The 48,556-nt window shown below is 45.4% G+C and carries 37 protein-coding genes and 2 tRNA genes; 21 read left to right on the top strand and 18 right to left on the bottom strand.

The features are described from left to right. Window positions 1-122: 122 nt before the first annotated feature. Genes PHQ97_11435 through PHQ97_11425 form a run of 3 tightly spaced genes read right to left on the bottom strand, consistent with a single transcriptional unit; the run spans window position 123 to window position 3,449 of the window. Complete coding sequence (locus tag PHQ97_11435; protein ID MDD4393344.1) at window positions 123-1,358, bottom strand: ABC transporter permease; 1,236 nt, start codon at window positions 1,356-1,358, stop codon at window positions 123-125. Between the two features lie 59 nt (window positions 1,359-1,417). After that, entirely contained in the window at window positions 1,418-2,674 is a 1,257-nt protein-coding gene (locus PHQ97_11430; protein MDD4393343.1) for an ABC transporter permease, read from the bottom strand. A 4-nt stretch (window positions 2,675-2,678) separates the two neighbouring features. Beyond that, window positions 2,679-3,449 carry an outer membrane lipoprotein-sorting protein gene (locus tag PHQ97_11425; GenBank protein MDD4393342.1) on the bottom strand — a complete coding sequence of 257 codons (771 nt, stop codon included), beginning with the start codon at window positions 3,447-3,449 and terminating at the stop codon, window positions 2,679-2,681. A 251-nt stretch (window positions 3,450-3,700) separates the two neighbouring features. Here PHQ97_11425 and PHQ97_11420 point away from each other — a divergent pair, with 251 nt between their 5' ends. The 4 genes from PHQ97_11420 to tsaA all read left to right on the top strand — a co-directional run bounded on the left by PHQ97_11420 (window position 3,701) and on the right by tsaA (window position 8,029). Continuing rightward, window positions 3,701-3,988, top strand: a complete 288-nt coding sequence (locus tag PHQ97_11420) for a hypothetical protein (GenBank protein ID MDD4393341.1) — start codon at window positions 3,701-3,703, stop codon at window positions 3,986-3,988. A 2-nt stretch (window positions 3,989-3,990) separates the two neighbouring features. Further along, the gene (locus PHQ97_11415) at window positions 3,991-6,129 is read left to right on the top strand and encodes an ATP-binding protein (GenBank protein MDD4393340.1); all 2,139 of its coding nucleotides are present in this window, start codon (window positions 3,991-3,993) and stop codon (window positions 6,127-6,129) included. A 48-nt stretch (window positions 6,130-6,177) separates the two neighbouring features. Then, window positions 6,178-7,578: a 23S rRNA (uracil(1939)-C(5))-methyltransferase RlmD gene (gene rlmD / locus PHQ97_11410; GenBank protein MDD4393339.1), complete on the top strand. Its 1,401-nt coding sequence runs from the start codon at window positions 6,178-6,180 to the stop codon at window positions 7,576-7,578. Window positions 7,579-7,648: 70 nt separating this feature from the next. After that, window positions 7,649-8,029, top strand: coding sequence for a tRNA (N6-threonylcarbamoyladenosine(37)-N6)-methyltransferase TrmO (gene tsaA / locus PHQ97_11405; protein ID MDD4393338.1), 381 nt, complete (start codon window positions 7,649-7,651; stop codon window positions 8,027-8,029). Between the two features lie 152 nt (window positions 8,030-8,181). On the opposite strand, the gene PHQ97_11400 is transcribed toward tsaA, so the two are convergent. Next, complete coding sequence (locus PHQ97_11400; protein ID MDD4393337.1) at window positions 8,182-8,697, bottom strand: cyclic nucleotide-binding domain-containing protein; 516 nt, start codon at window positions 8,695-8,697, stop codon at window positions 8,182-8,184. Window positions 8,698-9,059: 362 nt separating this feature from the next. On the opposite strand from PHQ97_11400, the gene yedE reads away from it, so the two are divergent. From yedE to PHQ97_11380, 4 genes are all read left to right on the top strand, one after another. Beyond that, complete coding sequence (gene yedE / locus PHQ97_11395; GenBank protein ID MDD4393336.1) at window positions 9,060-10,151, top strand: YedE family putative selenium transporter; 1,092 nt, start codon at window positions 9,060-9,062, stop codon at window positions 10,149-10,151. Between the two features lie 12 nt (window positions 10,152-10,163). Further along, entirely contained in the window at window positions 10,164-10,382 is a 219-nt protein-coding gene (locus tag PHQ97_11390) for a sulfurtransferase TusA family protein (GenBank protein ID MDD4393335.1), read from the top strand. Between the two features lie 591 nt (window positions 10,383-10,973). Next, complete coding sequence (locus PHQ97_11385; GenBank protein ID MDD4393334.1) at window positions 10,974-11,558, top strand: CBS domain-containing protein; 585 nt, start codon at window positions 10,974-10,976, stop codon at window positions 11,556-11,558. A gap of 110 nt (window positions 11,559-11,668) precedes the next feature. After that, on the top strand, window positions 11,669-12,604 hold the full coding sequence (locus PHQ97_11380; protein MDD4393333.1) for a universal stress protein: 936 nt from the start codon (window positions 11,669-11,671) through the stop codon (window positions 12,602-12,604). Window positions 12,605-12,628: 24 nt separating this feature from the next. Here PHQ97_11380 and uvsE read toward each other — a convergent pair whose 3' ends face one another. The 4 genes from uvsE to PHQ97_11360 are packed head-to-tail and all read right to left on the bottom strand — an operon-like array spanning window position 12,629 to window position 16,439. Beyond that, entirely contained in the window at window positions 12,629-13,522 is an 894-nt protein-coding gene (uvsE, locus tag PHQ97_11375) for a UV DNA damage repair endonuclease UvsE (protein MDD4393332.1), read from the bottom strand. 6 nt (window positions 13,523-13,528) lie between these two features. Next, a complete protein-coding gene (locus PHQ97_11370) occupies window positions 13,529-13,873 on the bottom strand; it encodes a phenylpyruvate tautomerase MIF-related protein (GenBank protein ID MDD4393331.1) in 345 nt (114 codons plus the stop codon). Between the two features lie 13 nt (window positions 13,874-13,886). Next, window positions 13,887-14,594 (bottom strand): MjaI family restriction endonuclease, encoded by a 708-nt coding sequence (locus tag PHQ97_11365; protein MDD4393330.1) that lies wholly within the window; start codon window positions 14,592-14,594, stop codon window positions 13,887-13,889. Window positions 14,595-14,618: 24 nt separating this feature from the next. Beyond that, window positions 14,619-16,439 carry a homocysteine S-methyltransferase family protein gene (locus PHQ97_11360; protein MDD4393329.1) on the bottom strand — a complete coding sequence of 607 codons (1,821 nt, stop codon included), beginning with the start codon at window positions 16,437-16,439 and terminating at the stop codon, window positions 14,619-14,621. 144 nt (window positions 16,440-16,583) lie between these two features. On the opposite strand from PHQ97_11360, the gene PHQ97_11355 reads away from it, so the two are divergent. The 11 genes from PHQ97_11355 (at window position 16,584) to PHQ97_11305 (ending at window position 35,091) form a co-directional block, all read left to right on the top strand. Beyond that, window positions 16,584-16,859, top strand: coding sequence for a hypothetical protein (locus tag PHQ97_11355; GenBank protein MDD4393328.1), 276 nt, complete (start codon window positions 16,584-16,586; stop codon window positions 16,857-16,859). A 36-nt stretch (window positions 16,860-16,895) separates the two neighbouring features. Beyond that, window positions 16,896-18,815 carry a RecQ family ATP-dependent DNA helicase gene (locus PHQ97_11350; protein MDD4393327.1) on the top strand — a complete coding sequence of 640 codons (1,920 nt, stop codon included), beginning with the start codon at window positions 16,896-16,898 and terminating at the stop codon, window positions 18,813-18,815. Window positions 18,816-19,104: 289 nt separating this feature from the next. Continuing rightward, entirely contained in the window at window positions 19,105-19,302 is a 198-nt protein-coding gene (locus PHQ97_11345) for a helix-turn-helix domain-containing protein (protein MDD4393326.1), read from the top strand. A gap of 1 nt (window position 19,303) precedes the next feature. Next, window positions 19,304-20,110 carry a DUF1819 family protein gene (locus PHQ97_11340; protein ID MDD4393325.1) on the top strand — a complete coding sequence of 269 codons (807 nt, stop codon included), beginning with the start codon at window positions 19,304-19,306 and terminating at the stop codon, window positions 20,108-20,110. Then, window positions 20,088-20,636, top strand: coding sequence for a hypothetical protein (locus PHQ97_11335; GenBank protein ID MDD4393324.1), 549 nt, complete (start codon window positions 20,088-20,090; stop codon window positions 20,634-20,636). The genes PHQ97_11340 and PHQ97_11335 overlap by 23 nt, the downstream gene beginning before the upstream one ends. Window positions 20,637-20,646: 10 nt before the next feature. After that, complete coding sequence (brxC, locus tag PHQ97_11330; GenBank protein MDD4393323.1) at window positions 20,647-24,276, top strand: BREX system P-loop protein BrxC; 3,630 nt, start codon at window positions 20,647-20,649, stop codon at window positions 24,274-24,276. A 226-nt stretch (window positions 24,277-24,502) separates the two neighbouring features. After that, complete coding sequence (pglX, locus tag PHQ97_11325) at window positions 24,503-28,273, top strand: BREX-1 system adenine-specific DNA-methyltransferase PglX (GenBank protein ID MDD4393322.1); 3,771 nt, start codon at window positions 24,503-24,505, stop codon at window positions 28,271-28,273. 240 nt (window positions 28,274-28,513) lie between these two features. Next, window positions 28,514-28,897: a GxxExxY protein gene (locus PHQ97_11320; protein MDD4393321.1), complete on the top strand. Its 384-nt coding sequence runs from the start codon at window positions 28,514-28,516 to the stop codon at window positions 28,895-28,897. A 184-nt stretch (window positions 28,898-29,081) separates the two neighbouring features. Then, on the top strand, window positions 29,082-31,316 hold the full coding sequence (locus PHQ97_11315; GenBank protein MDD4393320.1) for a PglZ domain-containing protein: 2,235 nt from the start codon (window positions 29,082-29,084) through the stop codon (window positions 31,314-31,316). Between the two features lie 18 nt (window positions 31,317-31,334). Beyond that, on the top strand, window positions 31,335-33,386 hold the full coding sequence (gene brxL, locus PHQ97_11310) for a protease Lon-related BREX system protein BrxL (GenBank protein MDD4393319.1): 2,052 nt from the start codon (window positions 31,335-31,337) through the stop codon (window positions 33,384-33,386). A gap of 460 nt (window positions 33,387-33,846) precedes the next feature. After that, the gene (locus PHQ97_11305; GenBank protein MDD4393318.1) at window positions 33,847-35,091 is read left to right on the top strand and encodes a hypothetical protein; all 1,245 of its coding nucleotides are present in this window, start codon (window positions 33,847-33,849) and stop codon (window positions 35,089-35,091) included. Window positions 35,092-35,181: 90 nt separating this feature from the next. Here the strand turns inward: PHQ97_11305 and PHQ97_11300 are convergent, their stop codons facing one another. From PHQ97_11300 to tadA, 6 genes are all read right to left on the bottom strand, one after another. Then, window positions 35,182-36,069, bottom strand: a complete 888-nt coding sequence (locus PHQ97_11300; protein ID MDD4393317.1) for a patatin family protein — start codon at window positions 36,067-36,069, stop codon at window positions 35,182-35,184. Window positions 36,070-36,182: 113 nt separating this feature from the next. After that, window positions 36,183-36,824 (bottom strand): class I SAM-dependent methyltransferase, encoded by a 642-nt coding sequence (locus PHQ97_11295; protein MDD4393316.1) that lies wholly within the window; start codon window positions 36,822-36,824, stop codon window positions 36,183-36,185. 399 nt (window positions 36,825-37,223) lie between these two features. Then, entirely contained in the window at window positions 37,224-38,024 is an 801-nt protein-coding gene (locus tag PHQ97_11290) for a 4Fe-4S binding protein (GenBank protein ID MDD4393315.1), read from the bottom strand. A 62-nt stretch (window positions 38,025-38,086) separates the two neighbouring features. Further along, window positions 38,087-38,163 (bottom strand) — tRNA-Pro (locus PHQ97_11285). A 58-nt stretch (window positions 38,164-38,221) separates the two neighbouring features. Further along, window positions 38,222-39,511 (bottom strand): adenylosuccinate synthase, encoded by a 1,290-nt coding sequence (locus PHQ97_11280; GenBank protein ID MDD4393314.1) that lies wholly within the window; start codon window positions 39,509-39,511, stop codon window positions 38,222-38,224. Between the two features lie 50 nt (window positions 39,512-39,561). Beyond that, window positions 39,562-40,038, bottom strand: coding sequence for a tRNA adenosine(34) deaminase TadA (tadA, locus tag PHQ97_11275; GenBank protein MDD4393313.1), 477 nt, complete (start codon window positions 40,036-40,038; stop codon window positions 39,562-39,564). A 569-nt stretch (window positions 40,039-40,607) separates the two neighbouring features. On the opposite strand from tadA, the gene PHQ97_11270 reads away from it, so the two are divergent. Then, window positions 40,608-40,684, top strand: a tRNA-Arg gene (locus PHQ97_11270). Window positions 40,685-41,375: 691 nt separating this feature from the next. Here the strand turns inward: PHQ97_11270 and PHQ97_11265 are convergent. The 3 genes from PHQ97_11265 to PHQ97_11255 all read right to left on the bottom strand — a co-directional run bounded on the left by PHQ97_11265 (window position 41,376) and on the right by PHQ97_11255 (window position 44,280). Continuing rightward, window positions 41,376-42,884, bottom strand: coding sequence for a DEAD/DEAH box helicase (locus PHQ97_11265; protein MDD4393312.1), 1,509 nt, complete (start codon window positions 42,882-42,884; stop codon window positions 41,376-41,378). A gap of 444 nt (window positions 42,885-43,328) precedes the next feature. Beyond that, the gene (locus tag PHQ97_11260; GenBank protein MDD4393311.1) at window positions 43,329-43,667 is read right to left on the bottom strand and encodes a helix-turn-helix transcriptional regulator; all 339 of its coding nucleotides are present in this window, start codon (window positions 43,665-43,667) and stop codon (window positions 43,329-43,331) included. Between the two features lie 160 nt (window positions 43,668-43,827). Beyond that, complete coding sequence (locus PHQ97_11255) at window positions 43,828-44,280, bottom strand: helix-turn-helix transcriptional regulator (GenBank protein MDD4393310.1); 453 nt, start codon at window positions 44,278-44,280, stop codon at window positions 43,828-43,830. 605 nt (window positions 44,281-44,885) lie between these two features. Between PHQ97_11255 and PHQ97_11250 the strand changes: the two genes are divergently transcribed. Further along, entirely contained in the window at window positions 44,886-47,354 is a 2,469-nt protein-coding gene (locus PHQ97_11250; GenBank protein ID MDD4393309.1) for a trypsin-like peptidase domain-containing protein, read from the top strand. A 795-nt stretch (window positions 47,355-48,149) separates the two neighbouring features. Here PHQ97_11250 and PHQ97_11245 read toward each other — a convergent pair. Then, window positions 48,150-48,419, bottom strand: coding sequence for a hypothetical protein (locus tag PHQ97_11245; GenBank protein ID MDD4393308.1), 270 nt, complete (start codon window positions 48,417-48,419; stop codon window positions 48,150-48,152). Between the last annotated feature and the right edge of the window lie 137 nt (window positions 48,420-48,556).

The raw sequence follows: 48,556 nt of genomic DNA, 5'->3' as shown, positions 1-48,556 counted from the left end.
TGTGGGTCACTACATTGACTTTCAAAAAATTCTGATCTAAAAATATCAGATAGTTAGATGACTCATATGGCTCAATTTGGCCAAATTTCATCCTCTACGCCATCAATTTTGGCGAACTTGGGTTAAATATAATGTAGAGCGTCCAGCGGCTTGATACGGGCGGCTTTTGCTGCCGGGTATACCGCGGCGATCAGGGTCGTTGCCAGAACGATCATAATGGAAGCGAGGATATCCATTGGCTTTAATGACGGATAAATAATGGTTTCGGTTCCCCAGACTCTCATGGATTCGGCGTAAAATGAAAAATCGATGCCGGTAACCGATAGTACGGCAATCACTGATGATCCGACCAGCGTGCCTGCCGCAAGGCCCACGATGCCCAGATTGACCGCTTCGAAAAGAACCATCGCAAACACCCATGACGGGCGGGTGCCGATGGATTTCATGACACCGATTTCATGAAACCGTTCCATGATGGCCATGATCAGCGTATTGGCTACCGAAAAAATAACCGTTACAAATACAATAGCGAAAAATATATACATGCTCGTGTCAAACAGTTTGATGGCGCTGAGCAGATTGGGCGCCATATCCTTCCATGAGAGGACGGCAATGGATGGATCTGAAATCATGGTTTGAATCTGCTGCTTGACCGAATCCACGACATCCCGGTGATCGACCCGGACAGACAGCTCGGAGATTCTCCGGTTCAGGCCCGTGAGTTTTCCCATTGCCTCGATGCCGGTATACACCACATAGCGGTCAAAGCTTTCCACCGGACTCTGATAAAGCCCCCTGACTTTAAATGCCACGGCCACAATCTCTTTACTCAAATCCTGGAACATCAGCACCCCCTTGTCGCCGGTGCCGATATCGAGTTTTTCGGACATGGTCCGGGAGATGAGCATATCGTGCGCATCCGGATCAGACAGGTAGCGGCTGCCGTTCACGGGCAGCATGTATGATGATATGTCAGACAGGGATGTTTCACGCTCAGGATCGATGCCCGTGATCAGCACCCCGCGGGATGCCTCGCTGGATTGAATCATGCCTTCCAGTTTGATCCTCGGACTGAAGGCTATGAGGCCGGGAACCGTGCCAAGTTTTGTGTATAAGTTGTCTGGCGGTGTAAAACTGTTTTCCAGAGACATATCCTCTTGGAATCCCCTGTGCTGGATGGAAATATGGCCCAGAGAAGTTCGGATGGTGTTTTCAACCATCTGGTTATTCATGCCGTTCATGATGCCCACTGACAGAATCATGGCAAATATCCCCAGCCCGATGGAAGAGATGACCACCAGCGATCGGCGCTTGTTTCTCCAGAGATTCCGCCATCCGATCATAATAAAAATCTTCATGGGCAGTTTCGCTATCAATGATTAGTGATTTGTTAACCCCTCAATTCTCAACTTTTCTCCTACAACTTCCGTATAGCCTCTACGGGGTTGAGTTTTGCCGCCCGTCTGGCAGGGAAAATTGAGAACACCATGGCCAGGGCAAAGGTTGTCAGTGCCGTTACTGTTATATTTTTCAGGGTTGTGTCTGCCGGATACAGGGTTGTGGATATCCCCCACAACGAGATCTCTTCAGAAAACTGTGAATAATCAATCGGATGAATTTGAAAATACAATGAAACCCCGTAGCCCAGCGCAAGGCCCAGCGCGATTCCGAACAATGAAATCAGCGCTGTTTCCGTCAATATCATTCGCGTGATCAGGCGGGGCCGCGTTCCGATGGACAGCATGATGCCAAATTCCCTTGTCCGTTCAAAGACGGACATCTGAACGGTATTCAATATTCCGAAGGCTACCACCATAAACAGTATAAAATCAAATATATAACCGCCCACATCGTCCATGACGATGAACTGGATCAGCTCCGGCATCATCGCATCCCATCCCAGGACCTCGAGCTTCGTGGCACCGGCTCTGGTTGCCAGCGTATGTTCGACGATATCGGTTTTGATATCGGTTAAAAGGCTGATGTCTGTCAGACGGATGACCATCGAATGAACATACCCCATCATGCTGAAGGTCATATCCGCCTGTGAAAGGGGAATCAGGATCAGTTCCCGGTCAAAATCCGGATTTCCGCTGTTGAATATACCCACCACCGTGAACCGGTCTGCCGCGATAGAGCCATCAAATCCCTGAGAAATGATGGCGAAGGTATCATTGACGGATGCATGGATATGCGTTGCCAGTGTCGAACCGATAATGGCATGGGTGGTATCGGTTTCGGAAAGAAACCGTCCCCCCGGCAGTATTTTGTTATGAATATGGGTGACCCGGCTTTCCTGCCGAGGATCAATGCCCTGGATCAGGACGCCGCGGGTGGTGTCACGGAAAGAAAGAAGGCCTCCGGTAAGGATGCGCGGTGAAAATCCTTCAATTTGCGGGAGCCCGGAAAGATAAGTGATCAGTGTTTCAGAGGGTTTGAATGCATAATCGATGGTCTGATTATCCCAAAAGCCTTTTTCATGGATCTGGATATGACCGGTATTGAGCCCGACCGCATCCTCGATCATCTGATCGTGTCCGCCTTTGGCCATGGAGTTGAAAAAAATAATCATCGCGCAGCCAATCATGATGGTTAACAGCGTGAGCAGGGTCCGGTGTCTGTTTCGCCATACGTTTCGCCATGCCATCCGGAGCGTGATATTTTCGGTTCTCAATGGTTTATCTCTTTTTCAGGTACTGGAGGGTAAACACCGTTTCGGGAATCGGGACATCAAACCGTACGCTTTCAAGTTCCATCAGCGTGTAACGGTCAGGTTTCGAAACGGTCTGCATTTTGTACAGAACCGGTATGATACGGTCACCCATTTTCTGAAAATTGCTGAGCGTCAGATGCTTTTTCAGCTCATTGTGCTCATTGTAGAATTCTTCCCGGACCGGCAGAAAGTCGCTGGTGCGGGCATAATAGATGATTTTGCCCCATACGACAGCGGCGTCGGGTCTGGGAATCAGCTCCAGTTTGTAGCATTCATGGCCGTCCACGGCTTCATTTCCGATCATGTGGTGGGTGTAATCGGCAACGATGCTCGATTCCTTCACGATATCATCATTGGTGAAATCAGATCCCATCCAGGACTGCAGCATCATGGAGGGCGATATTTTGATGGTCTGCTGCAGTCTGGGTACATAATGCCACATGTTTTGATCGATCATGAGAAATCGGTTTCCGGCATCTTTTCTGGGAGACAGAATTTCCGAGAAGCTTTTTTTATCCTTACGGACCCGATAGGATTCCAGCTTCATTGTGCGTGTCCAGCGTCGGGTTTTTATCGTGATTTCCGCGGTGGCAATCTGCGATTCGCCTTGAATCGCCTGCTCGGATTTTTCGATGATTTGGGTTGCGGTAATGGCAAATCCGTTCGTATATGGAAAACTGCTCGTGATCAACAGGCACAGGGACAGGATTTTTAATGCCGTAATGTGTTTCATCATGAGAACAGATCCTTTTTTTCATGTTTTTTATAACGTAACCAAATTAAAAAAACTTTTCAAAATAAAAAAAGGATGGCGTTGTAAAAAGGCGGGAATGACGAGAGCGGGATGCAACGCTGTAAAAATGAATTTGTCTGAAGTTAGAACCAGGCCCTATGATAATTGTTGATCGGAATGAAATGATACACTATAATATTTTTTTTCGGATAAACGCAGATGCTGATATGAATGAATAGTGACGCGGGGTTGTGATGAAATGGATACTGTGGAAGGATTCGATCCTTCGTGCGGATGATGAGATCGGGATTCTTGAAGCCTGCTGGAATACATTACAGCAAAACGATTTTTTCGTAAAAAAGATAAAAAATCTTCTGCCCCGCCGGAAACATGTAAGAAGTCACCAGACGCTTCCTTTATATCACAGACATGGCGATGATATCGGTTATAATTTATTTATTGATCCCAGTGGTGAACAGGCCATTGAGATTGTTCAAAACGAGTTATACTGTGGCCGGCAGAATGTACGATGGAATATTTGAAAATGAGAAATCCGTTAAGAAACCTTACCGGTAAGCTGGTTATTTTTAGTTTTATATTTTTTATCATCTCCATCGGCTCCATCGGCTTGGTCATCCATTATACGCTGGCCACCCATTTGACCCGGCACCTGTCCGCAGATCTTGAACAGAGAACCATCGATCTGAAAAATCAGCTGGAAGAAAAGCTCATCGAAAAAATGAGAATTCTTCGGACGTTATCTGAAAACGTAAGTATTCAAACAGCGATCAAACAGAATCGTTTTTCAGCTGTTGATCCCCTGTTTGCTGATTGGATACGAGATGACTCTTTCAGGCAGTTCATGTTAATCCGCATCGATGGGACGGTTCTGGCGCCTCAAGACACTGGCGGGCGTTTGACAACGGTATCCCGTGAACCGTGGTTTGCGGAAGCGAAAACAGACCAGCTTTCAAATATCAGATTTTTATCCGCAAACCATGATTCCGCAGCATTCTGGATGCGGGTTCCGCTGAAAGTCAGGGACGAGTCGTATTTTTTATGCGCCCAGATCAACTGGCGGTCAATATGTGATTTTTTCGACAGGGTCCGGCTTGAAGGAACAGACCAGAATCCCGATCACTACATCGTTGTTTTCGATAAAGAAGGAACCCTGCTTTATGCGCCTGCGTTTTTGACTGAACAACTGGGTTCCGTATCGGATCGATCCCTTTTTACATCCGGCAGGTACGAAGCGGTGAAGACGATCTTGAAGCGTAACGAATCCGGATCGTTAATTGAAACGGATGCCTGGGGCAATGAGGTTTTTATGGGCTATTGCGTTGCCGCTGAATTACCCCTGACCATTATTGCTTCTGAAAGTACAGCCGAGAAGATGTCGATCATTCAGGCGATGAGAAATCGAAGTGTCAAAATCAGCCTGATGATGCTTTTAATCGGATTGCTGGGGTTATCCGCCATTATCCGAAAAATAATCCATCCCATTCACCAGCTCGTTGATATTGCTTCCGGGATTTCCGAAGGCAGATATCCCGAAGAAAAAATCCGGCTCAACACTGATAATGAAACCATGAAACTGGTTCATGCGTTTAATTTCATGGGCGAAGAGATCAAAAACAGGGAAAAGAAGCTTGGAGCGCTTTACGAAGCGCAGAAGGTAATGTCCCTGGAACTTAAAAATGTAAACGAAAACCAGGAAAAACAGGCGCTTGAACTGAAGCAGAAAAACGAAAAGATTCAGCAGACATTGAAAACGCTCAAAGAGGTACAGGAAAATCTGCTGAAAACAGAACGCCTTGCCGCTGTCGGCGAGACTTCCGGGCAGGTGGCCCATGAGGTATTGAATCTTGTTGACAGTATGTTATTCAGAGTTGAAAATGACCTGTCCCAATGGGAAGATTGGCAGCAAATTATCGACACCATCGGCGAACTTGTCGAGGATTGGAAAAATGAATATGATAAAGGTACGTTGATTACCTATTTAAAACAGTTGGATTCTGTCGGCCGATCATATGGGGAAGAAGATTTTACACTGCTTGAAAATTTCATTGAAGACTCAAACGCCTTTACTGAAAATCGGAAAGAAAATCTTGAATTTATTTTCAAGCAGATGGATCACATTATAACAATTATCAATTCACCTCGAAAATTCGTTTTCCCCCGGAGAGCTGTTGCCGAAATTCATATTGTATCTCTGGCTCATGATGTCATCGAATTGTTTCATGATTCGCTGGAAAAACGGCATATCACTACAGATGTAACCGCTGACGAGAATTTTCCCGTGATCATTGCCGATGAAACTGAACTGAAGCAGGCCCTCAGCAATTTAATTCGAAATTCCATACAAAGCATTGACAGAACAAAACGGGGCGCTGGCCTGATTGAAATCACGGCAGCAGTCACTGAACATCGCCTTGAACTTCGTGTCAGGGATAACGGGTCAGGGGTAGCAAAAGAGGTTGAACGGTTTGTTTTTGAAAATAATTTTACTGCCGGGCCCGGGGCAGAAGAAACTGGATTTGGCCTTGGCATCAGCCGCCGTTTAATCCGTAAACATGGTGGCGATCTGGTTCTGGAAAAAAATACCGATGGGCTCGGGGCCACATTTCTTATCAGTTATCCGTTGGATTCAATACCATCAATTGCTTCCGTTTCACTCGGGTAAATATCGTCAATAAGTGTCACAAAAATAATAAGGACAGGTTTTTGATTTATGGCAGTTAAAAATGGACAGCATATTGAACTTGACATAACGGATATCGCATTCGGGGGGAAGGGCCTGGCCAGGGTCGATGGCCTGGCGGTTTTTGTTGATCAGGCCATTCCCGGGGATCGGGTCGTTGCTCGAATCGTAAAAAAGAAAAAACAGTATGCGGAGGCCCGAATTGACTCGGTACTGGAACCGTCCGATTTTCGAATCGATCCTCCGTGCCGCTACAGCGGGTTCTGCGGTGGATGCAAGTGGCAGTTTTTGCGTTATGAAAAACAGCTTGAATATAAGCGGCAGCATGTTCTGGACTCCATCGAACATATTGCTTTGATTAAAGATGTAATGGTTCATCCGGCCATCGCTTCTGTCAGCCAGTTTGGTTATCGGAATAAAATGGAATTTTCCTGCTCCGATCGGAGATGGCTGCTGCCCGAAGAGATGGGAAAAGACGATGTCGATACCGGGTTTGCCATAGGGCTCCATGTGCCGGGGACCTTTGATAAGGTCCTTGATAACCGTGAATGCCTGCTTCATCCGGCTTTGGGAAATCAACTCCTGGATCAGGTCCGGCAGTACATCAAATCCTCAGGGGCTTCGGTATACGGCCTTCGAAGTCACGAGGGGTTCTGGCGTTTTTTAATGCTCAGACATTCGGTTGCCTATGATCAGTGGATGGTCAACATTATCACCAAAACAGAAGACCGGAAAATTGTTCAGCCCCTGGCCGATCAGTTGATGGAAAAATATCCTGAGGTGGTTTCCGTGGTGAATAATATCACTGCTCGACAATCCGGTGTGGCAATCGGAGAGTATGAGATAGCTCTGGCCGGGACATCCTCCCTGAAAGATAAAATCGGATCGTTTGAATTTGAAATTTCCGCCAGCTCTTTTTTCCAGACCAATACCCGCGGTGCCGCGCGTTTGTATGAAACAGTCAGGTCCTATGCCGCTCTGACCGGCGGGGAAACCGTTCTGGACCTTTACTGTGGCACCGGTACCATTGCCATCTGCCTTTCAGACAATGCAAAAGAGGTCATCGGAATGGAAATTATTCAGAGCGCGATTGACGATGCCGAAGTCAATTGCCGCATGAACGGAATTTCCAATTGCCGTTTTATCCTTGGCGATATTAAAGACAGTCTGCCGATGGTCAATGTCACACCCGATGTGATGATCATTGATCCGCCACGAGTGGGGATGCACAAGGATGTCGTTAAACAGGTCCTTGCGATGGCTCCGGATCGGATCGTCTATGTATCCTGCAATCCCGCGACCATGGCCCGTGATATCTGCATGATTAAAGATAATTATCGTGTTCTTGAAATCCAGCCGGTGGATATGTTTCCGCATACGTATCATATCGAGTCCGTGGCCCGGTTGGAGAGAATTGCCGCCAGACCTTGAACCCTGTTTCCTTAACCCCTAATTTAACCATAAACCCTGTACCTTACTCGTATCCATTATGACTATAGAAATGAAACCCATCGGGTATGCCCATACCCGGGAGAAGAAAGTCCCCAGACACTGGTCTGTTTCGGAATCGGTCGGATTTCTGGAGATCGATGAGACATATGTTGATGGATTGCGCGATATCCGGCCCGGAAATAAAATTGTGGTGATATTTTATTTTCACCAGAGCCCGGCATTTGAAAATCGATATCTGACACAGACTCCCCCCCATCATGGAGAGGAGCGGGGGGTGTTCAGCACGTGTTCACCCCGGCGGCCCAATCCGATTGGCTTTTCCGTTCTGAAAGTGGTGGAAAAAGACCGAAACCGAATTGTGGTAAAAGGAATCGATATGATTGACGGAACACCGATTCTGGATATCAAGCCGTTTATCGAGTCGAATTGAACCCCGGTCTGCATTTGTCAAACCTCATTTTCTTTCACTGGCGGAACAGATCCTGATGGCGTTGACCGCTGCGACACAATCGCGAAGCCGGTATTTTATCGATCAGCGGTCAGAGACTATAAGCCGGGGGGCTGGAAAAGTTGATTTTCGGGTCAAGGGCTGCAGGATGGATTGTTCTTATGTTTAATCTCCTCCAGTTGCTCTTTTGCTTTGATCAGTTGATCGGTCGTGGATCGCAATCGTTCGGTAATGGTTATGGCAAATATCCGGTACAGAATATAGCCGAATATGATCCAGTCATCGCCTGAGATTTCTTTAATCCGGACGGTATCGGTTGCCAGACAAATGGTTTTGCCTATCGCATACGCCGAAGCGGACCGTTTTGAGTTGTCGATCAGGCTCATTTCGCCGAATACGTCGCCGGATCGCTGAAGCGTGCTGATCATTTCCCCTTTTTTCATGATGGCCACTTTCCCTGAAAGCAGGAAATAAAACCAGGGATCATTGTCTCCTTCTTTGATGATTTGCTCATTGTCTGCGTATTCACGAATTTTACTCCGTTTGACAAGCCCACCAAGATTTTCAATTTCAAAATGTTTGAATATCGGAATTGCCAGAAGTTTTTGAATGTTTCTAACATCTTCTTTCAGGTATTTTGTTTCCAGCATGGTTTCCTCTTATCCTAAGGCAAAAAAATGGTTACATGAAGGCCGGCGAATATGTTGCCCTTATTTTTTATACCTGAGCCGGGTTAAAAAATCCATGGAAAATTCCGATACCGTTTCACCTCTCATCGGTCGGCAGCTGATTCTGTTGGATTCCTGTCGTCGAGGCCCTGATATGTTTTCAGAGGTATTTTAAATTCGCAGCATGCCTGCGGAGTATAGAAGAACTGAATAAAAGATGAAAAAATTATAGAAATAAACAATTTGTAATATAGTAAATAATTATATAACAAATGCAGACAAATATGATTCGTCTGTTTATTTACCATCCATAGCTAACCGGTCAGCAAAAGGAGTCAATGGGTATGAATTTGAAAAACGTATTTTCAACTCGATGGGGCATTATCGGGGTGGGCGCCTGTATCGGAATATTGGCGTCTGTGTTGCAGAAAATGGGAAACCCGGGTAATATGGGAATCTGTGTCGCCTGCTTTGAGCGGGACATTGCCGGTGCGCTCGGTTTTCACCAGGCTTCGGTGGTTCAGTACATTCGTCCTGAAATCATCGGTTTTGTGCTCGGTTCGATGATCGCCGCCTATATTTTCAAGGAGTTTAGACCCAGAGTCGGGTCGGCTCCCATTGTCCGGTTTGTGCTGGGGGCCTTTGCGATGATTGGTGCCCTGGTTTTTCTGGGCTGTCCATGGCGGGCCGCTCTGCGGCTTGCCGGTGGAGACGGCAATGCCATCCCGGGGCTGTTGGGCCTGACCTTCGGTATTTGGATCGGCACCCTTTTTCTCAAAAAGGGATACAATCTGGGGCGCACCCAGAAAACCTACACAACCGTTGGGTGGATGCTGCCGCTGATTATGCTCGGATTCTTAATACTGATGTTTATTTTCCCGCAAATTGAGGGCCAGGGCAAAAGCGGTGTGCTGTTTTACAGTCTGAAGGGGCCCGGTGCCATGCATGTATCTCTATCGATGGCACTGATCGTGGGGCTGGTAATCGGTTTTCTGGCCCAACGCAGCCGGTTCTGCACCATGGGTGCGATTCGCGATACGGTCCTGTTCGGCCAGACACATCTGCTGAACGGGTTTATCAGCCTGATCGTTTTCGCTTTTTTGACCAACTTTTTTCTGGGTCAGTTCAAACCGGGTTTTGAGGGTCAACCCGTGGCGCATACCATGCACATCTGGAATTTTGCCGGCATGGCTCTGGCCGGTTTGGCGTTTGCTCTGGCCGGCGGGTGCCCCGGCCGGCAGCTTTTCCTCTCCGGTGAAGGGGATGGGGATGCGGCCGTTTTTGTGATGGGGATGATCGTAGGCGCCGGGTTTGCTCATAATTTCGGTTTGGCAAGCTCAGCGAAAGGTGTGGGGCCTCATGGCATCGCCGCAGTTGTGATAGGAATTATAGTATGTCTGTTTATAGGTTTTACCATGAGAAAACAAAACGCTTAAGGGAGATATGATATGGCAACAACCGTCGATGCCAGAGGGCTTTCCTGCCCACAGCCGGTTATTTTGACATTGAATGAAATCAAAAACGGGAAGAACCCGGAGATTATTGTTTTGGTCGATACCGATACATCCATGGAAAACGTGATGCGGGCCGCTGAAAGTCAGGGATGCCAAATCAATGGGGTAGCCCCGGAAGGTGACGGATATCGGATTTCTATAACAAAAGGCTAATTTTTCTACAGCCCGGTTTCAAACACCTTGAACGGCTGATCTGCAAAAGAATCCCGCTTCGTTCTCCGGGCAGGGTGGGAAAAACCGGGCTTGATCATAATCGCGGCAACACTTCGGAGCTATGGCCGAAGTTATGATCAAGCCCGGAAAACCCTGCCATCGTGATAAAAAAATCTGGGGGAATAGACATTTCCGGATGGTCACGATAGAGAAATTATTTTGAACCGAATGAGTGGTCAAAGTAATCATTATTATAGGAAGTTAACATCACTTCAACAGAATCGATCCCCCCAGCTTTTTCACTAAATATATCAAAAAAATCGCTTGACAAATAAATGAATCAAAGTCATATTTTTAATAAAGGTCCTTTGAAAAAGAAAAAAACAGTCACCAATATTCCTTTCAATATCGTTAACAAAAAAAACGTTACCCGCATCGTTAATTGAACATATCGCTACAGGTTTTAACACTCAACAGCTCTATCTATTCAGCTCGTTTTCTCCTGATCGTTACAAGCGGCAATTTCGCTCTATGACATTCGACTTGCCTTCAAGTTCCAAGGGCATCAATTTTAATTGAAGGAGGGAAAACATGGAAAAAGAAAAGCGTGTTAAGGATCTTATGAATCCGATAGAAGAGTACAATACGATCGATGTTAATGCTCATCTGTGTGAAGCTTTAGTAACATTGAAACACAATTATGAAAACAACAAGACCTGTAAAACAGGTACGTTTCATAAAACGATATTTGTGACGGATAAGAAAAAAGAGATAATCGGTAAATTGTCGATGTATGATCTGATCAGGGGACTGGTTCCGGAATCTGCAAAAAAACCGGCCATGAGAGCGTATCAGGCGATTTTGTCTTCCCGCATGGAGGCCGTATCTGACGAAGTGGCTGAAATTCAGGAACGCTACAAGTGGCTGGATAAGTCCTTTATGGAATTGGTCAATCAGGAAGTCGGTACTCCGATTAAAGATTGCATGGGTCGGGTTCAGCCGATTCTGAAAGAAGAAGACACCATCAACTGGGCCATTTATTCAATGTTCAGGGCACATGTGCGTGAACCGCTTGTCGTTCGTAATGGAAAGGTGGTCGGTGTAGTCAACTTGTATCGCATTTTGAATCAATTGCTTGAGACCGTCGGCCCTGAATGTAATGTGAATTGGAAGTAATTAATCCGGAAAACGATAAAAAGTAATGTAAAGGCCCTGTATGCAAAGCTATCTCGGCTCATAGCTTACACAGGGCCTTTTTTGTAAACATATGAACCGGAAAGTCAGGCATGAAAGCACTCATCTGTATTGACGGTCATGAATTGGCCCTGAAAGCGGTGATGACGGCGGCCAGACTCTCAGGTGTCAGAAGCGGTGAGGTTGTTTTTCTTTATGTTCGAAGATACAGGAAATATTCGCGGGGCTATAATCTGAGAGCAAAAGCCGCAACGATATTTGCAGACCTGGATTTCGATCTGCCGGAAGTGCGGTATCTTCATGAAGCCGGGGAGATTTTTAAAAAAAACGGGGAAAGTTACGGAACCGAAAAGGAACCGGGGCCTCTCCGGAGGGCATTGATTCAAACCGGGGCGAATGTATTTGAGGAAGGGAGCGTAACATTGCCCTTTGAAACCGGTTCGCATCTGAAGATTCGCGAAGGGCTGCCGCATGAAGAAATTGTCGGGGAATCATCGGAAGGAAGCTATGATCTGATAATTCTTGGAGTTCATCATGTGGCAGGTTGCCACTGGTATGATATTGAACATATTCCGATCAGCGTAGCGCAGGGGGCAGGGTGCCCTGTGCTGCTTGTCGGGAATGAATTTAATAAAGGTCAGCCGGTTCTGGTTTATGTGCAGCCTGATACATCCCACCTCTGCAATGTCGAATTTATCGAAAATATCGCGGTTGATATGGGAAGTGACATTATGGTGATGATGGTATCGGCTTTCGGGGACTCTTCCGGCGTGATGCCCCCATTTTTTCATAATGTGATGAATAAATGGACCCGCAGAGGGTTGAAGGTTGAATTCGGGATTCAACGTGGCGACCCTGTCAGAATCCTGTCGGATATGGCTCCGGATTACGGTTTGATTGTTTGTTCAGCAGACAGGAAAAAAGGAAAAAAACGGATCGGTAAGATTCAGCGGCAATTGATCTGCAATCGTTACAATCTTCTGCTCCTGCCATCCGCATGCCCTTATGGCGACAGTCCCGGCCGTTGAGACGCCGTCAATGGATGAATCGTTTCAGCGTGAAAGGTCCTGTCTGAGCTTCAGTACCGCAAGCTCTTTGGCCTTGGCTTCCACTTCTACGGTAATGTCAAGACGCTTCCATGAAGCCGGGAAATCCGTTATATTTATATAGTCATGATGCTTTCGGATACTCGGGGTGCCCCATCCGGCAATCGGGCTCGAGATATGAAACAACGGTTCACGATGCCAGGTTTCCAGCGCCATCCGGGTGGTATCTTCAATGCTGTTTCCATCCGGAAGACATCGGTGGTGATGCACATCATAGACAAATCCGATTCCGGTATCCCTGCAGACCGGAATCAACTCCTCTGGTGTATAGACCCTGTCATCATTTTCAAGGGTCAGCCGGTCGCGAAGGGATTGCGGCAAATGACCTATCCGTTCACGGAGCCGGTTCAATACCCCGGGTTTATCCCCATAACCTCCGCCGCCATGGATATTGATGACATCGGCATTTACCCATTGGGCGACTTCGTTCTGATAAATCAGCTCTGCCACGGACCGGTGCGTGATCCCTTCTGACGGTGAAGAAAGCAGGATAAACTGGTCCGGGTGAAAGCTGGTCCGGATATCGTTTTTACGGCAAAATTCGCCGCACTTGATAAACATATCGATCAGGGTCTGGTAATCGGGCAGGTCCGTCACGTCATATCCCACTTCCGGATGGGTCTTCAGCGGTAATATCTGGCTGTTGAGCCGAAAGGCGCCAATACCTGTTTTTTTACAGAATTCCAGCGCACTGTAGAGGGCGCCGGCATTTTCCCGGCAGATCCCTGAGAGTATATTCAGCTGTTCCCGGCGGGGTCTGCCGAGCAGATACCTGGCGGTGGTTCTTCGGAATTTAATCGGTTCATTCCGGAATATGCAGCACAGCCCGAGTCGTATCATTGTCTGCTAAAATGTCGTCTTGTTCCAGCCGAACATTTTCCCGTTAATATCGTTAAAATCGATATAAACTCTTTCCGGTAAGATCCCCAGTTCGGACTGTAGAAGTTCGCACAGGGCGCTGGATAACTCCGGGCATTTGTCTTTTGTCAATCCGATGCTCTTGAGGATCAGGTACGCGCCCGGGTCGGTATTTCCGGCAAATATCATCGGAACAGAGTCATAAAGGGAAACCAGGATCACCTTTTCGGGTTTGTTCAACATCTTCGATAGAAACAAAGATGCCTTTTTCAAAAAATACAGTTTTTCTCCCGGCGAAAGCGCTGAGTTGGTTTCGATTTTCAGATACGGCATATTCATTCTCCTCTTAAAAGTCATAATAGACTGTCAGTCCGGTTTTTTTCTTCTCGTAATAGATGATATGTACATTAATAGATTCATTCAACATGTTTTTCTGCCGGTAGGATACGGGTTTTACCGAAACCGGCAGGTTGCCGATATACCCGTCAATGCCTTTGGCTTCTTCAGATGGATTCGACAAGCGGTAAGGCTCATTTTTTGATTCAGCGATTTTACATAAAACGCTTTTCTGAAAACGAAGTCCCGCATATGTCTTTGCCAGCACCAGGTCATTGACCCACTGGCGGACCAGATTCTCATCAATTTGGTCCATGGACGCACGAAGCTTGTTGATCATGCCGCAGATTTTCCGGGTTGCGGTGTCAATCGCATCCGGATGGGAATCGGTATACCACTGTGCCCACTGTTCGTAAGAATTTCCCTCAAACTGCTGAATCAGCTCCGACATCTGGCCGATCACCTTTGGTCGCGTAGCCTGGGCGTTCTGGTTGGCCAGGTTCATCAACTGGCTTGTATATTTGGGAAATGCCGGGGGCGTTCCGACCGTATCCCGGATAATGTCGCTGGTGTTGATGGACAGCTGTTGCCATTGATCCGGGGTATCGGAATGGGATGAAACCTGCTGGCAGAGTCCGGCAAACGGACTCAGACATAAAGCGAAACACAGAATTAATTCCCGGATGCCGGGGCGGCGGCCGTGACTTTCAGATATCATGTTTGTCTCCGAAGCGCGGCTCAGTCATGGCTGAATGGATCGAACCAGCCGGGCCGTCTCGCTGTAACCGTTTTTGCCAAAGGGCATGATAATATAAATACCACGGGCTTCTGCTGCAATAACCTGTGCCAGTTCCGCTGCCATATCCAGCCCGAGGCGCCGCTGATCTTCAGCCTTCTCAAACCGGTCGAATTGATCTGCAATCGTTGAGGGGACTTTTATTCCCGGGATTCTTCCGGAAGCAAAAAATTCGGCATTTTTCCGGCTGACCAGCGGCATGATTCCCGGAAACATCCGTATCGGGTAAGCGGAAACTGAATCCAGAAGCCGTTTTACGTCATCTGCGGTAAATACCGGCTGGGAAAATACAAATTCCGCACCCGCATCGATTTTTTTCCCGAGCCATTTCAGATGCGATTGCTCCGGTCGGCCAAAAGCGCAGCCGGCGCATAAATCCGGAGGATCAGCGATTTCTTCCTCATTGATCATCCGGCCCTGTCTCAATGTTTTGATGAGCCGGAGAAGTTCAACCGAACTTTTCAGGTCCGTAACCATACGGGCCATGGTTCCAAGGTGACCCATTGACGGGGAATCACCGGTAACCGCCAGAATGCCCTGTAAGCCCAGATCCCAGCAACCGATCAGGCACGAATGAAGCTGAAGGAGGTTGGACTGCGTGACGGATTTGTGACAGATGGATGGCACATTGAGTTTGTCCTGAAGGCGGGATGTCACCACCATGGCATCCCGGCCGACAGTTGCCCCGGGATTATCGGGAACATCGAACAGGCTGACACCGGCATCGGCGATTTGAGCCGCGCCTGAAATGATCTGTTCCAGACTCTGTTTCCGGTCTGCGCGGATTTCAACGCTGGTAACAAATGCGTCTGATTGGATAAGATCTCTGATCCGGTTTCGGGCAGGTTCATGTTTCTCAGGAGATATTGCCGGTTGGATGATTTTTGAAATTTCCACCAATTGTCTTCTGCCAACGGGTTTTCCTTTGACAGCCAATGCCAGTTTCCGGATGTGTTCCGGTGTGGTTCCGCAGCATCCGCCGATCACCGATGCACCGAGGGAGGAAAGCTTTTCTCCGATGGAGGCAAAATCATCCGGAGAGCAGGTGTAACTCACAAGGCCGCGCCGGATAACCGGATGCCCGGCATTGGGGGATACCGTTACCGGAACGGAAACAGACGCCGTAAGAAAGTCAACCACATCGAGAATTTCATTCGGATGCAGACAGTTGGTACCGACCGCCATTGCGCCGGCATCCAGGGCGATGGATATCAACAACCGGATCCGTTGCCATCGGTTTGGACCTCCGCCCACATTACCCACCTGAAAGATAAACGGCATATTGATCTGTGCGGCAGCTGAAACAGCAGCGGTGGCTTCTTTCGCATCGGTAAATGTTTCAAAGACTATGGCATCGGCCTGGGTGAGGGCCTCACATTGCTTCACAAACAGGGTTTTCAGGGCGGCGGCATCATAGTCATCACGCCTGAGTCCCAGGGCAAGCGGGCCTGCGGATGCCCATATCAGGCACTGGTTTCCCCCTGCCTCGCGTGCCAGCCGCACGCCGGCTTCGTTTATTTCATGGCATTTTGACGCCATCCCGATCTCTCCGAGGACAAGGGGGTTGGCTGCAAACGTATTGGTTAGCAGAATCTGAGATCCGGCGGCTTTGTATTGCAGATGAAGGGCCCGGACAGATTCCGGGCTTGTCAGGTTCAGCATTTCTACCGGATCGGTTGAGACGTTTGTATTTTGTCTCAGACAGGTGCCAATGGCACCGCTTCCGATCAGAATATTTTTTCCGGGTTGTATTATCACGTCTTTCATCCAAAAATCATTTAAAAAACTTTACCCAAACAATGGAATTTAAATAGGGTTTATATTATGTTTTATGCCAACTTATACCATAAATTTTATAATTATTCGAGTTGGAACCAAAGCAATGATATTTATGAAATGGGGGAGCGAACGATGACATCAAATGTTTATATGGTGAATTTTAGAAGTCGTAAAATCCGGGACAATAAAATCAGCAAGATCAGGAAACTGATGGATATGGAGGAGTTTAAAGGGAAAATTCGCAAAAAGGATCTGACGGCGGTCAAGATCCATTTCGGAGAACGGGGAAACAGGATAGATAATACGGCACAAAGCCGCAAGGAAAAATATATCCACGGATTTCGCATCATTGACACAGATAAGTCAAATGGAGTATTCCTTAATTCTTCGGATGAGAACATTTTTTGACATAAGAAAACAAAACGAAGAATTGAGGGGATGCAAATGCTGGAACATCACTTACAGGCGATTTTCGGATTTGATTCATTTAAAAAAGGGCAGAAAGAGGTTATTGCAAAAATTATGGACCACCAGTCGGCAGCGGCGATTTTTCCGACCGGGGCGGGAAAATCCATGTGCTATCAGCTGCCGGCCATGTTGTTGCCCCACCTGACCCTTGTGGTATCTCCGTTGCTTTCCCTGATGAAAGACCAGCTTGATTTTCTGACGGCAAACAAGATCCCGGCCGCACGTCTGGATTCCACTTTGTCCCGTGAGGAATACAACAACGTTATTGAAAATGCCAAAAACGGAAAATTGAAAATCCTCATGATTTCGGTGGAGCGGTTCAAGAACGAACGGTTTCGATTCCATCTTCGGAAAATGAACCTCTCGTTGCTGGTGATCGACGAAGCACACTGCATTTCCGAATGGGGTCATAACTTTCGTCCTGAATACCTGAAGCTTCCCATGTACCGCGAGGAATTTAACATCGGGCAGGTACTGCTGCTCACCGCTACGGCTACCGAACAGGTGGTCGGGGATATGTGCCAAAAATTTAATTTGCCTCCGGACAATGTGGTTGCCACCGGCTTTTACCGGAGCAATCTGTTTCTGCAGATTACGCCGACAGCTGAAATTCGAAAAACCGCCTGGCTTCTCAACCGCCTGAATGAATCTCTATATGCCTCGACCATTGTCTATGTAACCCTTCAGAAAACCGCAGAAAAGGTTGCCGCTTTTCTTCAAAAACAGAGACTGAACGCGCTTGCCTACCATGCCGGGATGGATTCCGAAAAACGCGAAGATGTACAGAACCGGTTCATGAACGGGGAAGTGCAATGCATTGTTGCAACCATAGCCTTTGGCATGGGAATTGATAAAAAAGATATCCGTCGCATTATTCATTATGATCTGCCCAAATCCATTGAAAATTACAGCCAGGAAATCGGTCGGGCCGGACGCGACGGCAAGCCCGCGTTATGCGAGGTGCTCGGTAATCTGGATAATTTGAATGTGCTTGAAAACTTTACCTACGGCGATACTCCGGAAAAACAGGCGATTTACAACCTGCTGGACATCATCCGCAGGCAGCCAACCCCGCTGTGGGAAGTAAAGGCAACAGCGCTTTCCAACGAACTGGACATTAAATTGCTGCCGTTGAAAACATTGCTTGTCTATCTGGATATGGAAGGGCTGATTCAGCCGAAATTTACCCGGTTTGATGAATATACACTCAAATACCGGATCGATCCGCAACAGATTATCAATATGTTTCAGGGGGAGAGAAAAGCGTTTGTGACCGCGATTTTTGAGAATTGTCATACGAAAAAAGTCTGGACCCATGTGGATGTCGCAAAAATCATGGAAACCTGTCATGCCCAGCGCCAACGTATCATTGCGGCTCTGGAATATTTCGACCAGAAAGAATGGATCGAGCTGGAGTCGAGACAAACCATCGATGTCTACAATATAAAAAATCGCCAGTTCGATATCGACCGGGTGACTGAAAAAATTTATGGCTTGTTTGTCGATAAGGAGGCCTTTGAAATTCGACGAACTCACCAAATGGTCGATTTTTTTCAAAGTGATGCCTGTATCAGTAAGCGCCTGGCTGAATATTTTGGTGAGCATCTTGAAAAAGCCATGTGCGGGCATTGCTCCGTCTGCAAGCAGGGGCCTGCTGTCTTGGAACGCTCTGAAACGCTCAAGCCGCTTTCCGAAATTAACATCGATCCAATGAAAAAAGAATTTTCCGCAGCTGCCGGGGATCATTTTTCCGACTCACATTTTACCCGCTTTTTATGCGGCATATCCTCTCCTATATTCACAAAACTTAAGATCAGAAAACTGCCTCACTTTGGAATCCTGGAACGATATCCGTTTGCGGACGTGAGAAATCGGATTTTGGAAAATCAATCTTGAAGAATTTTAAACAGTCAAAAAAGCTCTCTCTGATCCAGCCAAGCCGGTAGTACAATAATTCTTACGCAAGGCGCGAAGGCGCAAAAAATTTTTACCTCCATTTCGATATGATTCGGTGAATATTCATCCAAATCGGCACTAATCGTCAAAAATTACATTGATTTAGGCCAATCGAATAAGTATACAGTGTGGCTGTATGTTGCGGAATTATGTGCAGATAAAGCAAGTTCTTCAGTGCGTTAGCTGGAGCATCATACAATAACCTCATGATGAAGAAGGACTTTGAGCGATGGAAGACAGATGGCTGACGGTCGATGACATCTGTAAATATCTGAATGTAAGCAATGAAACAATCTATAAATGGATCGGGCATCGCGGTATGCCCGGCCATCGTGTCGGTCGTCGCTGGATGTTCAAACAGGACGAAGTGGATCAATGGGTTCGCTCTGGTGGGGCGGCTGATAAATCGGGTAAGGATGTCGAATAAGATGTTAGAATCACATAACACAATTGAACCTGGTAGTTACGATACCACGATAAATGTGATTGGTGGGCTGAGGGATTGTAGTGTCATTTATAAGGCAATTGATTCGTATTTCAGTAAAGATGACTCTATCAGAGATTTGGTGTCAGGCAGGAACGAATTTAATCTGAGAACTGAACGAAGCAGAAAACGGGTTGAAAGAGCGGTAAAACGGGCATTTTTTCAATTCAAAAACCAGGGGCACAGGGAGCTGATCCGGAGCCTTTTTCAAAGTAATGTTTCTCTGCCGGAAAGAGAGCTGATCCTGTTTTGGCAATTTGCTCTGAACAATCGACTGTTTCGAGAAATTTCTTCCCGGATTTTCATCAAGGTATATTCTTCCGGAAGAGCCAGCATATCAAAAGACGATGTCACTGCGTATCTAAAAGAATTTTTAAATCAGAACAAGCAGCTGAATCTTAATTGGTCTGAAAGTACAATAAATACCCTATCAACCAAATACCTTAACCTGATGACCAAACTGAATTTTCTTGAAGGCGTGCGAAAAAAGTCTTTCAGGCACATTAAAACGTCGGCAGAATCATTGGTATTATTTATCTATTTTGCCAGGCTGCACGATCCTCAAAGCAGTAACATTTTAATAAATGAGATGCTGCCGCTTTCGTTTGTTGTACCTGAAGATATCCAGGAGCGACTCAAAAAACTTTCGTTGAAAGGCTTTTTTGATATGAATTTCAACGGGGTCGCTTTGAACATCGAATTAACCCACAGCTATAAAGGGATTTGCGATGTCTTATATCACAGACCATAAACAGAAATTTGAAGATCTTCAATTTCATATAGAAAATCAGGACCAGCTGAGAAAACAGGCCAACGGAGGAAACAGCATTCTTTTTTCGTATCCGCCGAATGAAGAGCACCTTTATATTGAAAAGGCAAAGACGCTTTATCAGGAAAAAGCAGCCTTCATAGACATCAGTAAGCTGTTTGTAAAGTTTATCGATAAGGATGGATGGGATTTGTTCAAGGATTATTATCACGATTTCCAAAACACTCCCCATTTGATTTTTCGATCAGATGATCCGGCAGTCGATTTGTTTGACCTGATTCTCAAAGAAATTGAATCAGCCTGCAAGAATAACAAAATTCCATTTCTGGTAAGGACAGGCTGCCTCTACGGTACTGGAATAGAAAATGTAAATATTATGGATCACCGATCTGTGATGAAACTGTCACATCCTTTAGTGATTTTCTATCCATCCAGACTTGAAGATGATAATCTTTATTTTTTGAACTTTAAACCCGCATCGAAGTACCGTTGTACTCTGGTAAAATAAGGGGCTGCACATGTCTAAGATTAATGAAATTTTAACTCTGGATCTTCAGGAAGACATTAAGAATGTCATTGACCTTGAAGATCAATCAGAATTGGAAATTCAGCAGGAAATTGAGTCATATATTGTAACTGAAGGTATTGGCCGTCATCTCTACAATTTTACCAACCAGTTCACTTCAAATATTAAAGAAACCGGGGTCTGGCTTTCCGGGTTTTATGGTTCCGGTAAATCCTATTTTGGTAAAATGCTCGGTTACACCATATCCAACCCCGTAATTAACGGGACTCCGGCACGAGAACGCTTTATCCCTCGGCTTAAAGGTGTTTCAGATGAAAGCCTTATTGAAAATGCCATCCGTAATTTGGAATCCATAAACAGCCGGGTTGTTTTTCTGGATGTGGCCAAACAAAATACAGATCGTGGACTGGCGTTCACTCTGTTTTTCAATTTGCTAAAACATCTCGGATTCAGGGAGGATATCTATGGATACATGGAATTTGACCTCTATATCGATGGGAAATATGATAATTTTAAAAATGTTGTTAGAGAGCTGGAAGGTAAGGAGTGGGACGAGCTGAAAGCAAGCAACAGACTGGTTGCCAAAATTATGCGAGATGTCTTTGCTTCGATGGGTTACAGCGAGGCAGACTATAACGACACCTACAAGGTATACAGTTCAGCGATCAATGATTTTTCTGCCAGCAAGTTCAAAACGGAACTGGAAAAATACTTAAAGTTCAAGTCGGATGAGACACTGGTCTTTATTTTCGATGAAGCAAGTGAGGCGATCAGTCAGAAGAAATTTACGCTTCTGGATCTGGAGGGTATCAGCGAAGCGTTATCCAGCATAAACAGTAAGGTCTGGACGATTGCTATTGCGCAGGAAAAACTGGATGATGTGATTAATAACGCGAACGTGAATCGCAGCCAGCTCACCAAAGTCACCGACCGCTTTAAAACAAAAATACATCTCGAATCCACTGAAGTCGATATCATTATCCGGAGTCGTTTACTTCAGAAAAAAGATACTTATTTCAAACAGTTGCTGGACTATTATAAAAAGAACGAAGGCCTTGTTTCTGATGCAACGAATCTGAAATCTTCTTACCCGACAAAAACCACATCCGCTGAGGAATTTGCGATCTATTACCCTTTTCATAAGTATCAGTTCGATATCTTGCAGAAGTTTCTCTTCAGCTCAAATGCGCTGGTAGCAACACAAATTGCTGCCCGCGGTATGATTATCACGATTTTTGACGTTCTCAGAAAGCAGATGCGGGATCAGGATTTGTTTGCCTTTACTCCGGGTCATGCCATCTGTACCGAAGCCCAGACCGCACCGCCTGTTGGTCTCGTTAATAAATATGATACGGCCCGTAAAATCCTTAATGAGAATAAATCAGAAGTTGATGGCGAAAAACTGCTGAAAACAATTCATCTGCTGGCCGACTCTGCAGTTGTATCACCAACAGCTGAAAATATTACAAAAAGCTACATTACAGATATAAAAAAATACTACGATATCAAGCCGAATATCGAAAAAGTCCTTCATTTGCTGGTCGAAGCTAAAGTGCTTCTGCTTTCTAAAAATAATTACAAAATCACATCAGACCTTGAGGGTAAACTTCTGGAGGAAATGAAAGAATTTGATGTGGAGTTGTTCAGTAAAAAGCGTTTACTGATCAACTACGTCAAGACATATAAGCTCCTTACACCGGTTGCCACTTTCAATAATGGTTCGGATACTTTTAAATTCAGTGTGCTGTCTGACCAGGATGACGAGCTGTGCAGTCCTGGAAGTAAACAATTGAAACTGATAGTCTACAGCCTTTTTAATATCAGTGAAAACAGGCAGGACTTTGTTGAGCAGATCAAGCTGGAGACACAATCTGATAAAGACCTGATTACCCTGATCCCGGACAACAGAGAATTTTCTCAGATTGACAAGCTGATTGGAGAAATACGCCGTTACGCCTACATGGAAGAGAAATATTCCAACGAATCCGATCCTTCCAAACGGCAGATTATACGGGATTTTTCGACCATTCGTGAAGAAAAGGAAAAGGATCTGCGGATTAAAATTGAGAATGCCTACAGGACTTCCACGCTGATTTATATGTTTGACGAATACCTGCTCAATTCCGATACCTATAAAGGAACCATCAACGAGATTCAGCGTAAGCTCATTAAAAACATCTACACCAAAAGACTTGCGGCCCAACTTTCGGAAGGATTGGCACCTAAAATTTTCAGTAACCGAAAAGAGAATCTCAGCAGACTTTTTTCCGGGGATGACTTTTGTTTTTTTGATACTCACGGGAATTTTACCGGGGACCACCTGAAGGTGGTTGAGGAAATCAACGCCAGGATAAAGTCCCGCTATGTGGATGGACGATCCCTGGAGTCAGACGTGTCCGGCCCGCCATGGGGCTATGCCTTCGGAACCATTGTTTCTACTCTGGCAGCGTTGTTCCGGGCTGGACGACTCGCTGTTAAATACAATGGGGAGACGTGGTTTTCCCATGATCAGAAAGCCGTTCATGAGGCCTTTATCAATGCAACAAAGTTTAAATCAGCATCTTTTAAGTCCATTACAGCAACCCTGACTGCAGACCAAAAGAATCGGGCCGTTCAGTTGTTGATGGATCTTGACATCGAAAACCATACCGGCCGAAAAGTTGACTGGAATATCAATGATTTTGATCTCGCAGATGAAATCAGTGTCAAGGCAACGCACTTCATTGAAGCACTGAAGGCACTTAATAATACTGTCGATCATTTCGAATCCCTTTTCCCCAACGTGGTCGCGCAAAAAGCCACCTTGCAGGAATATGCCGGCAAGGTGACAGAGAACAATTACATTGAAAAGGTGGAACACCTTCTGGCTACCGGCGATACATTCAGATCGACCATACAGACCATTATTAAGACCCAGAAATTTATCAAGAAAAACTTACCTAAAGCGAAAGAATTTAAATGTTTTATTGAAGATGTGGTCGCTGAGTTGAAAAAGTCGGATCGTTCTGATGATAGCATTCAGGATGCTTATGACGAATTTCTGAGGCTTTACAAACAGGATATGGTGAAAAACTTTGCTCAGCTTCTGCAGCAGGCGCAGGTGGTCAAAGATACTTATTTTAGATTGATTAAAACTGCCGCATCCGGAATGACGTACGAATATCAATTGCTCCAGGGAAAGGTGGATGGTGCTGTACGCAATCTGAAGCAGAATTATCCGGCCGAATTTAACGCTCAAAATCTGAAAAATCTGGAAGTGTTGAAACGATATTGTTCAAGCAGAATCCTTGGAGAACCGAATCTGGAATTTTCCATTACCTGCAAAAGTTGTGGTTACTCGCTTTCGGATATCCTGAATTATACTGCCCTGGCCCCAGCAAAGGATAATGAGTTGTTAATAATACAGAGCAGCTTTCTCGCCGAAGCACCACCACAGCTTGAAACTATTGCAGACCCACTGGATAAACAGGCAACGCCAAAGCGGCCACGCAAGATTAAGATGATCGTACCGTGCAAAATCATGACGGTTAAGGAATATAAGACCCTGTTGACTGAACAGCTAACCGCATTGGCGGCTGCACGGCCTTCTGAAGAAATTGAACTGGATATCGAGGTTGAATAATGTCAAACCACGAAAGCCACGAGATTTCAGCGTTTATAACAAATTTGCTGAACCGACTGAAAAAACAAGAAAAAATTGAGCAGAAAGGTGGGGGGAAGGGGACATATTATGAACGCAGGCGTTAATTTACGCGCCGGGCGCGAATATACGCGCTCTTTTACGCGCTACGTGCAAAACCTTCCGTATATTCTGCTTATTCCGTGGTTAAACCATAAAGGGTTTTAATATGAAGCTGTCAGATCATGTCAATAAACTGCGCAACCTCATCGAGGGCGCTTTTGATAAACGCTTTGCCCGGCTGGGCATCGGCAAAACAAAAAAGATCGATCCGGAAAAACTGTCTGCAGCACTCAAACCGAAGCGACAAAGGTTTGAGTGCATGTTGGAAAATCATGTGGGTGAGACCGGCGGGTACGATAGTGCCCGGGAAAAGCTTATTGATGAGCTGACCTTTACGCTTTTTAACCGCATTGCGGCGATCAAGGTGATGGAAGCGGCCAGTCTCTTTCCGCCGATCATCACCAAACAGCCGGAGCATGGCGACCGCTCCTTCGGGCACAAAGTCTGGCTGGAAATACGTCCCGATATGCGCAGCGAGGAACTGGAAGGCATCCGTGAATACATTAAACATGCGTTTAATGAGCTGGGCAAAAGCCTTCCGCTCTACGGTAAAAGCTATCCTTATGCACTGTTGCCGGATGTCATCAGTCTCAATGAAATCATCGATGCCTTCAATGATGTGGAAAAAGACCCTCAGGTGGGCGCGGATATCTGGCAGAGCGATGACGTTCTGGGCTGGCTCTATGAGAGCTACAACAACGCAAAGAAGCAAGCCTTCAAAGCCAGCAAGGCAAAAACCGAATACGATAAGGTTTCCCTGCAGTCCCAGGTCTATACCCCGCGCTGGGTGGTGCAGTTTCTGGTGGACAACTCGCTGGGCAAACTCTATCTGGAAATGTACCCGGATTCGGAAATAAAGCACCGATACAAAATTGCCAATGCGCCCAAGATACAGGAACGAAAACCTGAGCCCCTGCATGAAATCAGGCTCATCGACCCTGCCTGCGGTTCGGGAAATTTTCTGCTTTATGCCTTTGATTTATTTTATGAACTGTATCTGGATCAGATCGAAAACTACGGAGCGGATTATGACGAAGATGATATCCCCGGGCTTATCATTGGAAATAACCTGCACGGAATTGATCTGGACGACCGCGCCATACAGCTGGCTCAGCTCGGGCTGTATATCAAAGCAAGAAAGAAACGGCGCTCGATTGGGCGTTTGACGTTCAAGGTGGTTTCGTCTGATTTTTTTCTGCCGGATTATGAGGAAGTGCGCCATATTTTTGAGGAAGGAAATAACCTCGATCGGAACCAGAAACGGCTGATCACCGATATCTGGAGTGATTTACAGTATGCCTATAAATTCGGTTCATTGATTCGTCTGGATGAGAAATTAAAATCGAAACTGAGAATTCTCATTGAGCAAAGAGAGCCGGAACAACAGACACTTTTTTCCGATAAAGAATTAAGGATTGTGCCAAAGCCGGCACAGCTGGATTTATTTACCGGATTTTCTGATATTGAAAAAGAACAAAAATTTATTGAAACCTTCTTCAAAAATCTGAAAACCGCAGTGGAACAGTATGCCCGCTCAGGCGGCAATAACTTTCTTGCCAGCAAAACCCGGGACGCCATCACCTTTCTGGAACTGCTCACCACGGAATACGATGTGGCAACGGCCAATCCGCCTTATACCGACAGTTCCGACTTTGGACCAAAGCTGAAAATTTTTATCGAGGATAACTATAAAAAACCGTATAAATTTCATACCAATCTTTACGCTACCTTCATCAAGCGATGTTACGAGTTTACCGGTGAAGACGGCAAAATTGCCATGATTCATCCGCATACCTTTATGTTTATTAAATCATTTGAAGGTGTGCGTAAATTCATGATTGAAAAAACGCATATTGATGCAATGGTAGATTTCGGCCTTGATCGTGTAAATTTATTTGGGCCGGGCCTTCTTCTTGATGCAACTTTTTATGTGTTGAGTAAATTAAATAGCGAACAAGACGGTTCTTATTTTAATCTGACTACAAATCTGCAGGAGAAATACAAAAAAGGTAAGTTCCTTGAGGCCTTGGATGATTTCGTTTCGGGTAAAGAAAACGAACGGGTTTATACGCTTCCACAATCCAAACTGAAAATTATCAAATCCTGGCCCTTTATTTATTGGATCTCCGATGAGTTTCGGGAGAAGTTTGGGGAGAAAGGATTTGGTGAATATGTTAATGCAGGAGGTGGACTGACATCAGCCAATAACGATCGTTTTCTCCGGTTTTGGTGGGAAGTTTCCATGGATACTATTTCAAAGGTAGTTGATGACGCAAAAAAGTGGAAACTCTATGTTAAAGGAGGTCCGTTTAATAAATGGTATGGAAATGTTTGGACAATAGTCAACTGGGGTAACAACGGTCATGAGATACGCACGTTTTGTGATATAGATGGCAAGCGTCGCGCAACATTAAGATGCGAGAAATTTTATTTCAAAGAAGGAATGACTTACGCCAAGTCTGGGTCAAAAGGTGCTTCATTTCGGTATATGCCGTCCAATACCATTATAGATAGCGGGAGCCCTGGTATTTATGTCGGTGAATATACGAATTTAAATTATGGAATAGCATTTTTAAACTCAACGCTTACAGTTTACATATTGGGTTGTTTAAATCCTACTGTTTCAACCCAGGTTGGCGATGTTGAGAGAGTCCCTTTTGTTATTCCTCCGGAAAATATTGAAAATATTGTAGCTGAATTGGCTAATGCATGCATAAACGTAAAAAAATATTTATGTACCTTCTTTATAATTGAACCCATCTATTCTGGATCAGCAATTGAATATTTTTCGAGACCAGATTTAAAGATACGACTAAAATCCTTCATTAACTACGAAAACCAACTTCTCACCCAGGTCCTCATTAACGAAGCAATCATCAACGAAAAGATCTTCGAGGTCTACGGTCTGACTGAGCATGACAAGGCCATGGTACTGGCCAAGGAGGGTGAAAGTATCGGTGGCCTGCCGGTTAGTGTCGATGCGCGGGAGGCGTATCTGGCTGAAGAAGACGCCACAAAGGAGTTCCCGCTGGACACTATCCGGAATTTTATTGAATCCCTACCGGTAAAGGAATTTACGGCTGAAGAACGGGAATCTATTGAGAGCGAGTTTCCGTCACTTTATCAGAGCAACAACGATCTGGAGGAGTTCTGCATCCGTCATCAGGTCAATCCCATCAATGTCTGGTACTGGTTCAAACAAAGCAATGTGATCCCAAAACAGCGGATGCATACGCTGGCCATGGAGTTTCTGGCCGACATGATTCGTGAGATTCTTATGGAAGATGATGACGGCATCATCCCACTGGTTCCCAATGCCGGCGAAAAAGTTCTGCTCGACCGCATCGAAGAAAAGTTCCGGGAAAAGGGCTTTACTATGGCGCAATACTCCAGCTTCGATAATGTGATGGGACGGCCGTTGAACGAGTATGTAAACAAATATTTCTTTGCGGAACTTTCCGACCACCTTAACCTGTTTATGTATCTGCCCAAGACGCCATTTATCTGGCATCTCTCCAGTGGCCCGGAGCAGGGGTTTGACTGCTACATTATTATCTACAAATGGAGCCGCGACAAGCTGATGCGTCTGCGGTCGGTCTATATTGAGCATCGGGAACGGGCGTTGATTAATCGGCAGAGCGATCTTGCCGGCAATGAAAGTGCCGATGCTCAGAATGAGAAGGACCGGATTTTCAGGCAACTCAAGGAGCTTGAAGCCTTCAAGGTGAAAATCGATGAACTGCTGGCGGAAGGATATGATCCGATCCTTGACGACGGCGTTGGCAAAAACATCGCCCCTTTGCAGAAAAAGAAGATGATCCCTTACGAGGTGCTTAATGCTGGGCAGTTGAAAAAGTATTTGAATGCTGATTGGTGATTTTAACCACAGAAATTTAACCACAGATGGACACGGATGAACACGGATATTTAAGGAAAGAGCTATCAGGGTATAAAGGTTATCTGTGAGAATCTGTGTGCATCCGTGGTTTCAAAAAAAAGAAATTTAACCACAGATGGACACGGATAGACACAGATATAAAAAAAGAGCTATCAGAACAGAAAGGTTATCTGTGAGAATCTGTGTGCATCTGTGGTTCCAAAAAGAGATTGGTAAAAGATGAAAACGAATAGCCAAGGCTTTTTATATAAAGAAGAGACCCATCAGGTGATTGGCTGCGCATTTGAAGTGTTGAATACGCTGGGGCATGGCTTGCTTGAAAAGCCTTATGAAAACGCTTTGGTTGTTGAGTTTGGATTAAAGCAGATCCCTTATCAGCAGCAGGCCAGATTCTCCGTTATTTATAAATCCGTGCCGGTTGGAGAATACATTCCCGACCTGATTGTGTTTGATAAAATTATCGTCGATGCCAAGGTGATTGAAAAAATCGGCAATAACGAGAAAGCCCAAATTATCAATTACCTGAAGATAACCGGCCTGCGCGTTGGCCTGATACTTAATTTTAAACACGCCAAACTTGAATGGGACAGAATCATACTATGAAGGTTATCTGTGTGAATCTGTGTGCATCCGTGGTTTCAAAAAAAAGAATTTTAACCACAGATGGACACAGATAGACACAGATATTAAAGGGAAAAGCTATCAGGTTATAAATATTATCTGTGTGAATCTGTGTTCATCTGTGGTTTCAAAAAAAGAATATCTGTGGTTTCAAAAGAGGTTTATTATGATAGATAAGTGGTTTAAAAAAGATTTGCAGGGTATTTTTGAGCAACACCCGGTGGCGGTTTTTATTGATGAATCCGGTGATGCAGAATTTTTGCTGCGCACAGTCGGGACAGAATACACCATTCACACGGCTCACTCAGAAATCGAAGAGCTGCATGTGAAATATCTGATTGAACGAGGACAGCCTTCACCAGAGAAATACTTGATCTATACCCATACGGATAAGGATAAACTGAAATATGTCCGGGAATACTGCGAAACCAATGGCTGCCTTGAAATCCGCTACCTGCAGAACTACATCAAAGACAAAGTCCACCAGACACTGAATCTGAACATCAATCTTCCTAAAGATGAGATCATCGCTGCGGCGAAAGTCAGTGTGGGTAAAGACCGAACCTACTGGATGGACCTGAGCCATAAAGGGGCAACGGAAATTTTTGATCTGAAAAAGGAACTGCTTCCCTTTATTCATGACCCGAAGGCTTACGCTAAAGAAAAGTATGATGCCCAGCTGAGAGAAACCTTTTATCGCAAAGTCAATGACCTGCTGAAACAGGAATATATTTCCAAACCGGCTCAGACCCTGGCAGGTGAGGTGGTAAAGGCCATGCTGGATGCAATGGCGTACGGAAAATGTTATCCGATTCTTGAAGCCGTCTATTACAACTGGCTGGATTCAGTAAGCTGCCGGGACTCTTTTTCCGGCTATCTCGACGACTACTCACTCCCGGCCGATATGGATATCTGGTCTGTTCATCCCAACCATCCATTCCGTGCAGTGGATGAAAACTGGCTTAAGATTATTGGTGAAAACATAGGTAACAAAAAAGCCATACCCGATTATCTGGCCAGAATCTCACAGCGAAATCAGAGCAAACAGGCTAAAGCACTGGGAATTACGTTCTGGGCAGATGTCAGGACGCTGCTGGAGTTTGACCCCAAAGACATTGCCTATCTCGGCACTTTTTCAGAGTGCGTCGGGTTTTATACAAAGCGCTTCTATAAACTCGATACCGCAATCCGGAATCTTTATGCCGAGTTCCTGAATAAAAGAGATCTGCTGGAACCATTTCAGGAACATTATAAGCAGCTTGTATCCATTTTCTTCGATAAATGGTTTAAGTTTTTTGACGGGTATCAGGAGGATCAAACCGGCATACTTCAGCGAATTATCGATGAGAACAGTGGAAAAACTGCTGTTATTGTTGGGGATGGTGTGGCCTATGAAATTGCCTGTCAGGTTGCAGCAACGGTGAACAGCCGCTTTAAGCTTGCCCGAAACGCTATTGTTGCAGATATCCCTTCCGAAACGGAAAACAACATGAGCCGAATCTACATGGCCAATGGCGTAACGGAAAAGGTTCAAGGCAACCGGGAAAAATATCTGTTGGAGAAAAATCCCGACATATCCATCGACTTTATCAGGCTTGACGATGTGAATGAGGAGGCAAGACCTGCCCAGTTCCTGATCTGCACCTACAAAGATTTCGATGATATGGGAGAAAAACTGCAGCACAAGGCGCTGAGATATTTCCCGGAAACCATCGATTTTTTTGCTCAGAAAATAACCCTGCTCCTGAACAGCGGATATTTGAAAGTATATTTAATTACAGATCATGGATTTGTTTTGACAGGGCTGTTGAGTGAATCTGACAAGATTTCAGTTTCTCTGGGTGGGGCGTCTGGAAAAGCAGAACGCTACATCCGCACAGAAAACCGGCAGCCGTCGTTAAGCGATGGGTGTATTGAGGTAGAAAAAAATTATGAAAACTTTAATTACCTCTATTTTTCCAAAAACATGAATCCGTTCAAAACTCCCGGCGTTTATGGATTCTCTCATGGTGGCGTTTCACCGCAGGAACTTATCACGCCTTATTTTTGCTGGGAGCATACCGGCAGCCCTGCCAAATCCTTGATGGCGATGATTGAAAACAAAGAAGATCTGAAAAGCGTTACCGGTGAATTGTTTCAACTGAAAATCAAATCCGACAAGGGGGCTGACGACCTTTTTTCGATGGAAAGAAAGGTCTGCCTGGTATTTTTCAGCAACAAGGTTCAGGTAAACAAGAGCGATGTTTTTGTAATCCGGAGAGATCAGCTTGTTTCAAAGGAATACACCTTTGATGGAAATCCTGTGATTGAAGTCCAACTTCTGGATGCCCAAACAAAAGAGCAGCTCGACAGAGCAATGATTAAACAGAATAAAGACCGAGACTTAGGCGGACTATTTTAACGGTAAGGAACTGAGACTATGGCAGTATTGGATGACTTGGATATAAAGCTTCTGGAGCATTTCAGAGGCTATGTCGTAAAAAAGGATCTTGTTCGTTCCGTGAAGGTGGGCGCTAATGTTCCCGTTTTTGTGCTTGAATACCTGATAGCCAATTCCTGCTCCACGGATGATGAAGAAAAGATCCGAACGGGAATGGAAAATGTAAAAAAGGTGCTTTCAGAACACTATGTAAACCCTGAAGAAAGCTCTTTAATCCATTCCAAGATCCGAGAAAGAGGGCGTTACAAGATCATCGATAAAATATCGGTTGAACTGGATTCCAAGAAAGACATTTATTGGGCCAGACTCCTGAACAGCAACATCAAAAACGGGAATATCAGTGACCGCCTTGTAAAACAGCATGAAAAAATGCTGATGGGTGGTATCTGGGCCATCATTGATGTCGAGTATGATCCGAATATTAAAATTGGTCAGAACATTTTCCCGTTTGTCATTACAGAGATTAAACCGATCCAGCTTTCTTCGTTTGATAACAGCAGGATCATCAATAAACGCAAAGCGTTTACCAAAGGTGAATGGCTGGATATTCTCCTCCGCAGCTGCGGGTATGAGCCAAGTGCCGAAGGTATCACCGATCGAATTAAAATGCTCTTGCTTGCACGTTTGCTGCCGCTTGTCGAATCAAATTTAAACTTCATTGAGCTTGGACCTCGTTCAACCGGAAAATCCTTTGTTTATAAAGAACTGACCCCTTATGCGGTATTGATATCCGGTGGACAGGGTACCGTTGCCAAGCTTTTTGTGCACGGATCAACCGGGAAGGTTGGCGCGGTGGGCCAGTGGGATGCCGTCTGCTTTGACGAGGCAACCGATAGAATTTTTAAAGAACGGGATGCGGTTCCGTTGATGAAGGACTATATGGAGTCCGGTTCATTTTCCCGGGCTGGCGCTGGAGGCGAAATTACAGGGGCAGCATCTATAATCCTGAACGGTAACATCAATCAGCCGGTTGAAACCGTTCTCCAGACATCTCATCTTTTCAGCCCTTTATCTGATCAAGTAAACAACGATACGGCGTTTCTCGATCGTATTCACTTTTATCTTCCCGGATGGGAGATGGTCAAATTTGCTCCAAAGCATTTCACCTCCAATTTTGGTTTCAGCACAGATTATTTTTCAGAGGTTTTGAAATCGCTCAGGCGGGTTACTTATACCGATGCTCCCGAGAAATATTATTCACTTGGATCTCATTTAAAGCAGCGTGATACCAAGCCGGTTAAAAAGACTGTTTCCGGTTTTATTAAACTCCTCCATCCGGATGGCAACTATACTAAAGATGACGTTCGGGAATACGTAGAAATCGCTTTGGAAATGAGGAGACGGGTTAAAGAACAGCTTAAGCGCATCGGGGGAATGGAGTTCTGGGACACCAATTTCTCATACATCGATAAAGATACCCAGGAAGAGTTTTTTGTAGGCCTTCCGGAAGAAAAAGGCTCTCATCTTATTGAGAACACACCACTTCAACCGGGGGTTTGCTACACCAGTACAAGCGATGGAGAAAATGTAGCACTGGTCCGAATTGAAACGGTTGCAGCCCCAGGCTCAGGGAAGTTGAACATTACCGGCGTCAATAATACAGTCGTCAAAGAGAATATCAAAAATACCTATCAGTATATAAAAGCGAATGAGAAAGCGATACTGAGCGACAAACACTGCCTGAAAAATTACGACATTACCATTCAGGTGAGCAACCTTCTTGGGGCAGCGATTTCATCCGGAATAGGCTCGGCTGTATACATTGCAATTGTCACGGCATTATACAAAAAGAACCTTAAGGCGGGCCTGGCTGTGCTTGGGAATATCTCAGTCGGCGGTGCGATTGAACGGGCCGCGAACTTTGCGGATAAAGTGACCATGCTCTCTGAAAATGGAGCCAGGGTGGTGATTGTCCCAATGGATAATTTAAATGAGTTGTCTAATATCCCCCCAACAGTACTCGGTAATACGGATGTGCCTTTTTATCAGAATAATCAAATGCTGATGCAAAAAGCGATATTGCTGGACTAAGGAGCTGGCATTTGGGGTTTTTCATAAAATTATTCATGTGGCCCGACCAGGCGGTAACAAGAAGCCAGGGATGCAGGAACGATTCAAACATATTGAAGTAGAGGCCCATGATAATTTAACCGAAACGGAATTATAAATTCTCAAATAATTTATACGCAAATATAGCCTTTGTGATGACCAGGCGGTAGCAAGAAACCAGGAATAAAAGGAACCACGAATAGACACGAATACAAGCTATCAATTACGAAAAGCACGAATCGCAGGAAAAAGAAGGAACGCAACCATCGATTATTATATAGTGTTCATTCATAAATAGGATAGTTTTTCCAGGTTCAAGGTAGGCGAAGATTTTAACCGGAGGAATACATGGGGTATTTTGAGGATTAAAATTTGAGCCTGACGAAGAAATTGGGGAAAATAGGCATTTATGGATGGACATTATCTGAAAGGACAGATGAAAATGTCCCCGAAAGAACCCCATAAATGGACTTTTCGCGCCCGCTTCCGGCGCAATGCGTTCGGGTGGCGGTCACAGCCGGCCATCAGGCGGATTAAGGAAGCGGTATCGGAAATTAAAAAAACGGCTCGTAAAGATCCTGTTCTGGGTGCCGAAGGCGCGGTGCTGCTGCTTGAAAAATTGTCTCCGGCAATAGCGCATGTGGACAGCTCTTCGGGCGCTATCGGCACTGCGGTCAATCATGCTGTTGAAACCCTGGTGCCGATTATCGCCAATGCGCCGGCCGATGAAACCCTGCGGGGCAAATGGCTGGATCGTCTCTGGGAAGCCATCCAGGATGACGATATGCCTTACATCGAGAGCCTTTCCGAATTCTGGGGAGCGCTTTGCGTGACGTCAGAATGTGCATCGCGCTGGGCAGATACATTTCTTTCCACCGTGCGGGCCATGTGGCAATCTTCCCCGGAACAACAAGGCTTTTTCAAGGGTACAACCGCCTGTCTGAGTGCTCTTTATACGGCCGGTCGAAATGAAGATATTCTGGATCTGCTCAAGCTCAGTCCCTACAAATTCTGGAGTTATCACCAGTGGGGCGTCAGGGCGCTGGCGGCCATGGGCAGAAAGGCAGAGGCCCTCCGTTATGCCGAAGACTGTCGCGGCCCCTATGTTAATTCGTCCGAGATCGCCGAAATCTGCGAGGAAATTCTGCTGTCAAGCGGTATGGCTGAGGAAGCTTACCGTCGATACGCGATCGAAGCCAACCAGAAGACCACGTGGCTGGCAACCTTTCGTGCGGTTTCAAAAAAATACCCGCGCAAAGCAGCCGGTGAAATCCTGCGGGACCTTGTCAAAAGCACTCCGGGCGTTGAAGGAAAATGGTTTGCAGCCGCCAAATCCGCCGGGTTATACCGCGAGGCCATCGAGCTGGCCAACCGCACCCCCTGCGACATCAGAACCCTCATTCGGGCGGCACGGGATATGGCAAAATCCCAGCCTGAATTTGCCGTCGAGGCGGGTATGGCCGCACTCCGGTGGTTGGTGCAGGGCTATGGGTACGAAATCACGGGCCTGGATGTTCGCGATGCGTATCAGCACACCATGAACGCGGCTGAACATGCCGGCGCCAGGCCTGAAACCTTTGAACGTATCCGCAAACTGGTCGCCGGAGAGGTTTGCGGCGAACGGGTTGTCACCCGGGCCCTGGGTCAGGAGCTGGGTTTGGATGAGTTGCTAAAGAAGGATTTGTAACCGCATTAAGGGCTTGCTCATACCTGCGGCCACCATGTCGCGGAGTCCGTCCCGCCCAGTGCCGGCTTCTCCAGCACGCGGAAAAAATAATTATAAAATTTCGTAGTTAGTGGCTGATGTTGATTTCAAATAAGTACAAAGTTCCGGAAAACTTCCGGCCGCATCGCTGTAGCCCTGATCATAGGTGCCGTAGAGCTTTGCCTGGTTTCGTTCCACCCGGCCGACTTCCAGGGCACTGGGGGGGCGGATCACGAAAACGTCTCCGTTCTGCTCCATCTGATCGATGAAATCCATGGTTTTGTTGTACCGGATATAGCGGGTTGCCAAGGCGTTGCACAGGCCCCTGTAACGGGGATAACGCACAGGAAACAAACACCTCATGGCCGGTCGTTTTTTTCGATAGCCTTTGGGGCGGGTCAATACGAGAATATTTCGTGTGTTGCCGTCGGTCATGCTTTTCTGGATCGGAATTGAATCCGACATTCCGCCGTCCAGAAGGGTGCGGCCCTTATAGTGAACCGGTTTTGATGCAAACGGCAGGCTGCTCGAGGCCTGCAGGATTGTCATGTAATCTTTCCCCAGCTCGTTTTTTTCAAAATACAGGGGGCTTCCGGTTTCGCAGTCGGTAACACCGGTGATGCATTTCTGATCGCTTTCCATAAAAGTTTTAAAATCGAACGGGACCAGCGAGTGAGGGATGGTGTTGAAAATGAAATCCATGCCGAACAGCTCGCCCCGGGTCATCAGCCGGCGGTAGCTGAGATACCGGTGGTCGTTGACAAAGCGGATATTGACGATCCGGTTCCGTTCCGGTTGCCGGGAAATATAGCTGGCCGCGTTGCATGCGCCCATGGAAACGCCGATCACATAAGGGAAAAAGAGTCCTTTATCCATAAAAAAACGGAGGACACCCGATGTGTATACGCCCCGGAGACCTCCGCCTTCCAGAACCAGTCCCGTGTGTTTTAAATTTATCATTGCCTGCTCTGACCTGATTTTTTTCTGATATTGCATGAGCGTTTGCCGACAGAAGCTGACCGGCTTTCCGGTAAACGGAACGGATTATATAAAATTTAATCCCAAAATTCGAGTTATTTATAAGCAATTATGATTTCCTTGAAAAAATTAGCCGGAAAGCGGTTGCCGGAACCATTGCAGCTGATATGCCTGAAGCCGGATTGGCCGATGGTTGACAATATCTCCCGGGTATCCGGCAGTTTGTATCTCCAGCAAATGGTTCCGACGATGTCAGTAAAAAAACTTTTTTTTGCGCCGATAATGACGGCCATTCCGCTGGTTTTCAATACGTCATAGATAAACGAAAACACCTTATCCGGGATTCCATACTCCAGGACCGCTCCAACACTGACGACGATATCAAAGGCGCCAGGGGGAAGGGGGGCGCGTTTCATCCCGGGATATGCATAAAAGCCGTTTTCCCCGTTAAAATCACCCAGCATGACCTCGTTTTCGGGGAATTTTTTCCGATAGATATTCAACATGTTCTCCGAATTATCCAGTGCGGTTATTCTGGCGTTTAAAAATTTTTCTTCGATCAGCCGGGTGGTAATCCCGGTACCGCAGCCAAGATCCAGTATGCGTGGAGATGTATATCTGTTTGGCAGTTTTTTAAAAACCAGGCGGCTCAAAATGGTATATCCGGTGAGGTTCATTACCAGATCATACTTGTCCGATATCCGGTCGTAAAATGTTGTAAGTTTGCTGTCAGCCATTGTGGATCACCTGAACGGAGGGGGTGATGAAATGATGTTTCGGGTGTCAGATCGTTTTTTCGGTTAAAATACATTTCAGTGAAAACCTTACAGGATCAAAAGAAACGTTGATGAGACCCCATAATTGAAAGGGCTTTGGCAGGTTTTGCTCTACACTGTTTATATAATCATTTATAAAAACAGGATTCAACACTAAAATTTGACGGCGTCGTAAAAAGTCCATGTGCGGTGTGCTTTATTCCGTGCTTACTGCAGCGGACACAAGTACGCTTTACTCTACGAAATTTGCGATGCCTTGAATTTGAACCTTTTACTTTGACTCTGCCGTCTTGATTCTGACTTTTTACGAGTTTATCAAATCTGCCTGAAACCTGCCTGACAAACCGACCCCGGCTGCCATCAGAGATACGTTTCAGGTTCCTTGCGTTCCCGGCACCCATGATACAATTTATTCGTGATGGTTGATATAAACCCGTCCTTGAATTCTCTTGCACCGTTAGGGCAGCATTTGATGCACGCACAGCATAAAATACATTTTTCCGGATCCGTATCGGCCATGTCGTCTTTATTGATGGCGCCGGCCGGACAGACGTTTACACATGCGCCGCAACGGCTGCACTTTCCGGCGTCTGTTACCGGAGCGATATTCGGGAAGGAGGGGGACTGCTTATACGGAAAGTTCCCTGGAATGTTGAGCGGCCCCATCGTGTCAAAGGATTTGTTTTGGAAAAGTTTGTTCCGGATCCGTTCGCCGAATTCGCGTGCGTTGAGAACGTCCATCGCATCCGGACGGTCCCGAGCAATCGGCTGCTCATCGGTCGAAAAGGAATGTTCACCGATAAATGCCCCGGCCGCAACCGGAATGAATCCGGCCGCATCAGCAATGTCCTGCAATTCCTTCAGGGCATCCTTATAGGCATTGTTTCCATATACGACTATCAGTACAACAGGCGTTTTGAGGGCTGTAAATGATTTAAACCAGTCCGCCGCATCGGAGGGGAGCCGGCCGCCATACACCGGAGCGCCCAGAATAATCAGCTCATCATGAAAGGGCTGCGGATTGCCGGTTCTTGTGGCAGGTTTTGTACCATCGACAATGTCAATCGTGTCGATTTTCAAAGCCGATGCGATTTCTTCCAGAATCTTTTTTGTAGTACCGGTAGGCGAAAAGTATACAAGTTTAACAGACGATACGTTCATGATTATGACCTTTCAAATAAAAAAAGCCGATGAAATTTTCCATCGGCTTTTTAGCAAATTGATGGTCGGGAAGACTGGATTTGAACCAGCGACCCCAGCGTCCCGAACGCTGTGCTCTACCAGGCTGAGCCACTTCCCGACTTGAAAAAATATTAATACATAAATAAAAAAAATATGTCAATTAATTTTTTAAATTTCTATTGAAACGGGTTGTTCACAATGATGGTTTCATGTCGACCGGGTCCGACAGAAATAATATCGATGGGGACTCCGGATAATTGTTCGATCCGCTTGAGATATTTTTTCGCATTTTCCGGAAAGTCCTCGACCCTTCGTACGCCTGAAATATCTTCCCCCCACCCCGGCAGGCTTTCATATACAGGCTTGCAGGCGAAAAGGGTCTTTAAGCTGGATGGAAAATCATGAATGATGCTGCCCTGGTATTCATACCCCGTGCAGATATTAATCTGCTCAAGCCCGCCGAGAACATCCATTTTGGTGATCACCAGACCGGTGAGGCTGTTGAGCCGTACCGCATTTTTCAGAACCACCATATCCAGCCATCCGCAGCGTCGTTTCCGGCCGGTGGTAGCCCCGAATTCCGCGCCCTTATCCTGAATACGGGTACCGGTCTCATCAAACAGTTCGGTGGGGAAGGGCCCTTTGCCAACCCGGGTGGTATAGGCTTTGACGATGCCGACCACGCCTGAGATCACCTTCGGTCCGAGTCCGGAACCGCAGCATGCATTGCCGGAAACCGTATTGGAAGAGGTGACATAGGGATAGGTGCCGTGGTCAATATCCAGATGAGATCCCTGGGCGCCTTCAAACAAAATCTGCTTTCCGGCATCGATTGCCTGGTTGAGTTCAATGGATATGTTTTGAATATAAGGAGCCAGTCGTAATGCATAGCCGTTGTACTGCCGGATGATCTCTTCTGCATCCAGCGTATCGGCAGAAAAATATTGTTTGAGATAGAAATTTTTCTCTTCCAGTATGCTGTATACCTTTTCTGAAAATACGTCCGGTTCCAGCAGGTCAATGCATCGTATGCCCCGGCGGGTGGCTTTGTCTTCATAACAGGGGCCAATTCCCCTGCCGGTTGTGCCGATCTTTCTGGCGCCCTTTTTTTCTTCCCGGGCAATGTCAATCTTTTTATGGTAAGGCATGATCAGATGAGCCTTATCGCTGATTTTCAGATTGTCAGGGCCGATATTAAATCCTTTGCCGGCAAGATACTCAATTTCGGATAGCAGGACTTCAGGATCAACCACAACACCGTTTCCGATAATACAGGTTTTTTTCTGAAGAATGCCTGAAGGAATCAGGTGGCAGATGAGCTTCTGATTATTGACGACCATGGTATGACCGGCATTGTTTCCGCCCTGAAAGCGAACCACTATATCGGCAAATTCGGCCAGATGATCTACAATCTTCCCTTTTCCTTCATCCCCCCACTGGGTTCCAACAATGACTATGTTTGACACGTGTCACTCCTTGACTATAGTGTTGGTTAAGAAAGTTTCATTAACAGCTGCTATTGAGTCATAACGGCTTGCTTGCGCCGGGACCGGAAAAAGTCCTGAATCAGGGTGCGGCATTCTTCTTCACATACACCGGATATTATTTCGGGCTGGTGGTTCAACCGGCTGTCGCTGGCTAAATTGTAAAGTGATCCTGCTGCGCCCCATTTGAGGTCATGGGCGCCGAACACCACACGCGCTACTCTGGCGTGGATAATAGCGCCCATGCACATCAGACAGGGCTCGATGGTAACATACAGGGTGGTGTTTAACAACCGGTAATTACCAATTGCTGACGCTGCCTGACGCAATGCGAGAATCTCGGCATGGGCTGAAGGATCTGAAAGAAAAATCGTTTGATTATGAGCTGCTGAAAGAACCTCGCCGGACCCGGAAACCAGCAATGCTCCTACAGGAACCTCCTGAATTTGTCCAGCCTTAGCTGCTTCCTGCAACGCAAGCTTCATATATGTTTGATGCATTGAATTCATAAACGGGACATTACTATCGAAGCAATGAGATTGCTGCTGCTCATAACATGAAACAGGATTAATGAAATTTTGACATCAGGTTGCAGTAATTCGCATGTATACGAAGATAATTCAAGAATATTCTGCCCGTGCCTCACAATTTACGCGGTGGGGAAAGCAGGTTTGATCATAACTGCGGCCATATTTTGCTGCGCGTAGCCTCTGAGTTCCGCCCGTTGCCGGCATCCCCCGGATCGTGCTGGAGAAGTCGGCGATGGGCGGGACGAACCCCGTGACATTGTGGCCGCAGTTATGATCAAGCCCGGGAAAACCGATAATGATTCGAGAGAAGGGTTTTAATCACCCCCTTATACGCTTATACCCGGCCCTCGGTTGTTGAGTGCCACAATGTTTAAGAAACAAGGCACTGATTTGAAAAAATTGCCTTGCCATGAAAATCTGTTTCGGGTTATGAAATTAAGAACTGCAACAGGAATTTGCCGGAATGAAAATTCGAATTCTGGCCAAAAATAATTAAGTATGTATTGACATAATCGGCCTGATAGCTTATATCCCTTACACAATTTTTTGCGCCCGTAGCTCAGTTGGATAGAGTGCCGGACTACGAATCCGTAGGTCGCGTGTTCGAATCACGCCGGGCGCACCACGAATATCAAGGGATTAGCTCATAACGGGCTAATCCCTTTTTTGTTGGGGTGACAATAGGGTGACAACAGGGTGTATGTTGCTCATAAAAACCTTTGATAAAAAAAAGAGCGGTTCAGCATGTTCCGCCGATACCGCTCAATGATTTTATTTGCCTCAAGGACCGACTGCTCGGCCCCGGACCTTTATTTGTAGACAGGATTAAAAAATGTTTAAATTTCTGCCTCTGAGCACGTCCTGCACACGCTAAACATCACGCCAAACTCCAGAATCACAACATCTTGTATTAATCGCCCGTTAATGCCTCTATATGGACCGTATTCAGGTTTGGGAAAGAGGGCATATAGTCATATAACTCAAGTCGAGAAGTCTTCACATTTGCACATTGACTGCTTCGTTTTAAAGCTGGTCAAGGTTCGTTATGTTAACAATGGTTTTTTAGAACCGACAGGTCAATTTTTTTACTCGATCGTAAATTTCAGGTGCCTTATTGAATCTATTTAAATTGCCGGTATCTGCAATCAGAGATTTTTAAATTGTTTAGAAGGATAGCGCACTTAACACAGACGAGCATTGGCAGCTATGTAAATCACTGCCATTCGCCAATCATATGAAAAGTCAAATTAATAAAAAATTGATAAGCGGCATGGCCCTGGCTGTCCACTGCACTGATTGGTTAGAACAAAATTTCGTTACCTGTTTCCCGGAATTCTACTCGTCTCTTGGTTTATCTTTTCCAGCATACGTTGAGGAGGGAGTTTTTCTATTATTGCTCGCAAGGAGTCGTAGAAGGATTTCGATTCTTCGTCTACAAGGACATCCGACTGGGATAGTGCTCGCGACATTGATAAGCCAGAAATAGACCTGCAGCGACTCAATGCGACGTACGTTTGTCCTGTTTCGAAAACGCCAGCGCCTAATTCTAAATGAACTTTATCGATTGTTTTTCCCTGACTTTTGTGAATGGTCATCGCCCACGCTAACACAACTGGAAATTGTTTGTAACTGCCTGTTACGAGGCGGTCAATAGTCTTTTTATGGAAATTCCACTCATACCTATAGGCTACCCAAGTTGCTTTCTCGATGTTGATCATCTCTCCCGTCGCGGATAATTCGACAACGATGTCGTCTTGGCTAAGTTCCATTATCACGCCTATAGTACCGTTTATCCAGCGCTTATTTTTGTCGTTTTGGGTGAACATTATCTGTGCGCCCTGTTTTAAACGTAGCCTCATCGGTGCTGGGAGCCTGCCGTTTTTAAACGTGCCTGTTCGTTCCCCTCCAAAAATGTATTCTTTTCCTTCTAATTTATTAAGTTCTCGATCGTTAATGGTATCAACTTCCGTGTTTCTTGGCGAAAGCCAAACTGCCCCTTTTGGCGGCAAGTGAGTGATAAGGCACTTGTTATTAAGTATTTCAAGCGTTTTGGCAAGATTATGACCCTCTCGTATGTTTGTTAGAAGATCTACGAATGCTTGATCAGACTGGCGAAACGTTTTTTTTAGCTCTATAGCATAGTAGGTGCTAGATCCCAATGATTTGGCATTATAGAACTTAGGTGTCCCATACGCTTGTTCGAAAAGCCCCCTTGTTTCGTGACCCACAACAGGCGGCAATTGAAACATATCGCCGACCATAATAACCGGCAAGCCGCCAAAAGGTTTTTCAACCCCACGATTCAGGCGAAAAAATGCGCTAACTCCGTCAAGGATATTAGCATTAACCATCGACACTTCATCGATTATAAGAAGTTTTGCTTCTTGTATTTCCCGTCGACGAGGGGCCTTCTTAATGTCACTTTTCAAGATCCAAGCTGGTGGTAGCTGACACAATGAATGCAAAGTCTTTCCATTAATATTGATTGCCGATATTGCTGTCGGTGCTCCAAGAAGGACCCTCCCTTGAAATCTTTTCTCCATCCACTTTACAAATGTACTCTTTCCTGTTCCGGCACCACCAGTTACAAAAATGATCGGGAAGTTATTCTGTACAAGTTGCTCTGCGACTTCGTATTCAGGAAGAACTTCGATATGATTAATCATTCCGTCGTTTTTTTGATATTTTTGCTTCGTTGCAAAAATATTTGGCTTATACATAAGTTCTGGTGCTGCTGGCTCGCGATTTCGATTCGCTTGAGTAGAGAACTTTCTAAAAACAAATCCTGCGGCCGTGGCTATAGCTATTAGCGTCAAGGGCTCCATGCTTAGTTTTGCCTTAAATTCTAATAAATGATTAAGTGCCTAATATTTACATGGGCCAGAAATGCTTGTCGACGTATTTCTGACTAGACTATGTTAGTTTCTAACTGTTTATCTATTGTTCCGCTTGAAAGGTCAGCTACTGAAAATTCAGGTACCGATGTGGAGTATAAAATATTTCGAGATCAAATGAACCGGGGGGGATGGATAAAATATTGTAAAATTGACCCAGTGGTATTTTTTTTATTATAGGGATAGTATAAACAAGATGGGTACCTTGCAAGTAAGAATACCATTTTTTAACTTTTCCCCGGTAATGTAGAATTCCCAACCTGTTGTAACCCCTTGCCAATAGCTCAATAATTAGGTTTTTTTCTTTCCCAAACAAGGCCATTAGTAAGATGCCACCATGCTCATGCGCTGATTGTGCCAATATAGGGGGAGCGGTTATTTCCTCTCAGCGGCCTCCTTTAGGAGAATTTTTATTGCCGGCAGAGTCGCTGCTTTATTTTCTATTGCTTGTTGCAGATAAGCAAACATTTCTATTTCTTCTTTCGAAATATCATTCGGAGACAATAATTTAGCAGGGTGTACGCCCAACAGTCTTGCGGCTTCAGCTATTCTTTCTTGGTCCATGCCACGCTCTCCCGATTCAATTAATGATATAGAGCCAGAGGAGCTATAGTTGAGTTCGAGCGCTAATTTCAATTGCGACCAACCGCGCAACTCTCGCAGAACTCGGATTTTTTTTCCTAAAATACTTTTGTAAGAACGAGCTTTTTTCATACGTTCAGCTTTATATTGTATGTTCGCAAAACAAAATGCCAGATAGCCACCTCCAACCCATGCTCCCGCGTTGATTGTGCTGTCTTAAGCGCATGTTTGGAATATTCCGGAGAAGTGCCAACTATTTTTTTATCCGAATAGCAATCATTGAATTAGATCGTTATGTTTTTTTTGATTTTAAAATGCTATCAATTAGATCTTCAACATTAATATCCATGCCCTCTATCTCTCGAATTTTTCCAGCTATTTTTTTTAAAGATATATTGTTCACAGCCAATTCAAGAACTGTTTTTACTGTTTCTATAATATGAGGATCAGTGGGCTCCGAAAAAATAGTCATAATATTTCGATATATTTCAACCTGATCGTCTGAAATTTCAAAAGGGGAGCATAATGCGATTGGATGTACTCCTAAAATATGAGATGCTCTATAAATATTTTCTACGTTTAATCCTATTGCACCCCTTTCTATCTGTGAAACAGTGCCACTACTTTTGAAACCTATTTTTTTTCCAAGCTCAACTTGAGACAATCCAGCTTTCATACGTAATTTTTTGATATTTCGTCCAAGAAGTTTCTTAAATTCATATTTGTTGATAGAAATTTGTTTCATAACTTTATAGAATTTCTTTTCCAATGAGAAAAAATGCCTTTTTCGCGTATATAATCAGCAACAAAGCCTCTTACATCCAAAAAGCTTCCGGATGCAACATGTCTGACTTCGGGCACATGTTCTGACAATATCATTTTTTTGAATTTCTTTTTCATTGGAAATACTATTATATTTTTAACAAGTGGTTTAATGGTTTCCTGATATCTACAGTGCATAGACTGCTTGTCTACACCAACTCATACATTCATGCAAGATCGTTTGAATTAAAACAAATGACAAAGCCGAGTTGAAGCATTTTTAAGATTTTTACGGTTGACTATTAGTAGTCAATTCGTTAATCAATTTCAATCCTTAATTCTGAAATTACGATTTGAATCATAGCTTCTGAATTGGTTTGACGTTACTTCATCCTGTCTCAGAGCACCTCTTCAATGCCTTTCCCGGGAAGGGCTTGAATCAGAAAATTTCTTCAGAACATCGCTGCGCCCCGGAAATTGTCAAATCCATACATCTATTTTTTTGATTATATTGCATCGGTACCATCGAACCGGACAAGGCCACATCTTCTACGGACTAAAAAATTAAAATCAACTGAGAGGTGATTTGTGCGCTGTAAAAGCAATAAATTAAGCCGGATTTTTTATGTAATATTGGTTGTTTTGTTGTTCATCTCAGCCCAAGCAATGGCTGAATCCAAACAGCTTGATTTTGACACTGTTAAAATACTTGCAGAGCAGGGGGATGCCGAAGCACAATTTAATATGGCGATGATGTATGGCAATGGGAAAGGAGTCCCGAAGGACTTAAAAGAAGCTGTGCATTGGCTTAAAAAGGCAGCCGAACGGGGACACATTAAAGCACAGAGCTGTTTAGGCGGTTTATACGTTGACGGTGATGAAGGATTACCACAAGACTATGAAAAGGGTGTTTACTGGTATACTAAAGCCGCTGAGGCAGGAGAAACTGAGGTGCAATGGAATTTGGGAGCAATGTATGATTTAGGGGCAGGTATTCCTCAAGATTCAAAAAAGGCCATGTATTGGTATAATAAAGCTGCAAAAGAAGAGGGGGAGGATTCCATCTTCTGTACTATAGGGTCTCTTTTTTATTGGGGGGATGGTGTTCCCAAAAATATGAAAAAAGCCGCTTACTGGTTTAATAAGGCGATTGAGCATGGATGCAGTTCCAACTCAATTTATTTTGAACTTGCCGTTATGTATTTTGACGGCGATGGAGTACCTCAAGATTACAACAAGTCTTTAAGTTTATTTAACAAATCGTCATCATTAACTAAAAAACAATATAATTGCGACAGTTATAGTAGCTACTTTTATTATGGAGAATTTTTTTACCATGGTTATGGTGGCGTTCCTAAGGATTCTGAAAAAGGTCTGTACTGGTATTTAAAAGCCGCAAGCTTCGGTGATAATTTGGCACAAAATAAGCTTATAGAAATATATGGAGATGAAATAGATACTTCCCAAGTTAAAAATACAAAATATTGGTTAACCAAAGGTGCTGAGCTGGGATATACTGATTTTCAGTCTGATTTAGGATGGAAAAATTATATTAGTGAGGATTATAAGAATGCCTTTCACTGGTATTCAAAAGTTGCTGAACTGGGGGAGGCTCGGGCGCAGTATATGATAGGCGAACTGTATGACACTGGCAAAGGGGTGCCTCAGGACTACAAAAAAGCCGTTCATTGGTATACCAAAGCCGCAAAGCAGGGATATGCCTCTGCACAACATAATCTGGGGTATATGTATCGCAACGGCGAAGGGGTGCCTCAGGACTACAAAAAAGCCGTTCATTGGTATACCAAAGCCGCTGAGCAGGGATATGTCTTAGCACAAGTTCTGCTGGGGATTATGTATGACACTGGCAAAGGGGTGCCTCAAGACTACAAGAAAGCCGTTTATTGGTATACCAAGGCTGCTGAGCAGGGGGATGCCGATGCACAATACTATCTGGGGATTATGTATGACACTGGCAAAGGGGTGCCTCAAGACTACAAGAAAGCCGTTTATTGGTATACCAAGGCTGCTGAGCAGGGGGATGCCGATGCGCAATACTATCTGGGGAATATGTATCGCAACGGCGAAGGGGTGCCTCAGGACTACAAGAAAGCTGTTCATTGGTATACCAAAGCCGCAGAGCAGGGATATGCCTCTGCACAACATAATCTGGGGTTTGTATATGGCAACGGCATAGGCGTGCCTCAAAACTATATCAGAGCGTATGCCTGGTTTAACTTAGCTGCTGCTCAAGGGGAAAAAAACGCAATCAATAACCGGGAGATTGTAAGCAGCAAAATGACCCCTCAACAAATCGCGCAGGCCCAAGAGTTTTCTGTTCAGCTTCAGTATCGAATTGAGCAGCCCGACGAATCCTCCGTAAAAGAGGAAACCCTACCCGATGCATCAGATTCACAAAATCCGAATGCCTACAGTTCAGGAACCGGGTTTTTGATTTCCAAAGATGGATACCTGCTGACGTGCCACCATGTCGTTGATAATGCTCGTTCAATAAAGGTGATTGTGGGAGATAATTCGTACCCGGCCAAGCTGGTCAGGGATGACAAATATAACGACCTGGCGCTGCTTAAAATATCCGGCAGGTTTTCGGCCCTGTCGTTTTCTCCGAATCGGTCTGCCGCAATGGGGCAGGATATTTTTACCATCGGTTATCCAAATCCTTTATTGCAGGGAACAAGTGCCAAGCTGACCAAAGGCACAATAAACAGCCTTACCGGGTTTATGGATGATTTGCGCTTGTATCAGGTTAGCGTTCCCGTTCAGCCCGGCAATTCTGGCGGTCCCTTGTTGGATATGAATGGTAACGTTGCGGGCGTTATTGTGGCGGTCCTGGATGCCAAAATCGCATTCAATGTTACGGGCAGTTTACCTCAGAATGTCAATTATGCTGTTAAAAAAACATATGCCCAAGCATTGCTTGATACGTTGCCGGAGGTGTCTGCAAAACTGCTACCTCCTTCTACAAAGAAGCGGGGGTTTGAAACTGTTGCTGCTCAAGTCAAAAAGAGTATCGTGATGGTTGTAACGGCTGAATAAATCAGAGTAACGCCACTGTATGATACTGGTTCCTGGGTTCATCCGCATGGAAACCGGGCCGTATCAAGCCGTATATTCAAAAAAGGCAATAGCTCTATATAGGCCAGGGATAGAAGTCTCGATATTTACGCGTTGACGCATCCACATTCTAAGCGTATCAGAGTTTTAGCTGTTGGTTTGTTGTTTGGTGCTGTTTCCACCGCCTCTTGCCATGCCTCAGCTTGTTGCTTTGGTGGGAGCTTGGATAATGGGCGGGTTTGGCGTTCGGTTGTTGGAATGCGACCCGTGGGCCGCGTATTTTCAATAACCCCAGCAGACGCCATTAGCCTCTGTGCGTGCCTTATACCCATTTTCCACCGCCCCTTGCAATAAGCCTCAAAAGTCCCAAACTCCGCCCGGTAAAGTCTCGAGTCCCGGATCTGCATCAGTGCCATTCTTGAGCTTAAAAGGCCACCAGGGGTTTGCACTTTTTTTATACCCCTTTTCATCATCGTCAGTATCTATCCTCTAAAAAGCCGACATCACAGGCAAAAAGGTTGGTAATAATATCAGTAAGTTACACATAGTCAACGAGTCCCCAGGTGAGGGCATCCTTACAGCCATTACCCCCCCCAGGCTCTACCGGTTGAAGCGGCCATGCGTCGTGTCCACAACCTGTGAAGATATTTACCTGTTCTATTTGCCGAAAAGCCCCGCCAATACTGGATTAAAAGCTGAAAGGCTATAATTTCAAGGCGTCAAATCACTATACGTGGTATAGACGTTTTATCGGCCAAGCCGTCCCCCGCCTGGCTGCTAAAAAGGTGAATCCTCATGTAAGGTTTTTTCTTCTTGTTCGTCTTCACCGGCTGCCGCTATCGGTTCGACCTCTGTGTATTGCGAAAGTATTAAAGCGTTACGATCCCATATTTTTTTGTTTTCATCCTGCCAGCTTGAAAACAAGTTCGATCCGATCTGCCACTTTGTTTGGCACAAAAAACAAACGGCCCAATGGTCACGGTTGATGTTTAAAATGCTATCAACTTCTCCGCACTTCGGACATACGCCAAAATGATTTTTGCTCATGATAAAATAATTGTTTATGATAGTAAAAAAGCATACAAATCATAGAAAAATTGGGTAACACTTTCTTCTCCCCCCAAAAAAGGAGAAAGTGTTATGAGTTTGAAACAATTCAGCCAAAATCAAAAACTGACAATCCT

The organism is Desulfobacterales bacterium (assembly GCA_028704555.1).
Lineage (GTDB): Bacteria > Desulfobacterota > Desulfobacteria > Desulfobacterales > JAQWFD01 > JAQWFD01.
The sequence above is the reverse complement of the archived record's forward strand: the minus strand, read 5'-3'. Positions and strand labels throughout refer to the sequence as shown.

Excerpts from the sequence above, each read along its gene's own strand:
- PHQ97_11435 (MDD4393344.1), bottom strand. The coding sequence starts at position 1,358 with ATGAAGATTTTTATTATGATCGGATGGCGGAATCTCTGGAGAAACAAG.
- PHQ97_11425 (MDD4393342.1), bottom strand. The coding sequence starts at position 3,449 with ATGATGAAACACATTACGGCATTAAAAATCCTGTCCCTGTGCCTGTTG.
- PHQ97_11420 (MDD4393341.1), top strand. The coding sequence starts at position 3,701 with ATGAAATGGATACTGTGGAAGGATTCGATCCTTCGTGCGGATGATGAG.
- PHQ97_11415 (MDD4393340.1), top strand. The coding sequence starts at position 3,991 with ATGAGAAATCCGTTAAGAAACCTTACCGGTAAGCTGGTTATTTTTAGT.
- rlmD (MDD4393339.1), top strand. The coding sequence starts at position 6,178 with ATGGCAGTTAAAAATGGACAGCATATTGAACTTGACATAACGGATATC.
- tsaA (MDD4393338.1), top strand. The coding sequence starts at position 7,649 with ATGAAACCCATCGGGTATGCCCATACCCGGGAGAAGAAAGTCCCCAGA.
- PHQ97_11400 (MDD4393337.1), bottom strand. The coding sequence starts at position 8,697 with ATGCTGGAAACAAAATACCTGAAAGAAGATGTTAGAAACATTCAAAAA.
- yedE (MDD4393336.1), top strand. The coding sequence starts at position 9,060 with ATGAATTTGAAAAACGTATTTTCAACTCGATGGGGCATTATCGGGGTG.
- PHQ97_11390 (MDD4393335.1), top strand. The coding sequence starts at position 10,164 with ATGGCAACAACCGTCGATGCCAGAGGGCTTTCCTGCCCACAGCCGGTT.
- PHQ97_11385 (MDD4393334.1), top strand. The coding sequence starts at position 10,974 with ATGGAAAAAGAAAAGCGTGTTAAGGATCTTATGAATCCGATAGAAGAG.
- PHQ97_11380 (MDD4393333.1), top strand. The coding sequence starts at position 11,669 with ATGAAAGCACTCATCTGTATTGACGGTCATGAATTGGCCCTGAAAGCG.
- uvsE (MDD4393332.1), bottom strand. The coding sequence starts at position 13,522 with ATGATACGACTCGGGCTGTGCTGCATATTCCGGAATGAACCGATTAAA.
- PHQ97_11370 (MDD4393331.1), bottom strand. The coding sequence starts at position 13,873 with ATGCCGTATCTGAAAATCGAAACCAACTCAGCGCTTTCGCCGGGAGAA.
- PHQ97_11365 (MDD4393330.1), bottom strand. The coding sequence starts at position 14,594 with ATGATATCTGAAAGTCACGGCCGCCGCCCCGGCATCCGGGAATTAATT.
- PHQ97_11360 (MDD4393329.1), bottom strand. The coding sequence starts at position 16,439 with ATGAAAGACGTGATAATACAACCCGGAAAAAATATTCTGATCGGAAGC.
- PHQ97_11355 (MDD4393328.1), top strand. The coding sequence starts at position 16,584 with ATGACATCAAATGTTTATATGGTGAATTTTAGAAGTCGTAAAATCCGG.
- PHQ97_11350 (MDD4393327.1), top strand. The coding sequence starts at position 16,896 with ATGCTGGAACATCACTTACAGGCGATTTTCGGATTTGATTCATTTAAA.
- PHQ97_11345 (MDD4393326.1), top strand. The coding sequence starts at position 19,105 with ATGGAAGACAGATGGCTGACGGTCGATGACATCTGTAAATATCTGAAT.
- PHQ97_11340 (MDD4393325.1), top strand. The coding sequence starts at position 19,304 with ATGTTAGAATCACATAACACAATTGAACCTGGTAGTTACGATACCACG.
- PHQ97_11335 (MDD4393324.1), top strand. The coding sequence starts at position 20,088 with ATGTCTTATATCACAGACCATAAACAGAAATTTGAAGATCTTCAATTT.
- brxC (MDD4393323.1), top strand. The coding sequence starts at position 20,647 with ATGTCTAAGATTAATGAAATTTTAACTCTGGATCTTCAGGAAGACATT.
- pglX (MDD4393322.1), top strand. The coding sequence starts at position 24,503 with ATGAAGCTGTCAGATCATGTCAATAAACTGCGCAACCTCATCGAGGGC.
- PHQ97_11320 (MDD4393321.1), top strand. The coding sequence starts at position 28,514 with ATGAAAACGAATAGCCAAGGCTTTTTATATAAAGAAGAGACCCATCAG.
- PHQ97_11315 (MDD4393320.1), top strand. The coding sequence starts at position 29,082 with ATGATAGATAAGTGGTTTAAAAAAGATTTGCAGGGTATTTTTGAGCAA.
- brxL (MDD4393319.1), top strand. The coding sequence starts at position 31,335 with ATGGCAGTATTGGATGACTTGGATATAAAGCTTCTGGAGCATTTCAGA.
- PHQ97_11305 (MDD4393318.1), top strand. The coding sequence starts at position 33,847 with ATGTCCCCGAAAGAACCCCATAAATGGACTTTTCGCGCCCGCTTCCGG.
- PHQ97_11300 (MDD4393317.1), bottom strand. The coding sequence starts at position 36,069 with ATGATAAATTTAAAACACACGGGACTGGTTCTGGAAGGCGGAGGTCTC.
- PHQ97_11295 (MDD4393316.1), bottom strand. The coding sequence starts at position 36,824 with ATGGCTGACAGCAAACTTACAACATTTTACGACCGGATATCGGACAAG.
- PHQ97_11290 (MDD4393315.1), bottom strand. The coding sequence starts at position 38,024 with ATGAACGTATCGTCTGTTAAACTTGTATACTTTTCGCCTACCGGTACT.
- tadA (MDD4393313.1), bottom strand. The coding sequence starts at position 40,038 with ATGAATTCAATGCATCAAACATATATGAAGCTTGCGTTGCAGGAAGCA.
- PHQ97_11265 (MDD4393312.1), bottom strand. The coding sequence starts at position 42,884 with ATGGAGCCCTTGACGCTAATAGCTATAGCCACGGCCGCAGGATTTGTT.
- PHQ97_11260 (MDD4393311.1), bottom strand. The coding sequence starts at position 43,667 with ATGAAAAAAGCTCGTTCTTACAAAAGTATTTTAGGAAAAAAAATCCGA.
- PHQ97_11255 (MDD4393310.1), bottom strand. The coding sequence starts at position 44,280 with ATGAAACAAATTTCTATCAACAAATATGAATTTAAGAAACTTCTTGGA.
- PHQ97_11245 (MDD4393308.1), bottom strand. The coding sequence starts at position 48,419 with ATGAGCAAAAATCATTTTGGCGTATGTCCGAAGTGCGGAGAAGTTGAT.